54 protein-coding genes and 1 riboswitch (2 of these 55 running past the window's edge) are annotated in these 56503 nt (G+C 65.3%); of the genes, 23 read left to right on the top strand and 31 right to left on the bottom strand.

Annotated elements, in window-relative coordinates; genetic code table 11:
- On the bottom strand, window positions 1-365 hold the 5' portion of the coding sequence (locus CH271_RS02230; protein WP_094632482.1) for a MarR family winged helix-turn-helix transcriptional regulator. Its footprint begins 100 nt before the window's first position; the window shows 365 of its 465 coding nt (coding positions 1-365); the start codon lies at window positions 363-365; its stop codon lies beyond the left edge, outside the window.
- A 1-nt stretch (window position 366) separates the two neighbouring features.
- Window positions 367-1194, bottom strand: coding sequence for a crotonase/enoyl-CoA hydratase family protein (locus CH271_RS02225; protein ID WP_094632480.1), 828 nt, complete (start codon window positions 1192-1194; stop codon window positions 367-369).
- Between the two features lie 119 nt (window positions 1195-1313).
- Here CH271_RS02225 and CH271_RS02220 point away from each other — a divergent pair, with 119 nt between their 5' ends.
- Window positions 1314-1811: a 2-oxo-4-hydroxy-4-carboxy-5-ureidoimidazoline decarboxylase gene (locus CH271_RS02220; protein WP_094632477.1), complete on the top strand. Its 498-nt coding sequence runs from the start codon at window positions 1314-1316 to the stop codon at window positions 1809-1811.
- A 21-nt stretch (window positions 1812-1832) separates the two neighbouring features.
- Here the strand turns inward: CH271_RS02220 and CH271_RS02215 are convergent, their stop codons facing one another.
- A complete protein-coding gene (locus tag CH271_RS02215) occupies window positions 1833-2057 on the bottom strand; it encodes a DUF6480 family protein (protein ID WP_037194997.1) in 225 nt (74 codons plus the stop codon).
- A 28-nt stretch (window positions 2058-2085) separates the two neighbouring features.
- The gene (locus CH271_RS02210) at window positions 2086-2730 is read right to left on the bottom strand and encodes a TetR/AcrR family transcriptional regulator (RefSeq protein WP_230596467.1); all 645 of its coding nucleotides are present in this window, start codon (window positions 2728-2730) and stop codon (window positions 2086-2088) included.
- Window positions 2731-2782: 52 nt separating this feature from the next.
- Between CH271_RS02210 and CH271_RS02205 the strand changes: the two genes are divergently transcribed.
- From CH271_RS02205 to CH271_RS02195, 3 genes are read left to right on the top strand one after another with little or no spacing between them, the layout of a single operon-like run.
- Window positions 2783-3787, top strand: coding sequence for a hypothetical protein (locus CH271_RS02205; protein WP_094632475.1), 1005 nt, complete (start codon window positions 2783-2785; stop codon window positions 3785-3787).
- A gap of 4 nt (window positions 3788-3791) precedes the next feature.
- Window positions 3792-4757: an allantoicase gene (gene alc / locus CH271_RS02200; protein WP_094632473.1), complete on the top strand. Its 966-nt coding sequence runs from the start codon at window positions 3792-3794 to the stop codon at window positions 4755-4757.
- 27 nt (window positions 4758-4784) lie between these two features.
- A complete protein-coding gene (locus CH271_RS02195; RefSeq protein WP_037194994.1) occupies window positions 4785-5258 on the top strand; it encodes a YbaK/EbsC family protein in 474 nt (157 codons plus the stop codon).
- An 8-nt stretch (window positions 5259-5266) separates the two neighbouring features.
- Here CH271_RS02195 and CH271_RS02190 read toward each other — a convergent pair whose 3' ends face one another.
- Together CH271_RS02190 and CH271_RS02185 are read right to left on the bottom strand one after the other, a co-directional pair.
- A complete protein-coding gene (locus CH271_RS02190; RefSeq protein ID WP_094632471.1) occupies window positions 5267-5767 on the bottom strand; it encodes a hypothetical protein in 501 nt (166 codons plus the stop codon).
- A 151-nt stretch (window positions 5768-5918) separates the two neighbouring features.
- Window positions 5919-7250, bottom strand: a complete 1332-nt coding sequence (locus CH271_RS02185; protein ID WP_094632469.1) for an aminotransferase class V-fold PLP-dependent enzyme — start codon at window positions 7248-7250, stop codon at window positions 5919-5921.
- A 54-nt stretch (window positions 7251-7304) separates the two neighbouring features.
- Window positions 7305-7420: riboswitch (SAM riboswitch) on the bottom strand.
- Window positions 7421-7580: 160 nt separating this feature from the next.
- Between CH271_RS02185 and CH271_RS02180 the strand changes: the two genes are divergently transcribed.
- Together CH271_RS02180 and CH271_RS02175 are read left to right on the top strand one after the other, a co-directional pair.
- Window positions 7581-11561, top strand: a complete 3981-nt coding sequence (locus CH271_RS02180) for a Pls/PosA family non-ribosomal peptide synthetase (protein WP_256986142.1) — start codon at window positions 7581-7583, stop codon at window positions 11559-11561.
- A 6-nt stretch (window positions 11562-11567) separates the two neighbouring features.
- Window positions 11568-12905: a M1 family metallopeptidase gene (locus tag CH271_RS02175; protein WP_094632467.1), complete on the top strand. Its 1338-nt coding sequence runs from the start codon at window positions 11568-11570 to the stop codon at window positions 12903-12905.
- A gap of 298 nt (window positions 12906-13203) precedes the next feature.
- Here the strand turns inward: CH271_RS02175 and CH271_RS02170 are convergent, their stop codons facing one another.
- From CH271_RS02170 to CH271_RS02110, 13 genes are all read right to left on the bottom strand, one after another.
- Window positions 13204-13824, bottom strand: coding sequence for a hypothetical protein (locus CH271_RS02170; protein ID WP_094632465.1), 621 nt, complete (start codon window positions 13822-13824; stop codon window positions 13204-13206).
- 67 nt (window positions 13825-13891) lie between these two features.
- Window positions 13892-14506: a hypothetical protein gene (locus tag CH271_RS02165; RefSeq protein ID WP_094632463.1), complete on the bottom strand. Its 615-nt coding sequence runs from the start codon at window positions 14504-14506 to the stop codon at window positions 13892-13894.
- A 71-nt stretch (window positions 14507-14577) separates the two neighbouring features.
- A complete protein-coding gene (locus tag CH271_RS02160) occupies window positions 14578-15828 on the bottom strand; it encodes an MFS transporter (protein ID WP_094632461.1) in 1251 nt (416 codons plus the stop codon).
- Window positions 15825-16481, bottom strand: a complete 657-nt coding sequence (locus CH271_RS02155) for a GntR family transcriptional regulator (RefSeq protein WP_037194985.1) — start codon at window positions 16479-16481, stop codon at window positions 15825-15827. Before CH271_RS02155 ends, CH271_RS02160 begins: the two co-directional genes overlap by 4 nt.
- Window positions 16482-16604: 123 nt before the next feature.
- On the bottom strand, window positions 16605-16802 hold the full coding sequence (locus CH271_RS02150) for a hypothetical protein (RefSeq protein ID WP_068053595.1): 198 nt from the start codon (window positions 16800-16802) through the stop codon (window positions 16605-16607).
- Window positions 16803-16914: 112 nt separating this feature from the next.
- Window positions 16915-17325: a DUF2752 domain-containing protein gene (locus CH271_RS02145; RefSeq protein ID WP_094632459.1), complete on the bottom strand. Its 411-nt coding sequence runs from the start codon at window positions 17323-17325 to the stop codon at window positions 16915-16917.
- A 19-nt stretch (window positions 17326-17344) separates the two neighbouring features.
- Window positions 17345-17692 carry a cupredoxin domain-containing protein gene (locus CH271_RS02140; protein WP_256986141.1) on the bottom strand — a complete coding sequence of 116 codons (348 nt, stop codon included), beginning with the start codon at window positions 17690-17692 and terminating at the stop codon, window positions 17345-17347.
- Between the two features lie 23 nt (window positions 17693-17715).
- Window positions 17716-18690, bottom strand: a complete 975-nt coding sequence (locus CH271_RS02135; protein ID WP_094632457.1) for a HEAT repeat domain-containing protein — start codon at window positions 18688-18690, stop codon at window positions 17716-17718.
- A gap of 9 nt (window positions 18691-18699) precedes the next feature.
- The gene (locus CH271_RS02130) at window positions 18700-19344 is read right to left on the bottom strand and encodes a HEAT repeat domain-containing protein (protein ID WP_094632455.1); all 645 of its coding nucleotides are present in this window, start codon (window positions 19342-19344) and stop codon (window positions 18700-18702) included.
- A gap of 34 nt (window positions 19345-19378) precedes the next feature.
- The gene (locus tag CH271_RS02125; protein WP_094632453.1) at window positions 19379-21433 is read right to left on the bottom strand and encodes an FUSC family protein; all 2055 of its coding nucleotides are present in this window, start codon (window positions 21431-21433) and stop codon (window positions 19379-19381) included.
- 21 nt (window positions 21434-21454) lie between these two features.
- Window positions 21455-22750 (bottom strand): GAF domain-containing protein, encoded by a 1296-nt coding sequence (locus CH271_RS02120; protein ID WP_094632451.1) that lies wholly within the window; start codon window positions 22748-22750, stop codon window positions 21455-21457.
- Between the two features lie 44 nt (window positions 22751-22794).
- Complete coding sequence (locus CH271_RS02115; protein WP_094632449.1) at window positions 22795-23562, bottom strand: acetoin reductase; 768 nt, start codon at window positions 23560-23562, stop codon at window positions 22795-22797.
- Window positions 23559-24617, bottom strand: coding sequence for a 2,3-butanediol dehydrogenase (locus tag CH271_RS02110; protein WP_094632446.1), 1059 nt, complete (start codon window positions 24615-24617; stop codon window positions 23559-23561). Before CH271_RS02110 ends, CH271_RS02115 begins: the two co-directional genes overlap by 4 nt.
- Window positions 24618-24801: 184 nt before the next feature.
- Here CH271_RS02110 and CH271_RS02105 point away from each other — a divergent pair, with 184 nt between their 5' ends.
- The 6 genes from CH271_RS02105 (at window position 24802) to CH271_RS02080 (ending at window position 34250) form a co-directional block, all read left to right on the top strand.
- The gene (locus tag CH271_RS02105) at window positions 24802-25917 is read left to right on the top strand and encodes a hypothetical protein (RefSeq protein WP_094632444.1); all 1116 of its coding nucleotides are present in this window, start codon (window positions 24802-24804) and stop codon (window positions 25915-25917) included.
- A gap of 153 nt (window positions 25918-26070) precedes the next feature.
- Window positions 26071-27567 (top strand): class I adenylate-forming enzyme family protein, encoded by a 1497-nt coding sequence (locus CH271_RS02100; protein ID WP_094632442.1) that lies wholly within the window; start codon window positions 26071-26073, stop codon window positions 27565-27567.
- Between the two features lie 87 nt (window positions 27568-27654).
- A complete protein-coding gene (locus tag CH271_RS02095; protein ID WP_094632440.1) occupies window positions 27655-29532 on the top strand; it encodes a DUF3556 domain-containing protein in 1878 nt (625 codons plus the stop codon).
- A complete protein-coding gene (locus CH271_RS02090; RefSeq protein ID WP_037194960.1) occupies window positions 29529-30962 on the top strand; it encodes a phytoene desaturase family protein in 1434 nt (477 codons plus the stop codon). The genes CH271_RS02095 and CH271_RS02090 overlap by 4 nt, the downstream gene beginning before the upstream one ends.
- Window positions 30959-32281 (top strand): PucR family transcriptional regulator, encoded by a 1323-nt coding sequence (locus CH271_RS02085; RefSeq protein ID WP_179274848.1) that lies wholly within the window; start codon window positions 30959-30961, stop codon window positions 32279-32281. Before CH271_RS02090 ends, CH271_RS02085 begins: the two co-directional genes overlap by 4 nt.
- 127 nt (window positions 32282-32408) lie before the next feature.
- Window positions 32409-34250, top strand: coding sequence for a flavin-containing monooxygenase (locus CH271_RS02080; protein WP_094632438.1), 1842 nt, complete (start codon window positions 32409-32411; stop codon window positions 34248-34250).
- Between the two features lie 125 nt (window positions 34251-34375).
- On the opposite strand, the gene CH271_RS02075 is transcribed toward CH271_RS02080, so the two are convergent.
- Window positions 34376-35848, bottom strand: a complete 1473-nt coding sequence (locus tag CH271_RS02075) for a carboxylesterase/lipase family protein (protein ID WP_094632436.1) — start codon at window positions 35846-35848, stop codon at window positions 34376-34378.
- Window positions 35849-35893: 45 nt separating this feature from the next.
- Window positions 35894-36898: an aldo/keto reductase family protein gene (locus CH271_RS02070; RefSeq protein ID WP_037194955.1), complete on the bottom strand. Its 1005-nt coding sequence runs from the start codon at window positions 36896-36898 to the stop codon at window positions 35894-35896.
- A 52-nt stretch (window positions 36899-36950) separates the two neighbouring features.
- Here CH271_RS02070 and CH271_RS02065 point away from each other — a divergent pair, with 52 nt between their 5' ends.
- On the top strand, window positions 36951-37565 hold the full coding sequence (locus CH271_RS02065) for a dihydrofolate reductase family protein (protein WP_094632732.1): 615 nt from the start codon (window positions 36951-36953) through the stop codon (window positions 37563-37565).
- On the opposite strand, the gene CH271_RS02060 is transcribed toward CH271_RS02065, so the two are convergent.
- From CH271_RS02060 to CH271_RS02050, 3 genes are read right to left on the bottom strand one after another with little or no spacing between them, the layout of a single operon-like run.
- Window positions 37547-38779: a hypothetical protein gene (locus CH271_RS02060; RefSeq protein WP_094632434.1), complete on the bottom strand. Its 1233-nt coding sequence runs from the start codon at window positions 38777-38779 to the stop codon at window positions 37547-37549. The two genes, CH271_RS02065 and CH271_RS02060, sit on opposite strands and share 19 nt — an antisense overlap.
- 7 nt (window positions 38780-38786) lie before the next feature.
- Window positions 38787-39251, bottom strand: coding sequence for a MarR family winged helix-turn-helix transcriptional regulator (locus tag CH271_RS02055; protein WP_094632432.1), 465 nt, complete (start codon window positions 39249-39251; stop codon window positions 38787-38789).
- The gene (locus CH271_RS02050) at window positions 39248-39847 is read right to left on the bottom strand and encodes a DJ-1/PfpI family protein (RefSeq protein ID WP_094632430.1); all 600 of its coding nucleotides are present in this window, start codon (window positions 39845-39847) and stop codon (window positions 39248-39250) included. The genes CH271_RS02055 and CH271_RS02050 overlap by 4 nt, the downstream gene beginning before the upstream one ends.
- A 167-nt stretch (window positions 39848-40014) precedes the next feature.
- On the opposite strand from CH271_RS02050, the gene CH271_RS02045 reads away from it, so the two are divergent.
- From CH271_RS02045 to CH271_RS02035, 3 genes are read left to right on the top strand one after another with little or no spacing between them, the layout of a single operon-like run.
- A complete protein-coding gene (locus CH271_RS02045; RefSeq protein WP_094632428.1) occupies window positions 40015-41607 on the top strand; it encodes a sigma-54-dependent Fis family transcriptional regulator in 1593 nt (530 codons plus the stop codon).
- A gap of 54 nt (window positions 41608-41661) precedes the next feature.
- Window positions 41662-43131, top strand: coding sequence for an aldehyde dehydrogenase (locus tag CH271_RS02040; RefSeq protein WP_094632426.1), 1470 nt, complete (start codon window positions 41662-41664; stop codon window positions 43129-43131).
- A 21-nt stretch (window positions 43132-43152) separates the two neighbouring features.
- A complete protein-coding gene (locus CH271_RS02035) occupies window positions 43153-44262 on the top strand; it encodes an NDMA-dependent alcohol dehydrogenase (RefSeq protein WP_037194945.1) in 1110 nt (369 codons plus the stop codon).
- Between the two features lie 84 nt (window positions 44263-44346).
- On the opposite strand, the gene CH271_RS02030 is transcribed toward CH271_RS02035, so the two are convergent.
- Entirely contained in the window at window positions 44347-44835 is a 489-nt protein-coding gene (locus tag CH271_RS02030) for a hypothetical protein (RefSeq protein ID WP_094632424.1), read from the bottom strand.
- Window positions 44836-44929: 94 nt separating this feature from the next.
- Here CH271_RS02030 and CH271_RS02025 point away from each other — a divergent pair, with 94 nt between their 5' ends.
- Window positions 44930-45289, top strand: a complete 360-nt coding sequence (locus CH271_RS02025; RefSeq protein WP_094632422.1) for an ArsR/SmtB family transcription factor — start codon at window positions 44930-44932, stop codon at window positions 45287-45289.
- A complete protein-coding gene (locus CH271_RS29470; RefSeq protein ID WP_094632420.1) occupies window positions 45286-46323 on the top strand; it encodes an SRPBCC domain-containing protein in 1038 nt (345 codons plus the stop codon). Before CH271_RS02025 ends, CH271_RS29470 begins: the two co-directional genes overlap by 4 nt.
- 7 nt (window positions 46324-46330) lie before the next feature.
- On the opposite strand, the gene CH271_RS02015 is transcribed toward CH271_RS29470, so the two are convergent.
- From CH271_RS02015 to CH271_RS02005, 3 genes are all read right to left on the bottom strand, one after another.
- Window positions 46331-47476, bottom strand: coding sequence for an acyl-CoA dehydrogenase family protein (locus CH271_RS02015; RefSeq protein ID WP_371828273.1), 1146 nt, complete (start codon window positions 47474-47476; stop codon window positions 46331-46333).
- Window positions 47477-47545: 69 nt separating this feature from the next.
- The gene (locus CH271_RS02010; protein WP_037194941.1) at window positions 47546-48367 is read right to left on the bottom strand and encodes an SDR family oxidoreductase; all 822 of its coding nucleotides are present in this window, start codon (window positions 48365-48367) and stop codon (window positions 47546-47548) included.
- Window positions 48368-48438: 71 nt separating this feature from the next.
- Entirely contained in the window at window positions 48439-49260 is an 822-nt protein-coding gene (locus CH271_RS02005) for a sulfurtransferase (RefSeq protein WP_094632418.1), read from the bottom strand.
- A gap of 65 nt (window positions 49261-49325) precedes the next feature.
- On the opposite strand from CH271_RS02005, the gene CH271_RS02000 reads away from it, so the two are divergent.
- Window positions 49326-50471, top strand: a complete 1146-nt coding sequence (locus CH271_RS02000; protein WP_179274849.1) for an NADH:flavin oxidoreductase — start codon at window positions 49326-49328, stop codon at window positions 50469-50471.
- A 33-nt stretch (window positions 50472-50504) separates the two neighbouring features.
- On the opposite strand, the gene CH271_RS01995 is transcribed toward CH271_RS02000, so the two are convergent.
- Window positions 50505-52610: an HNH endonuclease signature motif containing protein gene (locus CH271_RS01995; RefSeq protein WP_094632416.1), complete on the bottom strand. Its 2106-nt coding sequence runs from the start codon at window positions 52608-52610 to the stop codon at window positions 50505-50507.
- A gap of 141 nt (window positions 52611-52751) precedes the next feature.
- Here CH271_RS01995 and CH271_RS01990 point away from each other — a divergent pair, with 141 nt between their 5' ends.
- Window positions 52752-53024: a hypothetical protein gene (locus CH271_RS01990; protein ID WP_094632414.1), complete on the top strand. Its 273-nt coding sequence runs from the start codon at window positions 52752-52754 to the stop codon at window positions 53022-53024.
- Here the strand turns inward: CH271_RS01990 and CH271_RS01985 are convergent.
- Window positions 53021-53830 (bottom strand): IclR family transcriptional regulator, encoded by an 810-nt coding sequence (locus CH271_RS01985; RefSeq protein WP_094632412.1) that lies wholly within the window; start codon window positions 53828-53830, stop codon window positions 53021-53023. The two genes, CH271_RS01990 and CH271_RS01985, sit on opposite strands and share 4 nt — an antisense overlap.
- A gap of 110 nt (window positions 53831-53940) precedes the next feature.
- Here CH271_RS01985 and CH271_RS01980 point away from each other — a divergent pair, with 110 nt between their 5' ends.
- Window positions 53941-54702 (top strand): CoA transferase subunit A, encoded by a 762-nt coding sequence (locus CH271_RS01980; RefSeq protein ID WP_094632410.1) that lies wholly within the window; start codon window positions 53941-53943, stop codon window positions 54700-54702.
- Entirely contained in the window at window positions 54699-55340 is a 642-nt protein-coding gene (locus CH271_RS01975; protein ID WP_094632408.1) for a 3-oxoacid CoA-transferase subunit B, read from the top strand. Before CH271_RS01980 ends, CH271_RS01975 begins: the two co-directional genes overlap by 4 nt.
- A gap of 93 nt (window positions 55341-55433) precedes the next feature.
- Here CH271_RS01975 and CH271_RS01970 read toward each other — a convergent pair whose 3' ends face one another.
- Complete coding sequence (locus tag CH271_RS01970) at window positions 55434-56282, bottom strand: aldo/keto reductase (RefSeq protein WP_094632406.1); 849 nt, start codon at window positions 56280-56282, stop codon at window positions 55434-55436.
- Window positions 56283-56336: 54 nt separating this feature from the next.
- Between CH271_RS01970 and CH271_RS01965 the strand changes: the two genes are divergently transcribed.
- Window positions 56337-56503: the beginning of a phospholipase D family protein gene (locus CH271_RS01965; protein ID WP_094632404.1), read on the top strand. The gene runs 1507 nt beyond the window's last position; 167 of the gene's 1674 nt are visible here — the first part of the coding sequence; the start codon lies at window positions 56337-56339; its stop codon lies beyond the right edge, outside the window.

Here is a 56503-nt window from a genome sequence, read left to right as displayed (position 1 = left end):
CGTGTCCACCCCTCGATGACTCGTCCGAGATTGTCGGTTCGTCGATGCTGGATCGCCGCCGCCGCTTCCCGACCCGACTTCGTCACCGCGAGCACGAATGCTCGACCGTCACGTTCGTCGGGCAGCCGCTCGACATGCCCCCGTTCGACCAGCTGAGCCACCTGCCTGCTCACCGTCGACGGATCGGAATTCACCATCGCGGCGAGTTCACTGGACCGCATCGGTCCGTCGCGCAGGAGCCTGAACAAGCATACGTACGCAGCGCCGTCCACACCTCCCGAGGACGAGATCGCAGCGATGTTGCGCTCACGCAGGCGTTGCAGCCGAACCAGCTGTGTGCCCAGTTCCTCGGCGAACTCGACCACGTCAGTTACCGGTGAACTGCGCCGGTCGCTTCTCGAACACCGAGGTGATCGCCTCGGTGAGGTCGTGCGAGGCGAGGAAGGCGGCGTTCCAGGCCGCGACGTAGCGAAGCGAATCGTCGACGCTGGAGGAGCGAGAATGATCCAGCACCGTCTTGATGCCCTGCACCACCAGAGGCGGATTGGCAGCGATGGCGGCGGCGCATTCGCGAGCGGCGGCGAGGGCGGCGTCGTGGTCCTCGAACACGTCGTTGACCAGGCCGATCTTCTCGGCGCGCGCGGCGTCGATGTCCTTGCCGGTCAATGCGAGCTCACGCAGGTGGCCGTCACCGATGATCGCGGGGAGACGGGCCAGAGAACCCATGTCGGCGACGATCGCGTCCCGCACCTCGCGCACGCTGAACTTCGCATCGGCGCTGGCGTATCGCACGTCGGCGGCGGTGATGAGGTCGACGCCACCGCCGATGCACCAGCCTTGGATCGCAGCGACGACGGGCTTGCGGCAGTCCGCGACGGCGTTGATCGCTTTTTGCATCGTCTTGATGGTGTCGTGGAAGGACGTCCGAGGACCGGCCAGCGCCTGGTCTGCCATCAGAGGACCGAACGTTCCGGCCATCGCGGCCAGATCCAGACCGTAGGTGAAGTTCTTGCCGGAGCCGGCGAGCACCACTGCCCGAACCTCGGGATCGGCGTCGAGCTGCGCGAACAGCTCGGTGCTCTCGCTCCAGAAGTCGGGGCCCATTGCGTTGCCCTTGCCGGGCCCGAGAAGTGTCACTTGCGCGATGTGGTCCGCGATCTCCACGGAGAAGGCTTTCCAGGTTCGTTCCGTCATGCCTGCGAGCCTAGCGGCAGCGTCGCACATTCCCGCACCGCATGTTACGGCGCGTAACGTCTGCGCTAAGTCCCTGCTCAGCTCTGGTACATACGCCTGATCGAGCCCATCATCGACTCATGCTGATGCATCAGGGACTCGGCCTGGAGACGTTCAACGATCTGCCGCGCCGCAAGGCGGTGCATGCGCTGTACGCGTGCTGTTGCTCGGTGGCGTGGGCGTCCAGGGTGGCGGACGGCCGCAGGTATCGCTCTCGAACAGACCTGTTCACGGCAGGCGACGCCGAACTCACCGAACTCTCGGACGGCGATGTGGATTCGCTCGCCGCGACACTGCCGGAGCCGAGCAAGGTGTGCGCGGCCATGGATTCCGACACTCGCGGGGCATTGGGAACTGCCGCCAGGGCGTACGACGATCGGTTCGGCTACCCGTACGTGTCGAGTCGGTTGTTCGAGCCCGAGGGCTTCGAGCCGCGCGACATCCTGGTTGATCTGGGCCATCGTCTCGACAACGACGACCAGACCGAGCGCAAGATCATGCGCGACGAGATGTCGAAGATCAACCACATCCGACTGGATCGCATGCTGGGGCCAGAGGGCGGCTGGCCGCAGTACTGACCGTCGGCAACCGAACCGGGGTCAGCCGAACAGACCGACGACGCGACCGATCAGGCCACCCGCGATCAGGATCGCCAGCAACACCACCACGCAGATGATGACGATCGGCATCACGCGGCTGCGCTGCGGCGGTTCGTGGTTGGGGCCGCCGATTCCCGTTTCGGCGGGCGGGGTGTCTCCAGGCGTGACGCTGCCTCCCGCTTCGAGTCCTGCGGTGACGTCGGGATCCGGATTCTGAGCATTCATCTGCCCCGGTTACCCGGTGCGGTGTCCCTCAATCGAGATGTGCCCTAGCTATCGCTCCCGCGAACAATTCCGACACCGCGTCGGCGATGACTCCCTCGTCGATTTCCTCCGGGTCCACCGAATGTTCGACGGCCAATCCGGAGATCAATGCCGCCAGTGACGTCGCGAGGCGTCGGGCATCGAAGTTCTCGCCGACGCCCCAGTCGTCTGCTCGCTCGGCGATGAGGCGTTCGAGCTCGAGCCGCAATGCTCGACGGTCGGTGCGGTAGCGCTCGGCGACGGCCGGGTCGCGTCCGGCGAGGATGCCGAACTCGACGGTCAACAGCGGCCATCGAGGTTCGGCGACCACCCAGGACGCGATCTCTCCACCGCCGGCTCCAGCTGCCGCGCCGGGGTCCAGATCGGAAATATGGGCCAGCACGCGGGCGGCGAGGTCGAGGGAGCGCCGGGCGAGCAGTTCGGCGAAGAGCGCTTGTTTGGACTCGAAGTTGGAGTAGACGGCCCCCTTGGTGAAGCCGGCCCGGTCTGCGATGTCGGTGAGTTTGGCTGCGGCATAGCCACGTTCGGTGAATTCGTCGGCGGCTGCGGCGAGCAGCCGGTCCCGTACGTCGGTGCGTTGGGGTCGTCGCCGGTCCTGTGTCGACCCCCACTTTTCTTGCTCGTCGGCATTCACGATACCTAGAGTATTGAATACCTCGGGTATCGACAAGATTCAGGAGTCACCCATGCGCAAGATGTCACTGCTCGCCGCCGCGGTGCTGGTCCTTCAGCTCGGCTTCATCCTCAGCTACGTCTCGGCGTTCCATCAGCCGACTCCGCACGCGATCCCCATCGCGGTGGTCACCGAGGCCGGCCTCCCCGAAGGACTGGACCGACAGACCGCCGACCGCCTCGACGCCATCGACGGCACTCCGCTCGAGGCGCGCACCGCGGCCGATACCGCGGAGGTCCGTTCGCTGCTCCGCGATCGAGACATTCTCGGGGCCTACGTCGTCGGTGCCGACGGAACGGACACCCTCATCACCGCGAGCGCGGCGGGCAGTTCCGTGGCCACCGCGCTGGAATCGATCTTCACCGAGGTCGACGCCGCGCAGGGTCGCCAGTTCGTGGTCCGAGACGAGATTCCGGTCGGCGTGCACGACAACCGAGGGCTGTCCGGCTTCTACCTCTCGGTCGGCTGGGTCGTCGGCGGATACCTGCTGGCCGCCGCCTTCGGATTGCTCATCGGCGCACCGACCTCGCGCCGCGAAACCGGCGTCCACGTCGGCATTCTCGCGGTGTACTCGGCCGCATCGGGTGCGCTCGGAGCCTTCCTCACCACTCATGTCCTGGAAACCTTTGCCGGCCACTGGTTTCCGCTCACCCTGCTGGGTACCGCGGTGGTCTTCGCCACCGGATTGTTCACCATGGGCCTGCGCGCACTGATCGGCGTCGCCGCGGTTCCCGCCGCGATCGTCCTCTTCGTGATCCTCGGAAACCCGAGCGCAGGAGGCGCTTTCGGGGCCGATGTCCTACCGTCGCTCTACGCGTCGATCGGTCGGTGGATCACCCCGGGCATCGGCACCGAGGGCGTGCGCAGCATCGTGTACTTCTCGGGCACGGGACTGGGGCAGCCTGCACTGGGCCTGACGCTCTACGTCGTGATCGGCGCGCTGCTGATGGTTGCGGCGTCCCTGCGGCGTCGGTCTGCACACAACCCGGTGAGCTCACGCGAGACCAGTAAAGTGTGATCCCATGACCTCCACCTTCCCGTTGCCACTGCCCGATCTCGCCGTCCGCACACTCGGAGGCGCAGTCGTGTGGGCGAACGACGAGACGTTCGCGGAGAAGGAGAATCTGGTCAGGCCGGGTAAAGCCGACTATTCGACGGCGACGTTCGGGCACAAGGGTCAGATCTACGACGGGTGGGAGACGCGACGCCGACGCGAGGCCGGCTACGACGAGGCGATCGTGCGTCTCGGAGCGCCCGGGGTCGTCTCGGCGGTCGTCGTCGACACCGCATGGTTCACCGGAAACTATCCGCCGGAGATTTCGATCGAGGCCGCCGAGGTCGACGGATTTCCGTCACCGGAGGAGCTGCACGCCCAGACCGAATGGACCACCATCGTCCCGCGCAGCCCGGTCAACGGCGACAGCGAGAACAGGTTCGCCGTTGCCTCCGATGCGCGGTGGACGCACGTGAAACTGTCGATCTATCCCGACGGCGGAGTGGCGCGGTTGCGGGTGCTGGGCCGCGGCAAGCCCGACCCCAAGTTCCTTGCTGCCGGGCCGGTCGACCTGGCTGCCCTCGAGAACGGCGCGTACGTCTCGGCGTGCTCCAACATGTTCTACAGCTCACCCAACAACCTGCTCTTCCCCGGTCCCCCGCGGTCGATGGGTGAGGGCTGGGAGACCTCGCGTCGACGCAACGACGCGAACGACTGGGTTCAGGTGCAGCTCGCCGGTACCGGGCACATCTCTCTCGCCGAACTCGACACCACCTGCTTCCTCGGAAACGCGCCGGGTGCCGCATCGCTGCGGGGCCGCCTCGGCGACGGCGAATGGATCGAACTGTTGCCGCGCACGACGCTGCAGCCGGACACCCGGCATCGTTTCGTGCTCGACCACGACACTCCGGTCTCTGAGGTGCGCATGGACATCTTCCCCGACGGCGGCATGGCGCGATTGAGACTGTTCGGTGATCTCGACACATCTGCGTAAAGAAGGCTGGGGCAATAGGGTTGGTTCATGTCCCGGCTACTTCATCCGAATGCAGCCCATGTGGCCGACACTCTGATTTCACGTGGTCATCACGGGGTGGTGGTGAACAGTCCGGAGGGCACCCACACGGCCGCCGATGCTGCTGCGGCACTGGGCGTCGAGGTGGGCGCGATCGTGAAGTCGATGGTGTTTCTGCTGGGCGACGAGCCGGTGTTGCTACTGGTTTCCGGTGCCCACAACGTTCATCTCGAACACACCGGTGAGCGTCTCGGCGGCACGTTGACGCGCGCACCTCTCGACACGGCCAAGCATGCCACCGGGCAGCCGATCGGGGGGATCGCCCCGGTCGGCCACCCCACCAACCTGGACACGTTCGTCGACCAGGATCTGGCCGGGTACGCCGAGGTGTGGGCGGCCGCCGGTCACACCAACACGATCTTCCGGTCCACGTTCACCGAGTTGGTGCGCATCACGGCAGGTCTGGCGATCGACGTCACCTGACCGTCTGATCAGGATGCGAGCGTCGGGGCGATCGGTGCGCCGAGGACCGCGTCGACGACGTCGATGTCGAGTCGGGTGCCGCGGGATTCCAGCAGCGGCAATACTGCGTTGTTGATCAGAACCGACTGGCGAGCCACATCGCCGAGCACTGTCAACGTCACACCGTCGGCCACATCGGCCGCGGTGACGTCGGAGATCAGACTGGCCAATCCCGCCGGTGTTCCGACATAGCGGATCGAGGACGGGCTGGTCGGTGCGTCCAGTGCGGCGAATTCCCGACGGGCCGTCCGGGCATCGACCGCGATGTGGATCTCGAGGTCGAGAAACACTGCCGTGCTGTCGGCGGGTTCGCCGCGGTCGACTGCCTCGGCCCGTACCCGGGCCCGGTGTTGCTGGGATTCCCGCAGGTCCGAGGCCTGGATTCGGACTACGTCCGTCTCGGGAGCGGCGGTCAGTTCGGTCCAACCTGCAGTGAATTCGACGGCGACGCGGGTGAAGTTGTGCGACATGAGTGGTGGTCCTGATTCTTCAGTCGGTGGTATTCGGTCGGAGCGGAGCCGAACTCGAACACGAACCGGACGCAGTGCGGCACAGATCCACGTATCTGTTGCACCAGTGGCGGTTGCCCGTCCACACGACACTCACGGTCATGACGCCATGCTAACTGTCTGCAGGGGTGCACGGGGATCCAACCCCGGCGGCTCCGTCGGCCAGCTCGGGGAAGGGTCGCGGGTCGGGTACGGGGTTCCACCAGCCGGCGTCCTCCGCGTAGTGCCAGTTCGGTCCCGACTCGACCAGGGCGGCGAGTGCGTCGACGAGTCGGTCCACATCGGCGGACGAGCTGCCGAGTCCGATGCTGGCTCGAACCGCTCCGGCCGCGTGCCCCAGCCTGCTCAGCAGTGGGTGCGCGCAGAACTTTCCGTCGCGCACACCGATGCCGTGTTCGGCGGAGAGGTATGCAGCGACCTTACCGGGGTCGCGTCCGGCGACGGTGAAGGTGACGATGCCGACACTGTCGGGTGCATCGGCCCACACCTCGAGTTGCTCGACACCGTCCAGTGCGGCCAGCCCGTCGCGCAAGCGGGACGACAGATCCCGCTCGTGCGCCTGCAACTCGGCATCGTCGAATCCGGCAATGGCCTCGCAGGCCGCAGCCAAGGCGGCAACGCCGAGCACGTTGGGTGTGCCCGCCTCGTGCCGCTGCGGTGCCGGAGCCCACTCGGTGCGGTCGAGGCCCACGCTGCGTACCGCGCCACCGCCGGCCAGGTGTGGCTCACCGAGGTCCAACCAATCACGTGCGCCCACAAGCACTCCCGCGCCGAACGGGGCGTAGAGCTTGTGTCCCGAGAACGCGAGGTAGTCCACGCCGAGAGCGCCGATGTCGACCCGACGATGCGGAACCAGCTGAGCACCGTCCACCGCGATCCGCGCGCCGTGCCGGTGCGCCAGTGCCGCGAGTTCCGCGATCGGCAGAACTTCACCGGTGACGTTCGATGCGCCCGTGATCGCCAGCAGCGCAGCGGGTTTCGCGGCGAGTTCGGCGTCGAGACGCTCGATGGTCTCGGCCAGGGTCGACGCAGCAACCACCACTCTTCGGTCACGCCACGGAAGCAGGTTCGCGTGGTGCTCGATATCGAGTACTACGGTGTCGCCCGGCACGCATGCGGCCAGCAGGTTCAGCGAGTCGGTGGTGTTCCGCGTGAACACCACCACCGAATCCTTGTGCGCACCAACAAAATCGGCGACGGTCACCCGAGCCTTCTCGTAGGCCGCCGTGGAGACCCGTGAGGCGTAGCCGGCACCGCGATGCACACTCGAGTAGAACGGCAGCAGTTCCGCGATCCGATCGGTCACCGCCGCCAGAGCCGGTGCGCTGGCCGCGTAATCGAAATTGGCGTAGGTGCAGGTGCCGCCCTGCACCAGGGGTACCTGTAGATCCGTGCCCGAAACAGGGGCAAAAGGAGCACAGGGGCGGGAGAGTACGGATGTCATGACAGATCAAGCCCTCACGTTCGAGGGACCCGCAACCGAAGGAGTTCGTGAACGAGTCCGCGCTTGCCGCGCCGGTTTTCCGGCGTCAGCCTGGTCGTCACCCGGAGCACCCCACCGCGGAGGAGGGTTGCCGACCAGCGAGCCGGGGCTTGATGCTGGTACTCGTGACCGTGGGGAAGACACTCGCAAACTCGCTGCGGTTTTGTCAAGCCGGAACTCGCCCGTGGGCAGCAGTAGGATTCCCGCGGTGGGAAGGCGCGCTCGTTCACCTGCTGGCAAACAGAACGTGAGATAACCAACGGCGCTGCTGCTCGCCAGCACCACAGAGTCATGTCGAGAAGAAACGAGAAGGGCGCCCGGTTGTCTGTGCATCAAGAGAACGATCTGCCGGGTTCGAGCGCGGATGTCGCGCCTGCACCGGCGGAGTTTCTTCGCTCGTCTCTCGCCCCTCCCGCCCGGACGCTCATCGACGTTCTCCGTGACACCGCCGATTGTTTTCCCGACGCCCCGGCCATCGACGACGGTGCCGTGTCGGTCAGCTATTCGGAGTTGTTGGACGATATCGCCGAGGGCGCGAAGTGGCTCGCCGATGCCGGCGTCAGGCGCGGCGATCGCGTCGGCATCCGCATGCCGTCGGGTTCCTTCTCCCTCTATGTCGCGATCTTGTCGATCCTTGCGGTCGGTGCCGCGTACGTGCCGGTGGATGCGGACGATCCCGAGGAGCGCGCCGAGTTGGTCTTCGGCGAAGCACAGGTGACGGCCATCGTCACTGCGGGCGGCATCGCCGCAGGTACTGCCCCCAAACAGGACGTTCCTCAGCACGACCTCCCCGAACGCAACGCCGGACTGCCCACCCCGGAGGACGACGCGTGGGTCATCTTCACCTCGGGTTCGACCGGCACTCCCAAGGGCGTTGCGGTCAGTCATCGCAATGCGGCGGCGTTCGTCGACGCCGAGGCCCGCATGTTTCTGCAGAAGGACCCGCTCGGCCCGGGCGATCGAGTGCTGGCCGGACTGTCGGTGGCGTTCGACGCGTCGTGCGAGGAGATGTGGCTCGCGTGGCGGCACGGTGCGTGTCTGGTTCCCGCGCCCAGGTCGTTGGTTCGGTCCGGTTTCGATCTGGGTCCGTGGCTCGTCTCCCGCGACATCAGTGTCGTCTCGACGGTGCCGACGCTGGCGTCGCTGTGGCCCGCGGTGGCGCTGGAAGCGGTGCGGCTGCTCATCTTCGGTGGCGAGGCCTGCCCGCCGGAGCTGGCCGAGCGGCTCGCCGTCGAAGGCCGTGAGGTCTGGAACACGTACGGCCCCACCGAGGCGACGGTCGTCGCGTGCGCGGCGATCATGGACGGCACGGGCCCGGTCCGGATCGGGCTCCCCCTCGACGGGTGGGACCTGGCTGTGGTCGACGGCTCCGGCACCCCGGTGCAGGTCGGCGAAATCGGCGAGTTGGTCATCGGCGGTGTCGGGCTCGCTCGGTATCTCGACCCGGCCAAGGACGCCGAGAAGTACGCCCCCATGCCGTCCCTCGGGTGGGACCGGGCGTATCGCAGCGGCGATCTGGTCAAGCTCGAGCTCGAAGGTCTGCTGTTCCAGGGTCGCGCCGACGATCAGGTCAAGCTCGGCGGTCGACGCATCGAGCTCGGTGAGATAGACAATGCGCTGCAAGCACTTCCGGGCGTCGGCGGTGCGGCGGCCGCCATCCGCAAGACGGCCGCCGGCAACTCGGTGCTCGTCGGATACCTCGCCAGCACCAACCCCGATTTCGACCTCGAAGCCGCTCGCGAATTGCTGGCCGAGCAGTTGCCTGCAGCGCTGGTCCCCCGGCTCGCGCTGGTGGACGAGATGCCCACGCGCACCTCGGGAAAGGTCGACCGCAATGCCCTGCCGTGGCCCCTGCCCGGCATGGCGGGGGCCTCCTCGCTCGGCGGGACGGCGGGGTGGGTGGCGGAGCTGTGGACCAACATCCTCGGCGCCCAGGTTTCCGACGAGAACGCCGATTTCTTCGCCAACGGCGGCGGTTCGCTCTCGGCCGCTCAGTTGGTGACTGCGTTGCGCGAGCGGTTCCCCGAGATCACCGTCGCGCAGCTCTACGACCATCCGCGGCTGGGTTCGCTGGCGCAGTATCTCGACGATCTGAAGCCTGTCGTCGAGGCCGTTCCTCGTGAGGTCGCCCCGACGTCACGCACCGCGCAATGGGCGCAGATCGCGGCAACGGTTCCGTTGACCACCCTCACCGGATTGCAGTGGGTCACCTGGCTCGGGCTGCTGTTCAACGTCATGTCCTGGTTCGGCGACGTGCCCTGGGCTCCGACGCTGTCGTGGTGGTGGGTGCTCGTGGCATTCGTCCTGTTCATCACTCCGGTCGGCCGGATGGCGATCTCGGTGATCGGATCTCGCATCCTGTTGGCCGGGCTGAAACCCGGCGCGTATCGACGCGGCGGGAGCATGCACATAAGACTTTGGGCGGCAACACGATTGACCGATGCCAGCGGTGCGTCGAACCTCTCGGGCGCCCCGTGGATGGTCTACTACGCGCGCGCTCTGGGGGCCAAGATCGGCAAGGGCGTCGACCTGCACACGATGCCGCCGGTCACCGGCATGCTCGAGCTGGGCGACGGCTGTTCCATCGAGCCCGAGGTGGATCTGTCCGGGCATTGGATCGACGGAGATCTCGTCTACATCGGCGGCGTCGAGATCGGTGCCGGTGCCACCGTCGGTGCCCGCTCGACACTCTTGCCCGGCACCAAGGTCGGCAAGAACGCCGTCGTGACGGCAGGCTCCGCCGTCGTCGGACGGGTGAAGGCCGGTCAGATGTGGTCCGGTTCGCCTGCCCAGAAGGTCGGCAAGGCCGATCATCCGTGGCCCGCGGAGACTCCGCCGCGCGCGACGAAGTGGGTGTTCGCGTACGGCGTCGCGTCGTTGTTCCTGTCCGGCATGGCACTGTTCTCGATCGGCGTCAGCCTGGTGCTGATGGGCTGGTGGATTCACACCGCGGACTCCGTGCTCGACGCCTTCGAACGTGGTCTGGTGATGTTGCCCGTCGCGACGTTGGTGTCGTTGGCGGTGTTCGCGGTGATCACCGTCGTTGCGGTGCGGCTGCTCAGCATCGGACTCGTCGGCGGCTACCACCCGGTGCGCAGCCGCATCGGCTGGCAGGTGTGGGCCACCGAACGCCTGATGGACTCCGCGCGCACCTTCCTGTTCCCGCTCTACGCATCTCTGCTGACGCCGCATTGGCTCCGGCTCCTCGGCGCGAAGATCGGCAAGGACGTCGAGGCGTCGACGGTGCTGATGATCCCCAAGTTCACCACCGTCGCCGACGGCGCGTTCCTCGCCGACGACACCATGGTCGCCAGCTACGAACTCGGCGGCGGCTGGATGCATCTGGGCGACGCCAAGGTGGGCAAGCGGGCGTTCCTCGGCAACTCCGGCATGACCGGGCCCGGGCGAACCGTCCCGAAGAACGGCTTGGTCGCTGTTCTGTCCGCGACGCCGGACAAGGCGAAGTCCGGCTCGTCGTGGCTCGGTAGTCCGCCGGTGCGGCTGCGCCGGGCCGCCGGTAGCGCGGACTCGTCGCGCACGTTCGATCCGCCGCGGAAGCTGAAGGTCGCCCGGGCGTTCGTCGAGACCTGTCGACTGCTCCCCGTCGTCGTGACCTTCGGCATCGGGCTCGGAGTGCTGTTCGCGCTCACCGCGCTCGCCGACGCCGTCGGGTACTGGTTGGCGGCACTGCTCAGTGGCGTCGTCCTGCTCGTCGCCGGTTTCGTGGCCGCGGCGGTGTCGGCGTTGGCGAAGTGGTTGTGGGTGGGCCGGATCGGCAAGACCGATCATCCGCTGTGGAGTTCGTTCGTGTGGCGCAACGAGGTGGCAGACACGTTCGTCGAGACCGTTGCCGCACCGTGGTTCGCGCGCGCCGCCGAGGGCACCGCGGTGCTGAACATGTGGTTGCGGTGGCTCGGTGCGGACATCGGCCGTGGCGTCTGGTGTGAGACGTACTGGCTTCCCGAGGCCGATCTGGTGACGTTGGCCGACGGTGCGACGGTCAACCGAGGGTGCGTTGTGCAGACGCACCTGTTCCATGATCGGATCATGTCCATGGACACGGTCGATCTCGGCAGAGGCGCAACACTGGGACCACACTGTGTCGCGCTGCCTGCATCGGGTATAGGTGATGGTGCGACGGTGGGGCCTGCCTCTCTGGTGATGCGCGGCGATACGGTTCCCGCGCATACTCGTTGGCAGGGCAATCCGATCGCGCCGTGGGCCAAGGGTGATCCCTTCCCGCGTATTCGCGACGACCGAAACGAGGGGTGATCTACCGTGCCGGACAGGCTCGTGGCGCCGGTGTTCGACGTCGACTCCAGTGACAATCCGATCGATACGTATCTCCCGCAGAACGGTAACCGCGGCTATCGCGTCTCGCGCTACGAACTCGACCTCGAGTACAAGGTCGAGAGCAACCGTTTGACGGGTAAGGCGAAGATCACCGCGGTCACGACCGCAACGGTGTCGAAGTTCGCGCTCGATCTCGGTCCGGCTATGAACGTGTCGAAGGTGTCGGTCAACGGCTCACGCTCGGTGAAGTTCAGCCACCAGCGCGGCAAGCTGAAGATCACCCCGGCCAAGCCCATCGCGTCGGGCGCGGCACTGGTGGTGACGGTCGCGTACGGCGGAACTCCCAAGCCCATCAACGGTTTGTGGGGTGAGGTCGGCTGGGAGGAGCTCACCGAAGGCTCGCTCGTCGCCAGCCAACCCAACGGCGCTGCGTCGTGGTTCCCGTGCGACGACCATCCGGTGTCCAAGGCCAGCTACGGCATCACCATCACCACCGATTCCCCGTACTACGCGGTGGCCAACGGAACGTTGGTGCGCAAGCAGACTCGCGCCAGCCGCACCACGTGGGTGTACGAGCAGCCCGAGCCGATGGCCAGCTACCTCGCGACCATCCAGATCGGTCCGTACGAGCATCGCATCGTCAGCCCGGGGCCGGTGCCGATGAAGGCCATCACTCCGCCGCGCCTGCGAACGCAGTTCGATCACGACTTCGGTCGACAGCCGCAGATGATGGACACTTTCGTACGGCTCTACGGCCCTTACCCTTTCGCGTCGTACACCGTGGTGGTGACCGACGACGATCTGGAGATTCCGATCGAGGCACAGGGGCTGTCGATCTTCGGAGCCAATCACTGTTCCGGTTCCCGGTACTACGAGCGTCTGGTGGCGCACGAGTTGGCGCACCAGTGGTTCGGCAATTCCCTGACCCTCGGCAAGTGGGCCGACATCTGGCTGCACGAGGGATTCGCCTGCTATTCCGAATGGATCTGGGCCGAGAACTCCGGCGGCGCAACGGCTCACGACAAGGCCAAGCGCGCGCACACCATTCAGCGCGGATTGGCCATGGACATGCAGCTCACCGATCCCGGGCCCGCGCGCATCTTCGACGACCGCGTCTACAAACGCGGCGCACTGGCGCTGCACGCACTACGACGCACCATCGGCGACGAGCGCTTCTTCGGCCTGATCCAGGAATGGACCTCCAAATACCGCTACTCGACGGTGGCGACCGCGGACTTCACCGACCTCGCCTCCCGCTTCGGTTGCCCCCGAACTCTGTGGGACGCATGGTTGATCGACAAGCAGTTGCCGTCGTTGCCGTAGGTCTCGGCGGCAGATCGGCTCCCCAGTTTCGGATATCGGCCTGCAATCGGAGGCATAGATCCAAGTCCGGGGAGCCGATTGTCGGTCAGACCCGCCGACATCAACGCGAAAAGATTGATCGGCGACGCGATGGCGCGGCCGACACTCGCATCGAGTGCCACGACCTGAAACAGCACCCAGAACACGACGACACCCAGCACGGCGAAAATGGGCCAGGGTCCGGAGTAGTTGTATTTCACGCTCGCTCCCGTCGTAGGAGGGATGTGCCCGCTCCACGGTACCCACCGCGTCGGCTGCGTCAGCGATACCCGAGGGACACGGTCAACCCAGCAATCGCGTAGCCGTACATCGCCGTCGTTGCCAATGCTTGAACCCAGAACCCCCGCGGGAACGATGCCGCCCAGCGTCCTTTGCCGTCCAGTCGCAGATCGCAGGGAAAGTCGCTGATGGCCATGGCAGACGACGGCTGCTTCGAGTGCGCAAGCACCACCCCGGTGGTGAACGGCAGTCCCCGAACGAACAGGTGACCGCGCGCCTCCCCGGCCCGATACCGCACCGCAGATTCGGTGACAACTCCTGTGTACCAACGCCGTTGGACGTTCCAGCCGGTGGCGTGCGCGAGGCGAAGGTTGCGGTCGCCGCGCAGCGCCGTGTCCACGGTCTCGACGTCGGCGATCACGCCCCAACGCAGCATCGACACCCATTGGGCAATCCGTCTGCAGCGAAACCCCAGGGCTCCGAGCAGAACGATCGCGAACACATACGGCACCAGCGCGGGATACCTCGACCAGCAGGCCGCCGGCACGATCACTGCGATCAGGAACCAGTATGCCTCGCGCCGGTTCCATACGGCGGCACCCACGAACGCCACCGTCGGAGGCACCCGATGCGGCGGGGCAGTGCGCGAGGACTGCAGCATGATGCCGCTGATCCTAGAGCCGAACGGGTCGGCTCGCAGCGATCCGCCCGGTTCGGGCCGGCGTGCGTCACGGTGCGGGGGTGACCTCCGGAGGAAGCGGCCGTGCCGTGTCGGTCAGCTCTCCTGGCTCGTACACATCGAACGGGGCGTCGACGGACAGAGATCCGGCGCGCTCGAACTCGAAGGTCACGGGAATCGAGGTTCCCGGCGCGAGTTCTCCGTCGGCGAGCTCGAAGGTCACGGTGAACGGCCGGTCGGTTCCGTCGTCTCCACCGTCCAGGTTTTCCACCGGCTGGCCGGCTGCGATGGACGTCTCGGGTTCGATGACGAGCTGGTCCGCGCTGGCATCGATCGTCACCGAAAATACTGCAGGAGAGGATATCTCAAGCAGACGATCCGTCCCTGTCCCGGCAGTGTTCACCGCTGTGAACTCCAGGTTCGCGTTGCCGTATGCTGCGGCGGAACTGTCTGGCGTAGCACCGGTGAGCTCGGCTTGCACGGTGACGCTCTGCAACTCGATGCTGCCGGCCTCCTCATCTGCGCCGGTGTCCTGCGCTATGACCGGGTCGTTCGAGCAGCCTGCCAGAGCGCCGACGGTCACGAGCGCCGCCAGTGCAGTGGTCATCGAACCGGAGCCGACCAGGCGACGCCGACGGGCGGGAGCACGTCCGTTCGTATTCATGCACTGAGGGCTACCCAAGACTTCGTCGGACCAAACAGCAGTGGCACCTGGCCTCGCCGTCGCGCACGACCCTACGGCAAGTGAGCAGACGTCTTCGACCGCACCACCACGCCGCAGATTCCGGCCATCACCGCGCCGAATCCGAAGATGATCGGATACGTGACCACCCCGGGCCAGGTCTCGGTCAGCGCCGACAGCACGGCAGGCACCGCGAAGCCGAGGTACGTGAGCGAATAGAACACCGCGGTGAGGCCGGCGAGGTCGTCGGGGCCCGCAATGCGTTGCACCTCTTGCAGTCCCGAGACCAACGCCATGCCGTAGCCACACCCCAGCACTGCCGCGGCGATCAACGCTGCGGCGATGGTCAACACCGACGCCGCCCACGCCGCGACAGCCATGCCGACCACCAGCAGAGTCAGCGCAACCAGGGCGCCGCGCGCGTTGGCGGGTGTGTCGATTCGACGCCCGACGGCCTGGATCGCGAATCCGGAGCCGAGGGCGATCACCGCCATAGCGGCGGACAGGGCAACGGGATAGCCGCCGCCGGGCTCGTCGGCCAACGCGTCGGCCATCAGCGACGGCAACACCGCATAGGCGACGCTGGCGGCACCGAAGACCCACGGGGCCAACGGCAGCACGACGAAGAGGAACCGTCGATGCGATGCGGACGGAATCTTCAGGTCGTCGAGCAGACGCTTGTTCTTGGATACGGCAGTGGCCGTGCGTGTTTCGGGCACGGAGAGCATGCCGACACCTGCGACGATGCAGATGAGCACGTGCACGCTGTAGGCGAGGTGCGTCGGCCACGGTGCCCACTGCGCAAGCACGCCGGCAACTCCGGCACCGAGGGCGAAGCCCGCCGTCAGCGACATCGCGGCACGACGCGCTCCGGCACCGGGTTTGGCAGTGGCATCACGGCTGGAGAGTTCCTTGACCCAGCTACCGCCCACGGCCATACCGATTCCGAGCGCGATGCCGCTGAGCACACGACCACCGAAGAGCATGTAGGCGTTGTCGGGTCCGAGTGCGATCAGAATGGACCCGGCTGCAGCAATTGCGGGGGCGGGCAACATGATCGGGCGTCGGCCGAGCCGATCCGAGAGCGGCCCGCAGATCAGCATCGCCGGAATGATGCCCAGGACGTAGGCGAACAGGAACGTATCGACCACCACGGCCGAGAAGCCGTGATCGAGCCGGTACATCACCAACAACGGCGTGAACTCGTTACCGCCCCATGCAACGGCGAACATGCCCGACGCCACCAGCAGCCAGCGTCGTGCAGTCAGCTCGATGTCGCGATCGTTCGTGAGTGTTTCACTCATCGTGCTCCCCCTCTGTCCGGTCGTAGGCCGTGCACCCCGAGCATGTGTTGTTCGACGGTCCGCTCGAATCCGTCTGCGTCGCCGGCCTCGATCAGGTCGGTGAGTCGGCGATGGTCGTCGACGATGCGGGAGATCTGGCCCGGATCACGCGTCAACGAGGCTGCGGTCATCCGGCGCTGACGCTCGCGAAGTCCGTCGTAGAACGCGTCGAGCAAGGGGTTGCCCCCTGCTCGAACGACGATGCGGTGAAAGTCTGCGTCGGCGGCGCTGAACTGCGCGGCGGTGCCGTCGACCGCCAGCTTCTCCTGCAACTGCAGGTTCTCGCGCAGCGCGTTCACCACAGATCCCCGGGCAGTGACGTCGCCGACGAATGCGCGAACACTTCCTGCCTCGACGAGGCGACGCGCATCGACGACACTCTCCGCCTCACCCACCGCGATCGGCACCACCAGCGCCCCGCGCTTGGGATAGAGGCGCATCCATCCCTCTACCTGCAGACGCAGAAAAGCCTCGCGTACGGGTGTGCGACTGATCTCGAGCCGGGTCGCGATCTCACCCTCGCTGACGAGCTCACCGCCGGGAAGTTCTCCCGAGACGATGAGCTCTTTGACAGTCGCATACGCCGTATCGGCGGCTGATCTCGTCTCGGACACAACATAGATACTAGATGCACCTCAACTGTGCACCAATTTCGGACCCACAAAAGTCCACTCAACGTGACATTGACTACCGAAAAGGCCACCGAACGTCACATTGACTCCCCAGGGGCAGGGCGGTCAGGGCACCCAGTGCCTCGCGGCGATGTCGTCGATCACCGGATCGCCTTCCTGCGCCGACTCCAGTGCTTCGAGGTCGTCGCGCAGTGCGTTCAGGCGCGGGTCGTCGCCCTCCGCTTGTTCGGCGGCCGTGCCTCCGTCGTCGGCGAGTTGTGCGAGGAGTTTCGCGCGAACGCGATCCTTCAGTGTGTCGCTCATTCGTCGTCACCCTTCTTGAAGACGCGGCGGGCCGTGGGGATGAGCGCGATGAGCACGCCCAGCAGCACGATGATCGAGAAGATTTCCAGCAGCATGTCCAACTCCTACGGTTTCAGGTCGGGGCGATCGCGGTGCCCCACGGGGTGTTGCGCACCACGGTGAAGAAGGTCAGAACAACGAGCAGGACAACCACCGTCGAACGGTCGAATCGCGGGAGCACCAGCGGGCGTCCGGCCCAGCGAGCCCGCAGCCACAGTGCCCACACCGCCACAGCGCCGACGGCAAGGACGACCGCAACGACATTGCTCGACGCGGCCGCCGCGATGTCTCCGCGGGTGAGGTCGCCGAGAGCCCGGGTCGTGCCGCATCCGGGGCACCACAGTCCGGTCAGCGCGTGGAGCGGGCAGGGCAGATATGTCGAAGTTCGTGGGTCGCGGACGTGCAGCAGTACTGCCCCACCGACAGCGGCAGCGGCGACGCCGAGGGGCGCGGCGATGCTGCGTCCTCGGGTCGGTGCCGTCATGCCCCTGAGCCTAGGAGTTTCAGGGCTCGACGACGATAGATGCCGTCATGTCCGGATGCGGGGTGCAGTGGTAGGTGAAGGTGCCCGCGGTGTCGAAGGTGTGCGTGAACTGCCCGGTCTCCATCAGTTGACTGCGAAACGAGTTGTCGTCGGCGACGACGTTGTGGGCCATGCCGCGGTCGGCGAACACCCAGGTGACGGTGTCTCCCACGGAGATCGTCAGCGTTGTCGGCGAGTACATCCGATCGGCGACGGTCACTTGGTTCTCGGCGACCGGTTCGGTGGGTGCGGTCGGGGTGGTTGCGGTGGAGCAGGCAGTCAGGGTCGACGTGATCATCAATGCCGCGAGGAGTCCGAATGCCTTCATGACTCCGACGGTACCCAAAGGGCTCATTCCCTCCGGCCGAGGATGTATTCGGCAGTCAGTGCAATCGATCGTTCCGAATCCTGGCTCAACTGTTGCAGCGCGTGCGCTGCAGCAGGACCGGGGATGCTCGCCAACGCCTGCGTCACTCTCTGTCGCACCACGGAGTCGTCGACGCCGTCCATCAATGCCGCCACGATCGAGTCGGCGGATCCCAGCGCGCCAAGGGCATCGGCGGCGTCCACATCGTTCGTTCCGTCGTGGACCATCTCGATCAGCGTCGGGATGGCGTCGGCGATGCCTCGAGCCGCCAGTTCCAGTGCAGCGACTCGCCTGACCTGCGCATCGTCGTGGACGAGCACCTCACGCAACACCTCGGTGGCATCGGGGTGAGAGATCTCGACGACGGTGTCCACGGCGCGGCGTCGTACATCGGGGTCCGGTGAGTTCAAGCCCTCCCGCAGCGGCCCGATCGCGTCACCACCCGAGTGCGCGAGAGCCCACCGCAGTGCACCGGCCACATTCGGTGCCGGCTCACGCAGCACCGCCTCGGCCAGAGCGTCCGCCGGAACGGGTCGATCGCCGGCGGACGCCAGTGCCGCAGTCTGCCGCTTCCCAGCACTGACCGACCCGAGGTCATTCAGCATCGCCACGGTGCCGAGTACGTCCTCCCAGTCCTGCGGCCGCGGGTCGCCGATTCGACGCAACCGCGTGAGCAACTCGGTATCCCGAGCGATGCGTTCCTCGGCCTGGGCAGCGAGCTCGTCGACCAGTCCCGACGCCGCGAAACTGGGATCGTCGAGCGCGCGACCGACGTCGTGCAGCGACAACCCGAGCGAACGCAGAGACTCGACGTGGAAGAGGCGTCGCACATCCTCCGGGGAGTACTCGCGGTAGCCGGTGCCGCTGCGAGACGTCGGCTGCACCAAACCGAGCCGGTCGTAGTGCCGGAGCATGCGGGCACTGACGCCCGACCGCCGCGCCACCTCACCGATCAGCATCGTTCTATCTCACCCCGCCGAGTCGACTACGCCAAGGGCATCGACACGTTTGGCCTCGAAGACTGCGAACCCGGCATCCGGGTCCAGCAGCAGCGCCTCGGTCGCTCGCGCGTGAACACGAACGGCAACATCCTTGCTCGACGCGGCCTCCCGCAGCATCGGTTCGATCACCGATCCGAGCGCAACGAGCGCACGACTGAGGCTTCGCTGAACGTCGTGCCCACCTCGGCCGAGTCGAGTGGCCAACATCCTCGCCAATGCTGGTTCACTTCCCGGCGGCACCAGGACCACCGCCGCCCGCCATGCACTGCGGGCCACTTCGTCGTCCGGATCAGCAAGCACGGAAGAGGTGATCGCCTGCCACGCCGACGGGTCCTGAATTTTGGACAACGTGTGCAACGCCTGGCTGCGAGCCTGTGCCCCGCCGGATCGCACCTGATCGATCAGACGCGGAACCGTCAGTGACGCGGGCAGTCGGATCAACGCCCACGTCAACATCTCCCGCACCTGAAAATCCGGTTCGACGGAGCACCGCTGCACCAGGGCGTCGAGATGCCGCGGATCCGGTGTCGTACCGATGTCGAGCGCGGCCCGAAGCCGCACCGACGGATTGCTGTGCTGAAGTGCCCCACCTACGAGATTCATCGAGTTCATGACGGTCAGCCAAGACCTTGTCACGGTGTGAAGGTCAAGCCCGAGTCAACACATCGGCCAGTGTTCGGTTCATCGTGTTCAGTGCCCGCACCGCACCCCGCAGCGGACCGGGCGCGTTGGTGGAGGTGAGCAGCACATCCAATACCGTTGTCTCGGTGATCTTCTCGGGCGGGTCGACGTGCTCCCCGGCGACAACTGCCTCCACCTGGCGCACGGTGTCGCGCACCAGAGCCGCAGCGTCGCGCAGCGCCTGTGCAGTCTCGTCCGACGGAGCCGTCTGCGTGTCGGCGCGGGAGGCGAGCACCCCGGCACGGGCCAGTGCGTGCGCCGATCGACTGCTGACGGCCAGCACCCGCAACAGTCGCTTGGCACCACGTCTGCTGCGGGTGGTCGGCCCGAGCACGAGTGGCTTTCCGGATGTCAGAACATCTTTCAGCGCATTGTCGAGCGTCCGCGTCGACGCCACCAGGTCGGTTGCACCGCCCGGTGAGAGAACCGATTCGACGCTCGATTCGATCAACGCATCCAGCTGTTCGAGGTACGTATCGACCTTCTCGATCAACGTCTTTCGAGTACTCGTCGAGAAGATGAAGTACGCCGACGCCATTCCGACGGCACCACCGACTGCGGTTTCGATGATCCGAAGCTCGAGCACCTCGATGCTGAACGTGCCCAGTAGCCCGTACAGCATTGCGAGCAGGATGGTCACGAAGAACGACAGCAGCGCATAGGCGACCGTCACCAGGTAGAACGCGAAGAATACGCAGACGACTATCAACACCAGCTGCAGGGGTTGATCGTTGCCCACCAGTGCGGCGATCACCACCCCGGCGAGCACGCCCGCGATCGTTCCGAGAACGCGTTGACCTGCCCGCGTGAGGATTTCACCCCGCGTCGACGCCCCCGTGAACACCAGGAAGGCCGTCAGCACCGCCCAGTACCAGCGGTCGGGAGAGACGAGTTCACCCAGCACCGTTGCGGCACTGGTGGCGACGGCCACCTGGATGGCGGCCTTGGTGCTGGGGTTCAGTCCGCTGGGCTCGTCCTTCGTGGCAGGTTCGGGGACGACTCGGGGACCCGCATCGACGGCAACCGCATTGGTGGTGATGTGATGAATCGCGATGTGCGCCTGCACGGCTCGCTGCGCAGAAACCGTCGCGATGCCGGCGGGGGTGGACGGGTCGGCTCGCTCGGCTGCTGCCGCCGCCAATCGGCGAGCCGCCCGCAGCTGTTCCGAGGACGGTGTGTTCTGCAGACAGGACCCGAGCGCGGTGGTCGCCTGTCCCAGGGACGTCGGCCACGGCTTGGCGGGATCGAGAGCCCACAGTGAGCTGACGAGTTGCTCGGTCGCGATCTGGGCGTCGAACACTCGCAGTGACAGATCGGCACTGGTGACGCTGAGCAGCTGCCCGGCATCGTGTCGGTCCAGCCAGTCGTCGATCATCAACGCGGTGTTGCCGAGCCGATCGAGCCTGCGGCGCATCAGGTTCAGGTCGCGGCTCTCCCCTGCCGACGCCGCCTCGAGTACCGAGGCCGATACCGCCCGCATCGCGAACAGCAGCCGGCGCACCTCCACGACCGGCCGGTCCGGGAAGACGACGGCTCGCACGAACAGGGCGATCACCAAGCCGCCGAGGATGGCTGCGATCAACATCGGTAGCTGCCCCGGGGTCGCGCGCAGGAACAGCGCGAAGAAGTACGAAATGAACGACACCATCCCCAGCGCCGTACCGCGAGGGCCGAACCGGCGCACCCACACCGCCGCGAACAGCACCACGATGAATCCGACGTCGGCCACCTTGCCGAGCTCGGAGAGCAACGCCGCCAACGCCACCGCCGCCGATGCGGGCAGCGCCATCAGCGCGGTGGTGATCAGCCGACTGCGCTGGTCCTTGTCCTTCACCGCTGCCGACGCCTGCATCGCCACGACGGTTCCGAGCATCGCCACCGTCACCGGTTGACCGATGGCGCGCGTGGTGAGCACCAGCGTCACCATCGCCAACAGCACCGTCAGCGTCGTCGCCGACGCGCTGCGCAGCCGTACCTGCCCCGGATCCGAGGCGTCGAGGATTCGGGCGAGGCGCTTCATTCCCCGATTCTGCGCTACGGCTCAGCCCCGTGCCGCCCGGATCGCAGGGGCCGACGAATGCGGGAGCAACCGGCTCATGTCCGACGGCGTGATCACCTCCACGGTCGCCGATTCGTCCAACCGATACGGCTGCGTGGAGATGATGCCTGCAAGGTGCTTGCGCAGCCGCGACATCTCGGCCCGCACGGTGATCGCGCGGCCGTCGTCGCCGAAGAGATCGGTCGCCATCTGCGCGGCGGTCCGTCCTTGGCGATGGGTGGCGAGCAGGTACAGGATCTCGGCGTGCCGGGGCGTCGGCTCGTGGGTCCACTCCCCCACCTCACTGCGCACTTCGATGCGAGGCTTCTGCGAATTGCGCAGGTCGATGCGAATTCTCGTCGTGTTGCCCGAGTCCGCGACCGACGAGTCCGCTGGGCCTGCGGGTCGGACGAGCCAGCCACCGGGCAGGGGTTCGAAGTCGCACACACCGAGGGTCGGCAGCCAGAAGCGTCCCGTCGCGAGATCCTCGGGCAGCAGGATGCGATTGCGCAGCGCCACCGATTCGACGGCCGCGACCCAGCCGTTCGCGTCGACGGCCAGGGCCGGGGACTGCAGGCGCGCGAGCATCGGTGCGGCCACCGAACGCAGTCGATCGAGTGTGCTCCGATGAATCTCGCGCAGTTGCGATTCGGCCAACCGTGCGACGGCGTCGACCAGTGCGATGGTGGTGGGATGCACCGTCTTTGCCGGTCCGCTGACGTCGATGGCTCCCAGTACCTGGCCGGTCCGAGGATCCCGAATCGGCGCACCGGCACACGTCCACGAATGATGGCTGCGCACATAGTGTTCGGCGGAGAAGATCTGTACCGCGCGGCGGGAGACCAGAGCCGTTCCGATGGCATTGGTGCCCACCGAATCCTCGGCCCAGTTGGCACCCTCGACGAATCCGAGGTCGTCGGCGCGGTCGAGTACCGCCGTCGACCCGCTGCGCCACAGCACTCGGCCGTGTCGGTCGGCGACGACGAGGATGTTGTCGCCGTCCTGTACCACCGATTCCAGGCCGCGGGCCAGATCGTCGAGGATGTCGAACAATCCGGACTCCCGACGGCTCAGTTCGAGATCGGAGACATCCATCTGCGTCTCGGCTGGGTTTCCCAGTTCCGGGTCGATGCCGAGGGTCTGCAGCCGACGCCACGAGTCCCCGATGACCTCGCGGGGACGCGCGGGCGACTTGCCGCCGGTCATGGTCGCGTCGTACACGGCAGTGAGAATCTGCGCGTAGCGGCGCGGGTCTTCACCGGCCGCCAGCGCAGGTTCGGGACCTGTCGACTGCATCATCACAGACAATTGTGCTCCAGCTCACAAAGCAGCATCGACGGGGGTTACCGGTAGACCAGACCACCGTCGATCAACGGTGCCTGGCCCGTCATGTAGTCCGAGTCGGGTCCGGCCAGATACGAGACGAATGCCGCGACGTCCTCCGGGGTCTGCGCGCGGCCGAGGGCGATGCCGCCGACGAACTTGTCGTACGTCTCGCCTTCTGCTGCGCCGGTCAACTCGGCGAACCGCTTGTCGATGGTGACCCACATGTCGGTGCCGACGACGCCGGGGCAGTACGCGTTGACGGTGATGCCCTCGGCCGCGTACTCCTTGGCCGCGGCCTGAGTCAGGGCACGAACGGCGAATTTCGTTGCGCTGTAGACCCCGAGCATCGCGAACCCGTCGTGACCGGCGATCGACGACGCGTTGATGATCTTGCCCTTCTGGCCGAGAGCCTTGAATTTCGCTGCGGCAGCTTGGATTCCCCACAGCACACCGTCGACGTTGACGGCCCAGATCTTCGCGACGTCCTCGGGTCGGACGTCGTCGAGCGGTGCCACCTGGGCGATGCCGGCATTGTTGACGATGACGCCGAAGCCGCCCAGCGCCTCGTGGGTGTGTTCGACGGCCGCGAAGACCTGGTCACGATCGCTAACGTCGGCCACGAATGTCGTTGCCTTCGAGCCTGTTCGACGCACTTCGTCGGCCACGCCGGCGATCTTGTCCTCGTTCAGGTCCGCCAGGGCGATGTCGTGACCGTCGTTCGCCAACCGCAACGCGATGGCCCGGCCGATGCCCTGGCCCGCTCCGGTCACCAACACCGCGCTCATGATGCCGCTCCGGTGGATGGGTCTACCAGGACCTTCATCTTGGTGCCTGCGTGCAGCGCTTCGAAACCGTCGTCGATGACGCCGTCGAGCGTGATCTTGTCGACCCAGCCCGTCGTGTCGTAGTGGCCCTGGCTCATCAGATCGATGACGGCCTCGTAGTCGGCGGAGGTGTAGCAGAGCGAGCCCTGGATGCGGGATTCGTTCATCACCAACTTCTGCAGCGGTGTGGTCAGGGGCTTTTCGTAGATCGCGACGCTGACGAGCGGCTTACGCGCACCGATGCAGCCGAGCGCGGCCTCGACGGCAGGTTGTACGCCGGCCGCGTCGTAGATGGCGTCGGCACCCTTGCCGTCGGTGAGGTCGGCGATGTACGCGGGGATGTCGAGGGCCGTCGGATCGAGAGTCTTCGCGCCGAGCGCTTCGATCGATGCGCGACGGGTCGGCGACGGTTCGACGACGTAGACGTTGTCGAGTCCCTTGCCCCGCAGCGCGAACCACAGGCCGATGCCGATGGGCCCGGCTCCGAACACCATCGCGGTGTCCTCGGGCTTCGGATCTCCCAGTGTCGCAGCGTGATAGGCGACCGACATCGGTTCGACGAGGGCTCCGAGTTCGAGCGAGACGTTGTGGGGCAAGGCGTGAATCATGTCGGTGGGCACAACGGTGTATTCGGCCATTCCGCCGTCGGACATCAGGCCGTGGAAACCGATCTGCGCGCAGATGTTGTAGTTGCCCGCCCGACACGGCCCGCAGTGCCCGCAGCGGTAGAGCGGCTCGATGGCGACGCGGTCGCCCACCGCGATACCGGTGACACCCTTGCCGAGTTCGGTGACCGTGCCCGAGAACTCGTGGCCGAGCACCAGTGGCATCTCCTGACCGGTGAGCGGATGCGGAGAGGTGGGGATGAAGATGGGGCCTGCGTAGTACTCGTGCAGGTCGGTTCCGCAGATTCCGTTGAACCCGACCTTGACCTTGACCTGCCCTTCACCGGGGCTGGGCTCGGGAACGTCGGTGATCTCCACCTTGTTGGGTCCGTAGTACACAGCTGCGCGCATCGATTTTCACTCCTGACTGGATTGGATATGCACACAGGTCTATGTGACCCGGAGCACAACCGCCAGGGTTGCAGTGAGTTGCAGTGCGCCCGCCGCGTTGCAACCTCCCGCAACCCTGACGGTCCGGTGTGATTCAGCTCATAGTGACGGCGTCCACTGTCGCTCACACCGAAACGAGCAGTCCATGACCGCAACCGCAGACCGCCCACTGAGCAAGCCGAAAATCGCTCGGTCACAGGGCAACTGGATCTTGTTCGGAGTCGCCAACCTCGCCGTCGTGGCGGCCGTGTCGCTTGCGACGTGGTATCTGCTGGCCGACCCGACCACCAGTCCGTGGAACTTCTATCCCCTCCCCTTCAACGCCGCGCTGTTCTGGGCAATTCTGTTCATCGTGTTCATCGGATTCGATTGCGAATTCGCCGGATTCGACTCACTGAAGCAACCGATGCGCGGGCTCACCATCCTGGCCTCGACGGCAGTGTTCGCCGTGGCCGTCACCTGGATCCTCGGTAGCGGCCTCGGGGCGTTGTATCCCGATTTCGCCGGCTCGAGGGAGGGCGGACTCGGCTATTTCGCCGGCGCGCTGTTCGTGCTGTTCGGTTTCGGAACCTGGGTGATGGTGGTCCTGAACTGGCAGCACTGGCCGTGGACCGTACTGCGCATGAAGCAACCGCTGATCGGGCTGTGCGAGATCGCCTTCGTCGCCGTGCCGACTCTGGCGCTGTATGTCGTGTTCGGGCTGCCCTCGGTCTCGCTCTCGGCCACCGATCCGCTGATGTCCGTCGACACCGCGCTCGGCTGGTTCTACTCGATCGTCGTCTCGGTGATCCTCACCGGCCAGACCCTCGACAACTGGCCCTGGAAACTGGCCGGCGGTGGAGGCCGGACCGCGCTGGCGGCGACGGTCGGCAATGCCGCACTCGGTACGGCGATCTACTTCCTGATGGTCCCGCTGGCGAAACTTTTGGTCGGCTCCGACGCCACCGCCGAGCTGGGCACCGTGATCAACCAGTTCCCCGCACAGATCGGAGTCTGCTGGGCCTTCTGGATGATTTTCTGGGCCAACGGCTTCGGCAATCGCTTCCCCGCGGCGGGGCGCGCGGTGCTGACCTTCGCCTTGGCCATCGGCACGTTCCTGGCCTACTACTACGTCGTCGCGGAGCTTATCCTGCACGAGCCCACCGTCGCCGCCGGGATCTCCGGGAACGCACTGGGATTCATCGACTGGTTGGTGCTGTGGACGTTGATCTACGTCGTCGGATTCCAGTCATTGGGGTTGAAGAAGCTCTCGCCGGCCTGAGACGAACAGCCGAGACACGACCGGCGATCGACGTCGGTCGTGTTTATGCTCGGAGAACAACAGATGAGCCGATCTCTGGCCTCGCGAGCTCTATCGACACCCACCTTCCGTCACTAGTGTCGTGGATCACAGCACTAGCGAGGGGATCCACACATGACGGTCATCGGGTACTTCCCGTGGCGTTCTTCGGCCGAAAGAGCAGATCGACCGTGCGTTCGCGACGACCACTCCGAATTGACGTACGCCCAATTCGCCGGGCGCGTAGACGTTTTCGCGTCACAGTTGGCTGCACACGGGGTCCGTACGGGCGACGTGATTGCCGTGATACTTCCCAACCGAGTCGAACTGATCATCGCAATCATGGCCGCGTGGCGTATCGGTGCGGTCGCAACTCCGGTGAACCCGACCTTGACGCCGTCCGAGGCCCATCATCAGATCACGGACTCGCGTGCGGTCATCGCGATCACCGACAGCGGCCGTCCGCGCGTCGACGGCATCGTCTGCCTCACCGTCGACGACATCTCGGGCGACGAACTCGGCTCCACCACAACATCTTTCGATGATCTCGGCTCGGTCGAACCCGAGTCCGACGACCTTGCGCTGCTGATCTACACCTCCGGATCCACGGGGCGGCCGAAAGGCGTCGAGCTGACCCACGCCAATCTGCAGTACATGGCGTCGGCGATGGCAACACATCTCGATCTGACCGCCGACGATCACTGCCTGCTCGTTCTGCCGCTCTTCCACGTCAATGCCATCTGCGTCAGCGTTCTCGCTCCATTGATCGCCGGAGGCCAGGTCAGCATCACCGGACGGTTCAGTCCAACAAGGTTCTTCGAGGACGTGAAAGAGCTTCGTCCGACCTATTTCTCGGCCGTCCCCACGATCTACGCGTTGCTGGCCGCGCAGCCACCGGACCCCGAGTCGGACTTCTCGTCCGTCCGATTCGGCGTGTGCGGGGCCGCACCGATCTCCAAGGAACTTCTCGACCGCGCCGAGTCGAGATTCGGTTTCGCCCTCGTCGAGGGATACGGCCTCACCGAGGGGACCTGCGCATCGGCGTGCAATCCCCCCACCGGAGTCCGCAAGTTGGGAACCGTCGGTCCGGCACTGCCGGGCCAGAGCATCGCCATCGTCGACGAGGACGGCCACCACCTGCCCGTCGGAACCGTCGGTGAGGTGCTGATCTCGGGCCCGAACGTCATGCGCGGCTACTTCGGTCGCCCGGAGGAGACCGAACGGACCGTCGTCGACGGATGGCTGCACACCGGCGACGTCGGGCATCTCGACGTCGATGGCTACCTCACCCTCGTCGATCGCATCAAGGACATGATCATTCGCGGTGGGGAGAACATCTATCCGAAGGAAATCGAGAATGCCCTCGCCACCCATTCCGATGTGCTCGAAGTTGCCGTCGTGGGCGCACCGGACGAGGTGTACGGCGAAGTCCCCGTCGCGTACGTGGTGACCTACCCGGCCGCAACCGTCGGATCCGCCGAACTTCTGGACCACATCCGTGATCTTGTCGCGAAAGTCAAACTGCCCGTTTCGATTCACCTCGTCGACGCGCTCCCGAAGAACCCCGTCGGCAAGATCGACAAGCCCCGTCTGCGCACCGAACTCCGCTCCACCGCTGCACCCGTCGGCTGACTTTTCAGCTCCGAACATCTCACTCACCAGGGCTGATCCCGGTGAGGCGATCACCCGTACCCACACCACCCACACAGGAGTAACGACATGGGATTCAAAGAAGGAAACTTCCCGCCGGTCGACCCGGCCACCTTCCTCGATCTACCGTTCCGCGACCGACTGCGGGCGATGTCGACCCACTGGGCCGACCACGGCTTCGGAACCCCGAAGATGGTGCACACCATCTACATTCTCAAACTCGCAGTCCTCTACCTCGCCATCGGCGTGTCGATAGCCACGTTGACCTCCGGGCACAATCCTCTCGACTTCTCGGCGTGGTGGAACGAACCGATCGTGTACCAAAAGATCCTGCTGTGGACGTTGCTCCTCGAAACGCTCGGCCTGGGCGGATCGTGGGGCCCGCTTGCCGGTCACTTCAAGCCGATGATGGGCGGCGCGCTCTTCTGGTTGCGCCCCAACACGATTCGTCTTCCACCGTGGCCGGGAAAGGTGCCCTTCACCTCCGGTGACAGCCGCACGGTCTTCGATGTCATCGTCTACGCCGCGATCGTGGGCAACATCGTTGCGGCACTGATCCTTCCCGGCGTGCACAGCAGCTCGATCGACGCTGCGATCGCGGACAACAACGGCCTGGTGCGGCCCGCACTGATGATCACCCTCGCCGCCCTTCTCGTCGTGATCGGGTTGCGAGACAAGGTCATCTTCATCGCCGCCCGCGGTGAGCAGTATTTCCCAGCCGTGCTGTTCTTCGGGCTACTGCCGTTCGTCGACATGATCATCGCCCTCAAACTGCTGATGGTCTCGGTGTGGGTCGGTGCCGGAATCTCCAAGCTCGGCCACCATTTCTCGATGGTCATTCCGCCGATGCTCTCGAACACCCCGTGGATCACCTCGACCCGTCTCAAGCGCGCGCATTACCGCAACTTCCCGGACGACCTTCGCCCGTCCACGATGGCCGGCGGCATCGGTCACGTCCTCGGAACGTTGGTCGAGGTCGCGACGCCGCTGGTCCTGCTCTTCACCACCGATGCCGTCGTCGCTCTCGCTGCCGCCGCATTGATGGTCGCATTCCACCTGTTCATCACCTCGACGTTCCCGCTCGCCGTCCCGCTGGAATGGAATCTGTTCTTCGCGTTCGCGGCGGTGTTCCTCTTCCTCGGATTCCCGAACGCCGACGGTTTCGCCGTATGGGACTTCTCCTCTCCGGTGCTGCTGGCCGTCATCGTCGTTGCGCTCGTGTTCTTCCCGATCGTCGGCAACCTCCGACCCGATTTGGTCTCGTTCCTGCCGTCGATGCGTCAGTACGCCGGCAACTGGGCGTCGGCGACGTGGGCGTTCGCTCCCGGTTGCGAGGACAAGATCGACGAGTTCATCAAGCGGCCGAGCCAGAACACTCGCACTCAACTGCTGGCGACCTATCCGGCCGATGTCGCCGACGTGGTGATGCACCAGCTGCTCGGCTGGCGTTCGATGCACAGCCAGGGTCGCGCACTGTTCTCTCTGATGATGAATCACCTCGGCGAGGACATCGACACCTACACGTTGCGTGACGCCGAGTTCTCGTGCAATTCGATCGTGGCGTTCAACTTCGGTGACGGCCATCTGCACGACGCCAAGCTGATCGCGGCGATTCAACGCCGATGCAATTTCGCGCCGGGAGAATTTCTCGTGGTCTGGATCGAGTCGCAGCCCATTCACAAGAGCTACCAGCAATATCAGGTCATCGATGCGGCACTGGGAGTCATCGAACGCGGTACGTACAAGGTCTCCGATGCCATCGAGCAGCAGCCGTGGTTGCCGAACGGCCCGATTCCGGTGACTGTGACGTGGACACTGGACATCGACGCGAACCGCGCCGCCACCGATCCCGGCACCGTGAAGGAACCGAAGATGCGCGAGAACACCGCACGCCCCGCAGGCGACTCCGTCGTCGCGCCCGCTCCGCAACGCGGCGAGCAGGTATGACCACAGCCGTGGTCGTCGGCAGCGGGCCGAACGGGCTCGCTGCCGCGGTACGCCTCGCTCGCGCCGGGGTCGATGTTCATGTTCTCGAGGCCGCGGACACCATCGGCGGGGGAACGCGCAGCGCCGAGATGACAGTGCCGGGTGTGACCCACGATCTGTGTTCGGCGTTCCATCCGATGGGTGCGGGTTCGCCGTATCTGCGCACGCTCGACCTCGAGCGCTACGGCCTGCGGTGGCAACTGGCGGACATCGACTGCGCGCACCCGCTCGACAACGGTGATGCAGGATCGATCCACCGGTCGATAGAGGCAACGGCCGACGGTCTTGGTGTCGACGGGGTGCGCTGGAACCGGATGTTCGGTGACCTGGCCCGCAATTTCGATGTTCTCGCTGCCGACTTGATGCGCCCGATTGCGAACGTGCCGCGGCACCCGCTGGCCCTTGCGGCCTTCGGTCCACGCGCACTGCTACCGGCCACCGTGTCGGCGAAGTGGTGGCGAACGGACAAGGCGAGAGCGATGTTCGGCGGGCTGGCGGCTCACGCCTACTACCGATTGGACCGACCGGCGACGTCGGCCGTCGGGTTGATGCTCGCTGCCTCGGGTCATCGCTACGGCTGGCCGGTGGCCGAGGGCGGTTCCGGGGCGATAACGCAGGCGTTGGCATCGATGCTGGCCGATCACGGCGGCAAGATCGACACCGGCGTTCGAGTACGTACGGCCTCGGACATTCCCCGATCCGACGTGGTCCTGCTCGATACGTCACCGCGCGGCGCTCTCGACATCTACGGCGATGCGGTGCCCTCTCGTATCGCGCGCTCCTACCGCAAGTTTCGTCGTGCTCCGGCCGCATTCAAGATCGATTTCGCGATCGACGGACACGTACCGTGGACGAACGCCGCGTGCGGGCGCGCCGGCACCGTTCATTTGGGAGGTTCCTTCGAGCAGATCGCGGCGAGCGAGAAGGCGATCAATCTGGGCGTCATGCCGGATCGGCCGTTCGTGTTGGTGGGCCAGCAGTACGTGGCCGACCCGACGCGATCTGCCGGGTCGATCAATCCGCTGTACGCGTACGCCCACGTGCCCAACGGATTCACCGGCAACGCGACCGAGGCGATCATCGCCCAGATCGAACGATTCGCACCTGGATTCCGAGATATCGTCGTCGCCACCGTCGTCACCTCCCCCGCCGAACTGGAGGCCTCGAATCCGAACTACCTCGGCGGCGACATCATCGGGGGCGCGAACACCGAACTTCAGGTGGTACTTCGACCTCGAATTGCGTTGGATCCGTACAGTATCGGAGTTCCCGGGGTGTATCTGTGTTCCGCGTCGACTCCCCCGGGTGCCGGCGCACACGGAATGTGTGGATACAACGCAGCGGAGTCCGCGTTGCGACACCTACGGCGGCAGAAGAAGGACGTGGGGTGACGAACCTCGAACCCGAGGACCGTCGGGCGGTTGCCCGCAGCCGGCTTGCTCATGTGCCTGCGACGGCCCACGAGGACGTTCTCGCCGCCGTCGCACAGGTCGCGCGGTCGCTGTCGGCGCGAGAACTCGACATGGTCCGGGCGATGACCTCGCTCATGGCGCACGATATCGATCATCTGGACGACGACCCCGTCCTCGTGCAGCTTCTCGAGGCCTCTGTCCACGGCAACATCTCGACGATCGTTCATGTACTGGCCAACGACATTCCGGTCGACCGCCTGCAGCCGACCACCGCAGCCGTCGAGTACGCACTGCGCCTTGCTCAACGCGATGTTCCGTCGAATTCACTGGTGCGGGCCTATCACCTGGGCCAGAACGAAATGATGAGTATCTGCTTCGAGGAAGTGAAGAAGAACTCGAACGATTCGGAGCTCGATTTTGCTGTCCTGAAACATATTTCGGACGTCGTCTACAACTACATCGACTGGATAACGCTGTTCGTCTTCGACGCATACGAGACCGAACGCATTCGGTGGATCGGTGCCAAGGGAACCGTTCATTCGTCGACCATTCACACACTGCTGGCCGACCGGAGCGGAACCACAACGACGTTCGAGGCCCACACCGGTTACCTGCTGAACCAGAATCATCTCGGTGTCGTCGTGTGGAGCGATGGATCGGACTCGACGACGACCCTCGGATCGATCGACGTCATTTCCCGCCGCGCCGCCGCGGCGATGCGCTCCGCAGGTCCGCCGATCGTCACCGCGATCGATCGCCGAACCGCGTGGGCCTGGATCCCCCTGGGTACCCGCACGCCGACGGTCGATACGGCCGAACTTGCTGCGGCCGTTCGCCTCGACCACTCCACCCGCATGGCCGTCGGGCTACCGGGCAAGGGCGTCGACGGGTTCCGCCGGACCCACGAGCAGGCACGCGCCGCGTACTCCATCGCGTCGATACCCGGAACACCGGTGCGTGAGGTTCTCGGCTACGGCGACAAGAATGTGGCCATCGTGTCGCTGCTCGCCCAGGATCTCGATTCGGCCCGGTACTGGGTCTGGGAGACGCTGGGCACGCTCGCGGACGACACGCCCAACGCGGCCGTGCTGAGAAACACCCTGCACGCATATTTCGCGCACGACGAGAGTCATCTGCACGCGGCCCAGGAACTCAATGTCCACCGCAACACGGTGAAGTATCGGGTGACCAAAGCGCTCGAACTACACACGACCAGCGGGGACAAGCTCGATCTCGCGCTGGCACTGCAGGTGTGTCAGTTTCTGGGAGCCCTGGTTCTCAGGCCCACCCATACGTAGACACGGGCTTCTTCTCGACACGGTCGATACCTCGGCGCGCTGCAACCCACTGCAACTCTCGACTTCGCCACGGGGCGGGAGTGTGCTGGGTCACACAACGAGCACACTTTCGCCACGAGGAGTTTTCATGACGCAGACCATCGAGCCGGTCGACATCACCCGCACGCACACCCCGCAGGAACGGGTCGACGCCTGGCTGGCGAAGTTCGAGGAGGCACTGGTCGCACGCGATGTTCCTCGTGTTGCCGGCATGTTCGCCGTCAGCAGCTTCTGGCGTGACCTCGTCACCTTCACCTGGAATCTCAAGACGGTGGAGGGCCGGGACGGCGTTTCCGACATGCTCTCCGAGCGGCTCGACGACACCGATCCGACGGGCTTTCACACCACCGAGACTCCCGATGAAGCGGACGGCGTCGTCTCGGCGTGGATCGCGTTCGAGACCGCAACCAGCCGCGGCAAAGGCCACCTGCGCCTGACCGTCGACGCCGACACCGGCGACGACGTGGCCTGGACTCTGCTGACCACGATGCAGGAGCTCAAGGGGCACGAGGAGCGTCAGGGCAAGTCGCGCATCAAGGGCGCTGTGCACGGCTCGAATGCCGATACCCAGAACTGGGCGGAGAAGAAGGAGATCGAAGAGAAGGAACTCGGCTACAGCGTGCAGCCGTACGCCCTCGTCGTCGGCGGCGGCCAGGGCGGCATCGCTCTCGGTGCGCGGTTCCGACAGCTCGGCGTGCCTGCGATCGTCGTCGACCGTGCAGAGCGCCCCGGCGACCAGTGGCGCGGGCGCTACAAGTCGCTGTGCCTGCACGACCCGGTCTGGTACGACCATCTCCCGTACCTACCGTTCCCGCCGAACTGGCCGGTGTTCGCGCCGAAGGACAAGATCGGTGACTGGCTCGAGATGTACACCAAGGTCATGGAAGTGCCGTACTGGAGCAAGACCACGGCGAAGTCCGCCACCTACGACGAGGTGGCGAAGGAATGGACGGTCGTCGTCGATCGTGACGGCGAAGAAGTGATCCTGCGGCCCAAGCAGCTGGTGATGGCCACCGGAATGTCCGGCAAGAAGAACGTGCCGAATTTCCCCGGCATGGACGAATTCGAGGGCGAGCAGCACCATTCCAGCGAACACCCCGGTCCCGACGCCTATGTCGGCAAGCGCGTCGTGGTGGTGGGTTCCAACAACTCCGCGCACGACATCTGCAAGGCGCTGTACGAGACGGGCGTCGATGTGACGATGCTGCAGCGCTCGTCGACGCACATCGTCAAGTCCGATTCGCTCTGCGAGATCGCGCTCGGTGATCTGTACTCCGAGCGAGCCGTCGAGTCCGGGATGACCACGGGCAAAGCCGATCTCACGTTCGCATCGTTGCCCTACCGGATCATGCACGAGTTCCAGATTCCGGTGTACCAGCAGATCGCGGAGCAGGACAAGGACTTCTACGATCGGCTGGAGAAGGCCGGCTTCCAACTCGACTTCGGTGACGACGGTTCGGGACTGTTCATGAAGTACCTGCGTCGCGGCTCTGGCTACTACATCGACGTCGGCGCATCCGAGCTGGTGGCGGACGGCAAGATCAAACTCGTTGCCGGGCAGGTGGATCGGATCAGCAAGACCGGCGTCGTGCTCGACGGCGGCACCGAGCTACCGGCGGATCTCATCGTCTACGCCACCGGCTACGGCTCGATGAACGGCTGGGTCGCCGACCTGATCGATCAGGAGACCGCGGACAAGGTCGGCAAGTGCTGGGGCCTCGGCTCGAACACCACCAAGGATCCCGGTCCATGGGAGGGCGAGCAGCGCAACATGTGGAAGCCGACGCAGCAGGAGAATTTCTGGTTCCACGGCGGCAATCTGCATCAGTCACGGCACTATTCGCTCTACCTGGCCCTGCAGATCAAGGCACGCTACGAGGGCATCGACACCCCGGTCTACGGGCTGCAGGAAGTGCATCACCTGAGCTGACCCATGTGCGCGGAAACTCGTAGCAGAGTACGAGGTTCGGAGCGGAGCCTGCGGAACGACCGCAGGCTCCGCGCGCACGTGCGGCGCAGCCGCTCAGGTGCTCAGGTGCTCAGGCGCTCAGGTGCTCAGCGCACCCCGTCCCACACCGCGCGTGTTGCCGACCTGGGATCGAGGGCGACGCCGGGCTCGTTGCCGAACATCATCACCGCGCGGTCGGTGCCGTACCGGTCCCAGCCGGGAGAGCTGTCGCGCACGAAGTCGACCCAGGCACGGTGCATCTGATCGGCAACCTGCTGCGGCGGGTTCGGGCCGGTGATGCGGGCGGTCTCGGGCTTGTGCAGCATGTCGAACACGAACGGGATCTCCAGCGCATGGCAGGCTCCGAGAGCTCCGTCGAACAGCGACGAACGCCAGGTGAATTCGTAGACGAAGGCGTCGCCGGAGCGAGCCTCGACCAGACGCGTGGCCGGAATACGGAAGAACCAGTCGGTCATGACGGCGATCATCAGCTCACCCGCCGAGGCGTCGGGCAGCTGTTCGCGGTACCGGTCCAGCGCGGACGGGTCGGCCCGGTACCCGGCGAGGACCATCTTCACGTAGTCCTCGGTGAGGTGCGGGACGAGTCCGGCCGGCACGATGAAGAACGCGTGTTCTTCGCTGGTGGTTCCGATCAACACGTCCACCTGTGCGCTCGCACCATCGCTGATCCTCGAAAAAGGCAGTGCAGGAACCACATCGCCGTCGATGTACGGCTCGAAGGCCATCACGTTCAGGGCCAGCTCACCCCACGCTCCGGTCGGGGCCTCGGCGGTGATCCGATCGGACAGTTCGCGTTGGGCGTCCACCAACGCATCCACCGGTACCGAACCGAGGCCGTCGATCGAGGCCTCGACGCCGAGCCCGGAGGCCAACGCCGCGGAGACCTTCGCCGCGGTCTCGGCGGTGATGACGTGGTGACCCCCTCCGCTCTGCAGAATTGCCCGCTGGAAGAGTCCCTCGGCACGGGGCATCGACATCAGAGTGCCGACGCTCATCGCGCCCGCGGACTCCCCCGCGATGGTCACCTGCGCCGGGTCGCCGCCGTAGGAGGCGATGTGGTCGCGGACCCATTCGAGAGCTGCGACCTGGTCCAGCATCCCGCGGTTGGCCGGTGCACCGTCGATCAGCGCGAAGCCGTCGACTCCGAGTCGGTAGTTGATCACCACGGCCACGACACCGTCGCGCGCGAACGCGGAACCGTCGTACGTGGGAATGGCGTTGCTGCCGTTGACGAATGCGCCGCCGTGGATCCAGACGAACACCGGTGCCGATCCACTGACGTCGGGGGTGAAGACGTTGACGTTCAGGCAGTCGTCACCGGGCACCACCGGCTCGCTGAGGATCTCACTGGTCGGTGGCCGGTATCCCACCTTGGGGACGGTGGCCCCGAAGTCGAGGGCGTCGCGCACTCCGTCCCACGTGGGCGGCGGCGACGGAGCCTGGAAGCGGCGGGGTCCGAACGGGGCCTCGGCGTACGGAACTCCGAGGAACGAGGTGATGCCTGCGCCGGTCCGACCGCGAACCTGGCCCTGAGGTGTATCGACGGTGATCATGTCCATACCTCCTTATTACCCTGTTCGGATCGGACCGACTCGGGCAGGCGGTCAGACCAGACGTGCTTCCGGCGAGCCCGTCTTGCTCGCGTCCCGCTCGACGGAATCACCGAGGGCGTCGTCGATCTTCGCGAGCACGTCGGCGTCGAGGGTCACCTCGGAGGCCTTGATGTTCTCGGCGATCTGCTCGGGGCGCGAGGCTCCGACCAGCGCTGCCGCGATGTTGTCGTTGGCCAGTACCCACGCAACGGCCAACTGCGCCATGGTGATTCCCAGATCGTCCGCGATGGGCTTCAACTGCTGCACCCGGGTGAGCGTCTGGTCGTCGAGGTACCGCGCGATCATCTTGTCGCCGCCCTTGTCGTCCTTGGCGCGCGAGCCGTCGGGCAGTGGTTGACCGGGGAGATACTTTCCGGTGAGCACACCCTGGGCGATGGGCGACCAGACGATCTGCGAGATGCCCAGTTCCTTCGAAGTCGGGATCACCTGATCCTCGATGACGCGCCACAGCGCCGAGTACTGCGGCTGATTCGAGATGATCGAGAAGCCGTTCTGACGGGCGAGTTCCTGCCCGGCGCGCAGTTGATCGGCGGTCCATTCGGAGACGCCGATGTAGAGCGCCTTGCCCTGGCGGACGACATCACCGAACGCGGCGATGGTCTCCTCGAGCGGGGTCTCGACGTCGTAGCGATGCGCCTGGTAGAGGTCCACGTAGTCGGTGCCGAGTCGACGCAGCGACGCGTCGATGCCTTCGAGGATGTGCTTGCGCGAGAGTCCGGTGTCGTTGGGGCCCTTGGGCCCGACGGGGAAGTAGACCTTGGTGAAGATCTCCAGCGATTCTCGACGCTCCCCTTTCAACGCGTCCCCGAGCACCGTCTCGGCGGCTCCGTTGGCGTAGACGTCGGCGGTGTCGAAGGTGGTGATGCCGGCATCGAGGGCCGCGCGTACGCACTGGGTGGCGATGTCGTTCTCCACCTGCGATCCGTGGGTCAACCAGTTGCCGTAGGTGATCTCCGAAATCTTCAGTCCGCTGTTTCCGAGGTATCTGTAAGCCATGAAGAAAACGGTACTCCGATGACTTTGCCCTCCGCTGGTGGTCTACTCGGGTATGACACTTCGGGTACACAATCTGTCGGTCTCGCTCGACGGCTTCGCCGCCGGTCCTGATCAGAGCCAGGACAACCCCATGGGCGTCGACGGCATGGCGCTGCACCAGTGGGTGTTCGCCGACCGCTCCGACACAGAAGACCCTGACACCGATCAGCGGATGCTCGATCTCGGCACCGAGAACATCGGCGCAACCATCATGGGCCGCAACATGTTCGGTCCGGTCCGCGGCGAGTGGCCGGACTACAGCTGGCGCGGCTGGTGGGGTGAGGAGCCGCCGTACCACCACCCGGTGTTCGTCCTGACCCATCACCCACGGCCGCCACTGGAGATGGTCGGCACCACGTTCCACTTCACCGACGATCCCATCGAAACGGTGCTCGATCGTGCCCACGAGGCGGCGTCGGGCAAGGACGTGCGCCTCGGCGGCGGGGCATCGACGGTGCGGCAGTACTTGAAGGCAGGGCTCGTCGATCACCTACATCTTGCGGTCTCGCCGGTGATTCTCGGAGCTGGGGAACCGATCTACGACGGCTGGGACCCCACGACGATGGAGCGGACCGAGGTAGCGGGATCGGACCAGGTCCTCCACGTCGTCTACCGCCGAGCCCGGTAGCGGTTCAGAGCCCACATCCCGACGCCTGCGAGCACGACCGTTGCCGATGCACCACCCGTGGAGAGCCACTTTTCGGGCCAGGACGTGTCCGTCAGTGCGGAGGTCAACGGCGTGTACGCCGTCCATCCGTACGTGACGACCATCGGCACCGTGATCGCCACCGGTATGGCAAGGCCGAGGGTCGACGGCGTCGGGGCGGCAGGCGTGCACGCGACGTACAGGTAGGCCGCGGCGGCCGGAAAGACGATCAGGCTCGCGACGTAGTGCACGTTGTCCAGCGGCGGGCTATCGAACAGTGCCGTCACGCAGACCACTGCCAGAACTGCAACGCCGATCAGCGCACGCCCCCAACGCAATCCGAGCGCAGTACCGGCCGCCACCGAGACTGCAATGACGGCTACGAGTCCGAGTGTCCACACTCCGTCCGAGACACTGATACCCACACCCGAGGTCGTGGTCGAGGTGAGCAACACGGCCGTTCCGGCGAGGACCATGACGCCGCTACGGCCCGGTAGCAGAGCAGCGGCTGCGAACAATACGAGTACGACGAAAAGGCCGTAGTACCAGCGGCCGCCGAACCCGTACTCGCTCTGGAACATGCTGAACACGAACGCCACATTCAGCAGCAGCCCACCGATCGTCACCAGCAGTACCGCCGCGACTGTGCGGATATCGCGCTCGGTCGCCGGGCTTTCGCCCTGGTTTTCGTTGCGCGCTGCCCACGCCACTGCCACCACCACGAGCACGCACAGCACCGGAACGACCACCGGTGTGCCCATATCGGATTCGGTGAGGTAGTCGGCGTAGCGCCGGGGAACAGCGGGGTAGTGCAATGCCTCGACCGCGCCGGCGGACAGCAGGCCGAGAAGGAAGGACCCGATCAGTAGCGCCTGATGAACTCGTCTCCGATTCGCCTGTACTGCACTGCATCCCAACAGGACTCCGCCTGCCACCACCTCGGCGGAGTCGGACGAGAACAGCAGTACCGAGCCCCCGATGACAACAGCAGCGGCGATGGACAGTCCGGCCAGCACGCTGCGCCGACGAACGACCATCGCCGTACCCGACGCAAGAATCAGCGCGACCGCAACTCCCACGCCGCCACTGGAGAACAGCAGCCCGCCGAACCTGGTGTCGCCGAAGATGTCGATCCCGCCGGACTGCATCGACAATCCGGCCAGCAATCCGGTCAGAAGTACCCCGAGCGCAACCATGCCCGAATTATGCACTGCCCCCGCGATAGTCCCGTGATGCCGCGAGGATCTTCTCCAGGGTTGCCGCGAACGCCTGCAGTTCGCTTTCTCCCACAGCGGATCCCACTGCATCGGACCACGCATGTTGCGCATCCCGCAGCTCGGCCACGGTGTCGCGCCCCTTGGGGGTCGGCTCCAGCAGCTTTGCCCGCTTGTGGTTCGGGTTGTCGACGTACACGGCCCAACCTTTGTCCACCAACAGATTTGCCGTCCGCTGCACACTCTGCCGTGCCAACCCCAGCCCGACGCGTCGCGCGATGTCGGCAACCGAAAGCGGCTCGTCCAGGGTGGCTCCCAGGACCTGCCACCACGCCGGAGTCAGACCCGTCGGCTCGGTGATGTCGTGTGCGGCGGCGAGAAATTCACCGTTGAGCTCGAAGACGGGCAACACCAGGGCTGTGAGCGCATCACCCTCCGGAGTGCGCTGGCTCATGCGCCCGCCAGCTGGTCGTAGTACTTGCGTTCCCCCGTCGTGTACAGGCCGTACCAGGCATCGACCACGGGTTGGGGAAACACGTTCAACCGCTCGAACACGAGCTTCGCGAACTCCAACGGGCTCACGCCGCCTGCGGTGATCACGGTGCCGTCGGACACTGCTTTCTCGTCGCGGTAGTGCTCCGCTCCACGATATTCGGTTGCCTGCGTGAGGAACTCGGCGGCATTCGAGGTATGCGGCCGGTCGTCGAGCAGTCCGGCCCGGGCCACCCCCAATGTTGCCCCGCAGATCGCCGCGACCGGAGTGCCCGCCGCAACGAGTTCGACTGCGAACCTCAGCACCGCATCGTGACCGGAGTCCCAGCTGGGCGCGCCGGGCAGAATCAACGCATCGAGAGTGGGAAGCCCGGCGAGCGCAACGTCGGGAGTGATGCGCAATCCGCCCATCGTCGTGACGGCCTCCCCCGTCTCCGATGCGATGATCAGCCGGTTGGCGTCCGGGTCCTGCTCGCGGGCCATGGCCAGACCTGCGGTGAGGTATCCGTATTCCCAGTCGGCCATGGTGTCGGTGGCGTACAGAGCGATCGTTGTCATGTCGAGCCTCCAGAATTTGACAGTGTGCTGTCATTTTGCGCTCATGACAGTGCACTGTCAATGCATCACTGCCCGATCGGACAGGTTCTGTCGAAACGCGCGTCGAACCGGGCAGTCGGCGCTACCGTCACAGCACGACCAAGCGCCGGCCAACGGAGGTACGCGCGATGCTCAGCGGTGCAGACAAGCTCCGAGATTCCATCGCCAAGTCCTGGCAACGGTCGGCGCAGAGCGGTCTCGCACCAGCGGACACCCTGGAGCAGGCGAGTCTTCGTGACGTCGATCGTCGCAGCCGCCTCCTCGCCGCGGCAAACCCCATCCTCGATCGGATGGAGAGTGTGCTCGACGGCTCCGGGTACTGCGTCCTGCTCGCGGATCGCGATGCCCGGCTGGTCGATCTCCGTTTCGGCACCCATTCGCTACGAGATGCCGTGTCCTCGGTCGGCGCGGTCGTCGGCCGGTCGTTCACCGAACAGGCTTCGGGAACCAATTCGATCTCGACGACCTTCGAGATGCGCGCACCCTGTGCCGTGCGTGCCGAGGAGCACTACATCGAGTCGATGAAGACCTTCAGTTGCTACGGCCACCCCCTGATCCACCCCGTCACACGCCGCATCGAGGGCGTCCTCGACATCACCTTCCTGGCCTCCGGTGACAACCCGCTACTCGAACCGATGCTCGTCCATGCCGCACAGGACATTCAGGGCAGGCTCCTCGAAGAGACCCGCTCCGGTGAACATCGACTGTTCCAGGCATTTCAGTACGCGTCTTCGCAGCGTCGCGGTGCGCCGGTCATCGCGATCGCCGACGAAATTCTGCTCGAAAACACCAGCGCTGCAGCAATGATCGATTCAGTCGATCATTCCGCACTGCGCGCGCTCACAGACGATTCGATCCGGCGCAGTGGCGTCGTACACGATGTGAGCCTCAATTCCGGACTGCACGCAACCGTGCGCTGGGAGCGTCCGGTATCGGCCGCTGGAATCGTCATCGAGATCGATCCTCACGACACCGCGCGCACCCCACTTCCCACTCCGAGAATCCGAAAGCCGTTGTGTGTCATCGGCGAACCCGGAACCGGAAAGTCGACCACCCTCGCCCGACTGACAGCAACGACGTCACCGCACTGGTTCGACGCCGCAGATCTGGTGACGACGACCCCGGCCGAGTGGTTGACAGCCGTCGAGCATCAGGTCGAGGCTGCACACGATGTGGTGATCAAGAACGTGCACTTCCTCCCGGGTCCGGTGGCGAGCCGGTTGCATTCGACTCTGTCGTCCGCCCGCGGGTGGTACGCGTTGTCGAGCTCGACCACCGACTCGGCCGAACTCGAACACCGCCAACTCCTGTCACTGTGCGCCGACACCATCGAGCTGGCCCCCTTGCGTTCTCGCCGACACGAAATCCCGGACCTGGTCCGCGCCATCATGGCCGAGCTCGAATCCCGCGCGCACTTCACGCCTGCGGCGTTGTCGGCGCTGATCGACTACGACTGGCCGGGCAACATCGGCGAACTCCGAGCCGAGGTCACCGAGGCCGCATCGCGTAGGTCCGTCGGAGACATCACCGAACGAGAACTGGTCAGACCGCGCAAGAACGCGTCGACGACTCGGATGAGCACGCTCGACACCGCGATGCGCGACGCCATCGTGCACGAGTTGGCGCGGCAGGGCGGCAACAAACGCACGACGGCGGAGAGCCTGGGAATCAGTCGGACCACCCTGTACAAGCGGATGCGCGAGTTCGGCATCCTCGGCTGAGGTTGTCCACTTTCTGAACACTCGACATCCGTGATCGGGGTCACACTCGTATGCATGGATGCACACACGACAACACGAGAGCAGCTCGACGCACCGTCGCTCTTCATCGGCGGCGAGTGGGTGGAACCCAGCTCGTCCGCCCGCATCGAAGTCCGTTCGGCAAGTAGCGAAGAACGCATCGGATCGGTACCCGAGGCACAGGAAGCCGACGTCGATGCGGCGGTGGCTGCTGCCCGCCGCGCATTCGAGGACCCCAGCGGTTGGAGTCGGTGGGAGCCTTCGAAGCGCGCCGACGCGATCGATCGACTCGCCGACGAGTACGAGAAGCGAGGCGACCAGCTCGCCCGACTCGTGGCGGCACAGAACGGCATGCCGATCTCCATTGCGGAGCAACTCGAAGGCGGCTTCCCGGTCGCCGTGATGCGGTATTTCTCGGGTCTCGCGCGAACCGCGCAGTTCGAGGAATCTCACCCCCACCTGATGGGCGGGATGACAACGGTTCGACGCGAGCCGATCGGCGTCGTCGGCGCCATCGCACCGTGGAATTTCCCGCAGACTCTGGCCGCGTTCAAGTACGCACCGGCCCTCGCAGCCGGCTGCACCGTCGTGCTCAAGCCGTCTCCCGAGACGGTGCTCGACTCGGTTGTGTTGGCGGAGGCCATCATTGCCGCTGGGTTGCCGCCCGGCGTCATCAACATCGTTCCCGGTGGCCGTGAGATCGGTGCCCATCTGGTCTCGCATCGAGGCATCGACAAGGTCGCGTTCACCGGCTCCACCGCAGCCGGGCGGTCCATCGCCGAAACATGTGGCCGCCTGTTGCGCCCGGTGACTCTCGAACTGGGCGGAAAGTCGGCGTCGATCATCCTCGACGACGCGAATCTCGATCTCGCCGAGATCGGCGAGAACCTCTTCGGTGCAACGTTTCTCAACAACGGTCAGACGTGCTTCCTCGGCACCCGAGTCCTCGCGCCGCGCTCCCGCTACGACGAGGTCGTCGGCATGATGGAGGCGTTCGCGAACTCTCTGGCCGTCGGCGACGCGCTCGACCCGGCCACCCAGATCGGGCCGATGGCCACTGAGCGCCAACGGGATCGCGTCGAGGGGTACATCGCCAAAGGCAGCGGCGACGGTGCTCGGCTCGTCACCGGCGGCGGTCGGCCCGCGGACCTCGATCGCGGCTGGTTCGTTCAACCGACGATCTTCGCCGACGTCGACAACAACCACACCATCGCGCAGGAAGAGATCTTCGGGCCCGTCCTGTCGATCATCCCGTACGGCGACGAAGCCGAGGCGATCAGCATCGCCAACGACTCTGATTTCGGACTCGGTGGATCAGTCTGGACCGCCGACGACGAGCGAGGTTTCAACGTGGCCAAACGAATTCACACCGGAACGATCGGCATCAACCACTACATGGTGGATCCCTCGTCCCCGTTCGGCGGGGTCAAGGACAGCGGAATCGGGCGCGAGCTGGGGCCCGACGCCATCGGAAATTTCCAGCACGTCAAATCCATCTACCGCTGAATCGAACTCAGGAGAATCTCTGTGAAGACCAAAGCAGCAGTACTGTTCGAGCCGCACAAGCCGTTCGAGATCATCGAACTCGAGATGGACGGCCCCGGCCCCGGTGAAGTCCTGATCAAGTATGTCGCAGCAGGACTGTGTCATTCGGATCTACATCTGCTCGACGGCGACCTGCCACCACGCTTTCCCATCGTCGGCGGCCACGAGGGTTCCGGCATCATCGAGGAAGTCGGTCCCGGCGTAACCAAGGTCAAGCCAGGCGATCATGTCGTCTGTTCCTTCATCCCGAACTGCGGCACCTGCCGCTACTGTTCCACCGGGCGACAGAACCTGTGCGACATGGGCGCAACGATCCTCGAGGGCTGCATGCCCGACGGCACGTTCCGTCGCCGTGACAGCAAGGGCACCGAATTCGGAGCGATGTGCATGCTCGGTACCTTCTCCGAGCGCGCCACCATCTCCCAGCACTCCGTCGTCAAGATCGACGACTGGTTGCCCTTGGAGACAGCAGTTCTCGTGGGCTGCGGCGTTCCGTCCGGATGGGGTACCGCCGTGTACGCGGGCGGTGTACGCGCAGGCGACTCGGTGATCATCTACGGCATCGGCGGCCTCGGCATCAATGCCGTTCAGGGAGCTGTACATTCGGGCGCGAAGCATGTGCTCGTCGTGGATCCGCTCGAGTTCAAGCGCAACCAGGCACTGAAGTTCGGCGCAACTCACGCGTTCGCGGATGCCGCGTCGGCCCAGGAGAAGTTGACCGAACTCACGTGGGGCCAGGGAGCAGACCAGGCTCTGATTCTGGTCGGAACCGTCGACGAGGAGGTCGTGCAGGCCGCGACCGCGGCAATCGGCAAGGGCGGCACCGTCGTCATCACCGGCCTCGCAGACCCCGAGAAGCTGACGGTGCACGTGTCCGGCACGGATCTGACGTTGAATCAGAAGACGATCAAGGGCACGCTCTTCGGGTCCGCGAACCCGCAGTACGACATCGTGCGCTTGCTACGCCTGTACGACGCCGGGCAACTCAAGCTCGACGAGCTGATCACCTCGACCTACTCCCTCGAACAGGTCAACGAGGGCTACCAGGACCTGCGCGACGGCAAGAACATGCGCGGGGTGATTCATTTCTGAAACACGCTGCGGCAGTGGTGCGGTCGAGTGCGCTGGATGGCACTCGACCGCATCGTTGCGCGCATCCGACTGCACGGACGATGGTCATCCGATAGCAATCCAGTCGACCGGCAACACTCGCGTTGCCCGAGCGCGCGGATCCACCTCGTCCACATAGATCCGGCATGCCGCGTGATAGCGCTGGTCGAAGGCCCGACCTGCCGCCTCCGGGCCACCGAGCGGATCATCCACCGGCTCGTCCGTCGCCATATCGATGACCCGACGCCGAATGGCACCGCTTCCGTTCGGCCCCAAGGGGATCAGCACGTGTGAGACAAACGCGTCGAAGTCGTATGCGTCCCGGTAATAGCCGAGAGCCGACGCCCGCCCCTGTCGATACCGGTGGGCACGTCGGTGATGGAAGCCGTCCATGGTCACATGCACGGACGGACGCCCCTGCGCTGCAACAGCATTCACCAGCCATTGTGCGCACGTGGTTTTCCCCGATGCCGTCACACCGTCGATCGCCACCCGCAGGGGGTGCCCCGGAGCCCGGGAGAGCACGTCCCGCACCATGTCGTCACCGTCGCTCATGGGTCGAGGGTAGGCGATCAGCTTGATCAACCAAATGGTTGACTACGCCGGGCGAGCGGCCTACTCTCGGCATCGACGCACAGCGAGGAACCCCATGGACGATCGAACAGAGCAGCTCAACAGGACGTTCGCGGCCCTGGCCGATCCCACTCGGCGTGACATCGTCGCCCGGCTCGCCGGCGGTGACGCGAACGTCAGCGAACTGGCCGAGCCGTACGAGATGAGCCTGCAAGCTGTCTCCAAACACGTGAAGGTGCTCGAGGAAGCCGGGTTGGTCACGCGCAGCAAGGATGCCCAACGTCGTCCGGTGCATCTCGACGCCGAAGTGTTCGGCCTGATGACGACATGGATCGAGCGTTATCGCCAGGAAGCAGAACAACGTTATCGACGCCTCGACGCCCTGCTGAACACCATCGCAGACGACAAGACCACCGAGACGAAAGAAGTGTCATGACTGCACACGAAACCGAGATCGTCGCGGACGAGAAAGTCCCCACGATCGAGATCATCCGAGAGTTCGATGCGACGCCGGAGCAGGTCTTTCGCGCTCACATCGACCCCGAGCTGTATCGCCGATGGGTGGGGCCGCGATCGTTGACGACCCGAATACTGAAGTGGGAGGGGCATACCGGAGGAGCCTGGGCTTTCGCCAACGACCGGGACGGTGAGGAGATCGCCGCGTTCTTCGGCAGCTTCCACGAGGTGCGTGCCAACGAGCGAATCGTGTGGACCTTCACCTGGGAGGGTGCACCCGACTCGGTCGCGCTCGAAACGCTCACCTTCGAGAGCCGAGGCGATGGCGGTACACGGCTGAGGGTTCTGAGCGTGATGTCGGACTTCGCGAGTCGCGACGGCATGCTGTCGAGCGGCATGGACGTCGGCGTGAAGGAGGGCTACGACAAGCTCGACGAACTCCTCCAGCAGCACACCGGTCCGGCCCAGCAGCACGCACAGGACGCGGCAAGGTTCAGTGCACTCGTTCTGTCCGCGTCACCGGAGGACTGGCCCGGGCCGAGCCCGGTATCGGGTTGGGCTGCACGCGATGTCGTGCAGCATTTGATCGAGTGGTCTCGCGGCTTCCTCGCTGGGGGCGCAGGAATCGCGCTACCCGCGCTCGACGTCGAAGCCGACCCGGCCGCAGCCTGGACGCAGCACGTCGCCGACATCCAAGCGATTCTCGACGACCCCGCCGACCGGGTGCTGAGCAACCCGCACACCGGAGACATGCCGGTGGACGAGGCGATCGACATGTTCTACACCGCCGACGTCTGGATGCACTCCTGGGACCTGGCGAAAGCCCTCGGCCGAGAGCCTGATCTGGGCCAGGAACGCTGCGCCGCAGCGCTCGAGGCCATGCGACCGATGGAGCAGGTGCTTCGGGACAGCGGGCAGTACGGCCCCGCCGTCCCCGTTGCCGACGACGCGTCCCCGCAGGACCAGCTGATGGCCTTCATCGGCCGCGACCCGGCCTGGCAGCCGGGCCGATAGCCTCCGTTCAGAGATACTTCTTCAGCTCCATTTTCGCGATCGACATCTTGTGCACCTCGTCGGGACCGTCTGCGAGCCGCAGCGTGCGTATGTGTGCGTACATCATGGCCAGCGGGAAGTCGTTGGACACTCCGCCTCCGCCGTGGACCTGGATGGCCCGGTCGATGATCTTCAGAGCCATCTCGGGGGCCGCAACCTTGATCGCTGCGATCTCCGTGCGCGCTTCCTTGTTCCCGACGGTGTCCATCAGGTACGCGGCTTTGAACGTGAGCAACCTGGTCTTCTCGATCTCGATGCGCGCCTCGGCGATCCAGTCCTGAATGTTCGAGCGCATCGCCACCGGCTTGCCGAACGTCACGCGCGATACCGCACGGCGACAGAGCAATTCGAGCGCACGTTCTGCCACGCCGATGGTGCGCATCGCGTGGTGGATACGGCCGGGACCCAGGCGAGCCTGGCTGATGGCGAAGCCCTCCCCCGGCCCCTTCAACACGTCCTTGGCCGGAACCCGCACATCCTCGAAGAGCACCTCGGCGTGACCTTCGCGGTCGATGTAGCCGAACACCGGCAGGTTGCGCAGAACGGTGACACCGGGTGCGTCGATGGGCACCACCAGCATCGACTGCTGACGGTGCGTGGCCGCCTCGGGATCGGTCTTGCCCATCACGATGAGCACCTTGCAGTTCTTGTGCATCGCATTGGACGTCCACCACTTGCGCCCGTTGAGGATGAAGTCGTCACCGTCGCGGTCCATCTTCATCGCGATGTTGGTGGCGTCCGAGCTGGCCACATCGGGTTCGGTCATCGCAAAGGCAGAGCGAATGGTGCCGTCCAGCAACGGCTTCAGGTACTTCTCTTTGTGCTCGTCGGTACCGAAGAGCGTGAACACCTCCATGTTGCCGGTGTCCGGTGCGTTGCAGTTGCATGCCTCGGGAGCGAGCAGGCTTCGTCCCATGATCTCGGCCAGCGGTGCGTATTCGAGGTTGGTCAGACCGGGGCCCCACTCGGGATGCGGGTGGAACAGATTCCACAGTCCACGCGAGCGCGCTTCCTTCTTCAAGTCCTCGATGATCGGCGGCTGGAAGTGCGGGTCACCCGACTCGAGCATCTGCTGCTCGTACACTGCCTCGGCCGGATAGATGTGAGAGTCCATGAATTCCAACAGATCCGACTCGTATTTCTTCGCACGGTCGGAGGTCTCGAAAAATGCCACGGTGGGCCCCTATCGGTTGTTGTCGAGCAAGCTGTCCTGGTAGCGACGCATGCCGCGCAACCACCGGTCGTAATCGGCACCCTTGTTGCGGTACATGTCCAGTACGTTCTCGTGCGGCAGGATGAGGAACTGCTCGCGGTCCATCGCGTCGAGCACCACATCGGCGACATCGAGCGGTTCGAGCACGGCACCGGCACTGAGAACCGCGGCAGTTGCCGCCGCTCCCAACGCATCTCCGGATTCGCGTCCCTCGTAGAGCAGTTTGGTGTTGACACCCATCGGGCACAGGCAGCTGACGCGAATTCCGCGGTTGCCGTAGGTGACGTTCATCCACTCGGCGAAACCGACCGCCGCGTGCTTGGTCGTCGCATATGTCGCCGAGCCGATCTGGGTGAGCAGGCCGGCCGCCGAGGCGGTGCTGACGAAGTATCCCTCGCCGCGCTCGAGCCAACCCGGCACCAACAGCTGCGCGGCCCGAATGTGCGCGCGTACGTTGACGTCGAACGACAGGTCCCAGTCCTGCTCGGCGGCGTCGAGTCCGGGTGCGCCGCTGATGCCTGCGTTGGCGAAGTAGAGATCGACGGGGCCGAACGACTCCTCGGCCACCGCGATCAGCCGTTGGATGTCCTCGGTGTTCGACGCGTCCGCCGCAGCGGCGACGGCCGTTCCCGGCCGATCGCGTTCGATGGCGTCGGCCACGGATCGGGCCGTGGTTTCGTCGAGATCGGAGACGACGACGCGTGCGCCGTGCTCGGAGAGTCGAGCGGCGATGGCTCCGCCGATTCCGCCACCACCTCCGGTGACGATGGCAACTCTGCCTTCAACCTTCATGCCCCAGGTATAGTTGAAGTCGGATTCAAGTTCAACCCTGGTTGCATGAACATGCTGCTCAGAGGCGCACTCTAGGCCCGGGGACGCGTCGGATCGGTGATCCATCCCGACCACGAGCCCGGATACAACGCAGCATCGATGCCCGCCAATTCGAGCGCGAGAATCTGATGTGCCGCGGTCACCCCGGAACCGCAGTAGACGGCGACTTTCTTTCCCTCGGGCACAAGTCCACCGAATGTGCCATCGAGTACCCCGGGGTCCAGAAACTTGCCGTCCGTATCGACGTTCTCGGTCGTCGGCCGATTGACCGCGCCGGGGATGTGACCGGCCACTGGATCCACCGGTTCCACTTCCCCGCGGAACCTCTCGGGTGCCCGGGCGTCGAGCAGTACGTTGTCCCGGGCGAAGTCGAGTACGTCGTCGACGTCGAGAACGGACGCAAGGGACGGCCTCGCAGTGAACGATCCGGCCGCGACGATCGACGGTTCGGTACCGATCGGGAATCCGGCCGCGACCCACTGGGCGAGACCGCCGTCGAGGACTCGCACGTCGGCATGGCCGTAGTAGCGCAACAACCACCAGCCGCGCGCGGCCGCGGTCGCCGGCCCTCCGTCGTAGACCACGACCGAGGAGTCGTCACTCACCCCGGCACCGCGCATCGCTGCGACGAACGTCTCGGTGTCGGGCAACGGGTGGCGGCCGCCCGAACCCGGGACCCCGGCAAGCTCCGCGTCGAGGTCCACGAACTGCGCGTTCGGGATGTGGCCGGCCTCGTAACCGGCTCTGTCGCTTCCGGTCTGCAGCACGAATCGAATATCGAGGACGACCGGAGCCCGCCCCATCTCGAAGAGGTCGTGCAGTTCGGCGGCAGAAATCAGCGGCGAGGGGCTCATAAGGCTCCGACGCTAACAGCCCTGCGCCGGGAATAGCTCGGGTTGCATGCCGGTTGTGCGCAGGCGTGACCGAAACTGCATCCACAACACAGCATCTGTCCACCGCCGGGCTCTTCGAGCCGTTCGAGGTCAAGTCGCTGAAGCTCCGCAATCGCTTCGCCATGGCCCCGATGACGCGCGCCTTTTCTCCCGACGGCATCCCCGGCCCGGATGTCGCCGAGTACTACCGCAAGCGCGCGGCCGGCGGCACCGGCCTCATCATCACCGAGGGCGCCTACATTCCCGATCCGGCAGCCGGCCCTCATACCCGCGTCCCGCGGATCTACGGTGATGCCAGCCTCGAGGGCTGGAAGGGTGTCGTCGACGCCGTCCACGCCGAGGGCGGCGCGATCATCCCGCAGCTGTGGCACCTCGGTGTCGAGCGCGGCACCGAGCCTCGCCTCTTCCCGGACGTCACCACCGTGAGCCCGTCGGGCATTGCACTCGACGGTTCTTCGGTGGGTCGGGCATTCACCGACGCCGACCTCGACGAACTCACCTCGCAGTGGGTGCAGGCCGCGGTCAACGCGAAGAACACCGGCTTCGACGGCCTCGAACTGCATGGCGCACACGGGTATCTGCTCGACGAATTCCTCTGGGCCACAACCAATGTGCGCGACGACGAGTTCGGTGGTTCTCTCGAAGCTCGGACTCGCTTCCCCGCGCAGGTCGTTGCGGCGATCCGCGCCGCGGTGGGTGAGGACTTCGCCATCGTGTACCGCTTCTCGCAGTGGAAGAGCAATCACTTCGACGCCCGGATCGCCCAGAATCCGGAGGAACTCGGACGTGTCCTGACTCCTCTCGTCGACGCCGGAGTGGACATTCTGCACGCCTCGACCCGCCGCCACTGGGATCCGGCGTTCCCTGAGCTGGACGGCAACGACGGAAAGCTGGGCTTGGCCGGGTGGACCCGCAAGCTCACCGGCGTGCCGACGATCACTGTCGGATCGGTTGGCCTCGACTCGGTGTTCACCTCGGCATGGTCGGAGGACGCCGCATCCGGTGTCACCGGACTCGATGCACTGGTCGGCCAGTTCGAGGACAACGAGTTCGATCTGGTTGCCGTCGGACGTGCACTGCTGTCCGACCCCGATTGGGTGAACAAGGTTGGAGACGGACGCGTCGATGAGCGCATCGAATTCACCCGCGACCACATTCAGCACCTGAGCTGACGGAGCGGGCACAGAGACCCTCGGCAGCATCGCCTAGAACGGCGGTGCTGCCGTGTCGTTTGTCTCGGGCTGTCGGTTGTCGGGTGGGTCGGGGTAGGCGATGATGCCGGATCGTGTCGGTCGGGTGGGGATGTGTGGTGTGAGGTCGTTGCCGAGGATGAGTACGGCTGTGCCGTTGGTGGGCAGGGTGATTCGGGTGGTCTTGGATGTCGATCTCCAGAGGATGGCTCCGCCGGGGAGCATGGTGGTGGTCCAGTAGCCGGCGGTTTTGACGCTGTGGTGGTATTCGCAGAGGCATTGGAGGTTGTTGACGGTGGTCCATCCTCCGCCGAGTGGGTTGGTGTGGTCGAACGGGTTGATGTGGTCGAGTTGGCAACGTGCAGCGGGTCGGTGGCAGCCGGGGAATCGGCAGTGTTTGTCGCGTAATCGGACGGCTGCGGTGGTGAGGGTGTCGGGTCGGTAGATCAGTGCTCGGACGGTCAGCGGGTCGCGAGGTACTGATTTTCCGAGGGTGGGATCGGCGGCGATAGCAGCTTCGAGTGCAGCGGCGAGGGAGGCGTTGCCGAGGTAGATGCCTGAGGGCGTGCGGTGTGCTGGAGTGTGGCCTGCAATGGGGATCGTTCGGTTTTTTCGCCGAATCGCGGAGGGCAGATCGAGGGCAGTGACGTCGAAGGCAGAGCTGTGCCGTGTGCCCCTCCCGACGGGTGTGTGGGTGCAGAACAGGGCGGCGGCGGAGGTCAGCGATTGGGTCCGCCGTGGTCTGTCTTCGTTTCGGCTGAGGTCGGGTGGAGCTGGATGGGCAGAGGTGTCCGCGGCCTGACCCTCCAGCGGAGCCGGTGAGGTTGCAGTCTCCGGTTCCGACGCCAGAGCTGTTCCTCGCGCGAGGTCTGTCGCCGGTGCCGTCGCGCTGGTCGGCGAGGGCGCGGGGTCGGGTGCGGGTGCGGGTGCGGGTGCCGTGGATGATTCGGCATCGGTATCGGCATCGGTGTCGGCATCGGTGTCGGCATCAGTGTCGGCATCAGTGTCGGCATCAGTGTCAGTGGATGTGCCAGTGGTCGTGCATGATTCGGATTCAGTCGCCCGTACCGAGTCGCTACCGGTGCAGCTGCGAGTCTCGGGAGCGTTTGTTGCCGAAGCAGCGTTCGTGTCCGTGTCGTTCACCGGATCCGACGCTGAGTCCGACTCCTGCTGCTGGTCTGTCGGTGTTCGTTCCCATTCCCCGGTCTCCGGGTTCTGGACTGCCAGTCCGAGTTTCTCCGCAAGAGTCACCGCCTCGGTGAGCAGGATCTGCCAATGGCTGTTGCGTGCCAGCTCCTGCGCGAGGTCGGGATCGATGGAACCATGTCCGGCCAGGTAGGCGGGGTTGGCGAGCAGTCCGATGAGGGTGGCGATGTCGACGGTGATCATCGTCAACGGCACCCGCCGATCCGGCAACACGGTGTCGTTCTTCGGGCAGTCGGGGCGGTGGCACAGGCATGCCAGTCGGGGTTCGCCGTGCATGCGGGCCATGAACGCATCACACAGGCGTTCTTTCTTCCCGCGCGGATCTTTCGGGCAGAGGGTGTCGGCCATTTCTTCGAGGAGTTGCCATGCGGCGGCGGCTTCGGGTGCGGTCAACTCGGCTCGGATGCGGGCGAGTTCGCCGGCGGGACTGTAGGTGACGGTGCGGAACTTCTTCGCGAACTCCCGCAGCGCTGCTGCTTCCTCGGGTGCGACGCGCAGCAGGATGTCCCAGATCGCCTGCTCGAGCGGGCCCGGGGACGACCTCCGCGCCGCCTCGACCACCTCTTTCTCTACCGACGTGACGATGGCGTCGGAGAGGTTGTCGAGGATCCGGCATGCGGTCCGCACGCGAGGGAGGTCGATCTCCCCGGTCTCGAACGCTGCTCGTAGCAGTGGGAGTCGGGTGTGCAGGGCTACGCCGACGGATACATACGATTCGGCGACGGTCGCCGAGCAGCCCAACGCGACAGCCATTTCGGTGCGTCCGTATCGGCTGTAGTGCTTGTGTTCGGTGTCGCGGGTGATCCAGTCGCAGTGCACGCGATAGCAGGCGGCGATCTTGCGGGCCGCGTGCCGATTCTCCTCACGCGCGGCAGCGGTCAACGCCTCCAGTGACACAGTCGGTATTGCACCCATTTTTCACCCCCCGGTGAGCCGAAACAAGAACGTGCGTTCGAACTGAAAGAAGACTAACCCGGGCCACCGACAAGAACGCTGGAGCCGGAATTGGGGCGGCTGACCTGCCGCTTTCCGCCGAATCGTTCTACACTCCACTCCATGAGCGAGCCCGATTCGACGTCGTCAGAACTGGTGGAGTTGCGCGAGCGTGCGGCCCGCGGTGATCAGGATGCCATCGACGAGTTGGTCGAACTCGCGGGCTCTCGAAACGACCTCGACGAACTCCGCTCCCTCGCCGAGGCAGGCAGCAGCAATGCCGTCGACATCCTCGTCGAGCTCGCCGGTGAACGTGGCGACCGCAACGAGTTGCAGAGGTTGGCCGCCGCAGGCAACCAAGACGCCGCGGACATTCTGGAGGAACTCGACGGCTAAGCGGGCCGCTCCCCCAGTTGCACGGTGAGTCGGTGTGCCGCGTCGAGCAGCAGCTTGCCCAACTCCCGGCGCCGATCATCACGGAATCGTGTCTCGACACCCGTCAGGCTCAGTGCCCATGCCGGACCTCCGGCACGGTCGAACACGGCGGCGCCGAGGCCCCAGCTGCCTTCCACCAGCAACGCCGGATTGACGGCGAATCCAGTGGTGCGGGTGTGCGCTATGCGGCGTCGAATCTCGCTGTCGGAGTGGTCTTCTCCCCACTCGGGCACCAGGTCCACTCCACCGAGATACTCGAAGACTTCCCGGTCGGGAAGGTGCGCAAGAATGGCCAGGCCTGCGGACGCCACCCCGAGCGGCAGCCGAATGCCCTCGTACAACACGTGTGAGCGCAAGGGAAAGCTCCCTTCCACCCGAAGCAGGCACACGGTCTCCGCCCCACGCCGCGCCGACAGAAACGCACTCTCTCCGCTCTCGGTGGCCAACGCCTGCACTATCTTTCGAGCCTGGTCGGTGATGTCGTACCGCAATGCCGCCATCGATCCGAGCAGATAGATCTCCGGGCCCAATGACCAGTGGCCGGTGGCGGCGTCGCGGTCGACGAATCCTTGGTCGGCCAGAGACGCCAGTAGGCGATGTGCGGTCGGCCGCGCGATTCCGGTTGCCCGAGCGAGCGCGGTGGTCGAGGCGCCCGACGGCTCCTCGGTTCCCGCTGCGCGCAGCAACGAGCAGATCTTGCCGATCACACTTGCGTTGGCATCCGGTGACGTCACCCGGCCATCGTACGTCCACTCAGCGGACGCCATATCTCCATCCGTTCACCGAACGAGCAAAATCCATCATTCACTTCATCCAGATACACAGCTCAGGTTCACTGAGTGCAACGTTTGCTCAACGAACACATCAGGAGCTGCAAGTGACTGGAAAGACCTATGCGTCCGCCGCCGAGGCGGTCGCGGACATCGGCCGAGGAGCGACCCTCGCGGTCGGTGGCTTCGGATTGTGCGGCATCCCCGACGCCCTCATCGAAGCCATCGCGAACACCGATGCCGACGAGCTCGAAGTGTTCTCCAACAACTGCGGCGTCGACGGCTACGGACTCGGAATCCTGTTGGCCGCCGGACGAATCCGCCGCGTCACCGCCTCGTATGTAGGCGAGAACAAGGAATTCGCCCGGCAGTATCTCGCCGGCGAACTCGAAGTCGAACTCACCCCCCAAGGCACACTCGCCGAACGACTCCGCGCCGGCGGCAACGGCGTCCCCGCATTCTTCACTCCGGCAGGAGTCGGCAGCCCCATCGCCGACGGCGGAATGCCGTGGCGCTACGACGCCGACGGCTCCGTGTCCATCGCATCGCCGCCCAAGGCGACGCGAGTGTTCGGAGACAAGCGGTACGTCCTCGAAGAGTCGATCAATGCCGACTTCGCGCTGGTGCACGCCGAAACAGGTGACACGGCAGGCAATCTCGTGTTCGACAAGACCGCGATGAACTTCAACCCCCTCGCCGCGATGGCAGGCAAGATCACCATCGCGCAGGTCGAGAACCTCGTGGAGCCGGGCGAGATCGACCCGGCCCACGTACATCTTCCCGGCGTGTTCGTCCAACGCGTCGTGCACACCGGGCCACAGGACAGGCGCATCGAAAAGCGCACCGTCAGTTCAGGAGTTCGAGCATGAGCACAGGATGGACGCGCGATCAGATGGCCGAACGCGCCGCAGCAGAGATGGTCGACGGGGAGTACGTCAATCTCGGCATCGGACTGCCGACCTTGATCCCGGGGTACCTCACCGACGCGGTCAAGGTCACGCTGCACTCGGAGAACGGCATCCTCGGCACGGGGCCGTACCCCACGGAGGACAAGGTCGACGCCAACCTCATCAATGCCGGCAAGGAGACCGTCACCGTCAATCCCGGTGCAGCGTACTTCGATTCGTCGTTGAGCTTCGGGATGATTCGAGGCGGACACATCGACACCGCGGTACTCGGCGGCATGCAGGTCTCCAGGACCGGTGACCTCGCAAACTGGATGGTGCCCGGCAAGATGGTCAAGGGCATGGGCGGCGCGATGGACCTCGTGCACGGTGCCCGGCGCGTCATCGTCGTCATGGAACACACCGACCGCGACGGGAACCCGAAGATCCTCGACGCCTGCACCTTGCCGTTGACCGGCCAAGGCGTCGTGAATCGCATCATCACGAACCTCGCCGTCATCGACGTCGTCGGCGACGGAACCCTCGCACTCGCCGAGCTCGCACCCGGTGTCACCTCCGAAGAGGTCGCCGCCGCAACGGGATCCGCGCTCACGATCCCGTGACACCGAGCCCGTGAAACAGAACCCGTGAAACAGAACCCGTAAAACAACTGTGGGCTCGAACGTGCGAAACGTTCGAGCCCACAGTTCGACGTACTAGTCCGGAATCATGTCGAAGGTGTCCGGGTTCGGGCCGTTGCGGCCCTGCTCGCCCTTGTCCAGGGCGGTGATGGCGTCGACATCGGCAGAGCTGAGCTCGAAGTCGAAGATCTCGAAGTTGGCCTTCACCCGCTCCGGCGTCACCGACTTCGGGAAGATGATGTTGCCGCGCTGAATGTGCCAGCGGAGCACAACCTGCGCGACGGATTTGCCTGTCGCGTCGGCGATTCGCTGCAGTTCGGGGTCGTCGAGAACGTTGCCCTGCGCGATCGGCGACCACGCCTCGGTGGGAATCGCGTGCTCACGGCCGTACGCCCACACGTCGCTGTTCACGAAGTACGGGTGCACCTCGATCTGGTTCACGGCTGGCACCGTTTCGGTCTGTTCTGCCAGCCGGTCGAGGTGGGCCGGCTGGAAGTTGGAGACACCGATGTTGCGGGCGCGACCGTCGGCTGCGAACTCCTCCAACGTTTTCCACGTGGAGACGAAGTCGCCGTCGTAGCGGGTCGGGAGCGGCCAGTGGATGAGAAAGAGGTCCACGTAGTCGGTTCCGAGATCGCTGAGCGTCGCGTCGAACGCCTTCCGCGCATCGTCGGGCTTGTGGAAACCGTTGTTGAGCTTGCTGGTGACGAAGACCGATTCACGGTCGATGCCGGAGTTGCGGATACCTTCGCCGACCTGCTTCTCGTTTCCGTACATCTCGGCAGTGTCGATGTGGCGGTAGCCGATTTCGAGGGCCGTTTCGACGGCCTGGGCCGTCTTCTCGGGGTCGATCTGGAACACGCCGAAGCCGAGCTGCGGGATCTGCTTGCCGTTTCTGAGCGTGACGTTGGGTACCTGAGTCATATCGCTCGGGTGCCCGCCCTCCCGCCGCTTCAAACCGGATGAAATGATGCCAACGTGATAGTGCAGCGCATCCGGCGCGTCGTCGATGGGGTTGCCGAGAATCTCGGCCGGTCCACCGCAGCTCTGACAGCCCCGACTCGGCACTTCGACCCGGCGCACCCGTGGTTCCTCACTGCGGTCGAGCGCGGCAACGACGACACCCGAATCGCAGCCTGGACCGA

It is taken from the genome of Rhodococcus sp. 05-340-2 (assembly GCF_002258915.1).
In the GTDB taxonomy this organism is placed as follows: Bacteria; Actinomycetota; Actinomycetes; order Mycobacteriales; family Mycobacteriaceae; genus Rhodococcoides.
The sequence above is the reverse complement of the archived record's forward strand: the minus strand, read 5'-3'. Positions and strand labels throughout refer to the sequence as shown.

What these genes read in the sequence shown, in the direction of transcription:
- CH271_RS02225 (WP_094632480.1), bottom strand. Translation starts at nt 1,194, where the DNA reads ATGACGGAACGAACCTGGAAAGCCTTCTCCGTGGAGATCGCGGACCAC.
- CH271_RS02220 (WP_094632477.1), top strand. Translation starts at nt 1,314, where the DNA reads ATGCTGATGCATCAGGGACTCGGCCTGGAGACGTTCAACGATCTGCCG.
- CH271_RS02215 (WP_037194997.1), bottom strand. Translation starts at nt 2,057, where the DNA reads ATGAATGCTCAGAATCCGGATCCCGACGTCACCGCAGGACTCGAAGCG.
- CH271_RS02205 (WP_094632475.1), top strand. Translation starts at nt 2,783, where the DNA reads ATGCGCAAGATGTCACTGCTCGCCGCCGCGGTGCTGGTCCTTCAGCTC.
- alc (WP_094632473.1), top strand. Translation starts at nt 3,792, where the DNA reads ATGACCTCCACCTTCCCGTTGCCACTGCCCGATCTCGCCGTCCGCACA.
- CH271_RS02195 (WP_037194994.1), top strand. Translation starts at nt 4,785, where the DNA reads ATGTCCCGGCTACTTCATCCGAATGCAGCCCATGTGGCCGACACTCTG.
- CH271_RS02190 (WP_094632471.1), bottom strand. Translation starts at nt 5,767, where the DNA reads ATGTCGCACAACTTCACCCGCGTCGCCGTCGAATTCACTGCAGGTTGG.
- CH271_RS02185 (WP_094632469.1), bottom strand. Translation starts at nt 7,250, where the DNA reads ATGACATCCGTACTCTCCCGCCCCTGTGCTCCTTTTGCCCCTGTTTCG.
- CH271_RS02180 (WP_256986142.1), top strand. Translation starts at nt 7,581, where the DNA reads ATGTCGAGAAGAAACGAGAAGGGCGCCCGGTTGTCTGTGCATCAAGAG.
- CH271_RS02170 (WP_094632465.1), bottom strand. Translation starts at nt 13,824, where the DNA reads ATGCTGCAGTCCTCGCGCACTGCCCCGCCGCATCGGGTGCCTCCGACG.
- CH271_RS02165 (WP_094632463.1), bottom strand. Translation starts at nt 14,506, where the DNA reads ATGAATACGAACGGACGTGCTCCCGCCCGTCGGCGTCGCCTGGTCGGC.
- CH271_RS02160 (WP_094632461.1), bottom strand. Translation starts at nt 15,828, where the DNA reads ATGAGTGAAACACTCACGAACGATCGCGACATCGAGCTGACTGCACGA.
- CH271_RS02150 (WP_068053595.1), bottom strand. Translation starts at nt 16,802, where the DNA reads ATGAGCGACACACTGAAGGATCGCGTTCGCGCGAAACTCCTCGCACAA.
- CH271_RS02145 (WP_094632459.1), bottom strand. Translation starts at nt 17,325, where the DNA reads ATGACGGCACCGACCCGAGGACGCAGCATCGCCGCGCCCCTCGGCGTC.
- CH271_RS02140 (WP_256986141.1), bottom strand. Translation starts at nt 17,692, where the DNA reads ATGAAGGCATTCGGACTCCTCGCGGCATTGATGATCACGTCGACCCTG.
- CH271_RS02135 (WP_094632457.1), bottom strand. Translation starts at nt 18,690, where the DNA reads ATGCTGATCGGTGAGGTGGCGCGGCGGTCGGGCGTCAGTGCCCGCATG.
- CH271_RS02130 (WP_094632455.1), bottom strand. Translation starts at nt 19,344, where the DNA reads ATGAACTCGATGAATCTCGTAGGTGGGGCACTTCAGCACAGCAATCCG.
- CH271_RS02125 (WP_094632453.1), bottom strand. Translation starts at nt 21,433, where the DNA reads ATGAAGCGCCTCGCCCGAATCCTCGACGCCTCGGATCCGGGGCAGGTA.
- CH271_RS02120 (WP_094632451.1), bottom strand. Translation starts at nt 22,750, where the DNA reads ATGATGCAGTCGACAGGTCCCGAACCTGCGCTGGCGGCCGGTGAAGAC.
- CH271_RS02115 (WP_094632449.1), bottom strand. Translation starts at nt 23,562, where the DNA reads ATGAGCGCGGTGTTGGTGACCGGAGCGGGCCAGGGCATCGGCCGGGCC.
- CH271_RS02110 (WP_094632446.1), bottom strand. Translation starts at nt 24,617, where the DNA reads ATGCGCGCAGCTGTGTACTACGGACCCAACAAGGTGGAGATCACCGAC.
- CH271_RS02105 (WP_094632444.1), top strand. Translation starts at nt 24,802, where the DNA reads ATGACCGCAACCGCAGACCGCCCACTGAGCAAGCCGAAAATCGCTCGG.
- CH271_RS02100 (WP_094632442.1), top strand. Translation starts at nt 26,071, where the DNA reads ATGACGGTCATCGGGTACTTCCCGTGGCGTTCTTCGGCCGAAAGAGCA.
- CH271_RS02095 (WP_094632440.1), top strand. Translation starts at nt 27,655, where the DNA reads ATGGGATTCAAAGAAGGAAACTTCCCGCCGGTCGACCCGGCCACCTTC.
- CH271_RS02090 (WP_037194960.1), top strand. Translation starts at nt 29,529, where the DNA reads ATGACCACAGCCGTGGTCGTCGGCAGCGGGCCGAACGGGCTCGCTGCC.
- CH271_RS02080 (WP_094632438.1), top strand. Translation starts at nt 32,409, where the DNA reads ATGACGCAGACCATCGAGCCGGTCGACATCACCCGCACGCACACCCCG.
- CH271_RS02075 (WP_094632436.1), bottom strand. Translation starts at nt 35,848, where the DNA reads ATGGACATGATCACCGTCGATACACCTCAGGGCCAGGTTCGCGGTCGG.
- CH271_RS02070 (WP_037194955.1), bottom strand. Translation starts at nt 36,898, where the DNA reads ATGGCTTACAGATACCTCGGAAACAGCGGACTGAAGATTTCGGAGATC.
- CH271_RS02065 (WP_094632732.1), top strand. Translation starts at nt 36,951, where the DNA reads ATGACACTTCGGGTACACAATCTGTCGGTCTCGCTCGACGGCTTCGCC.
- CH271_RS02060 (WP_094632434.1), bottom strand. Translation starts at nt 38,779, where the DNA reads ATGGTTGCGCTCGGGGTACTTCTGACCGGATTGCTGGCCGGATTGTCG.
- CH271_RS02055 (WP_094632432.1), bottom strand. Translation starts at nt 39,251, where the DNA reads ATGAGCCAGCGCACTCCGGAGGGTGATGCGCTCACAGCCCTGGTGTTG.
- CH271_RS02050 (WP_094632430.1), bottom strand. Translation starts at nt 39,847, where the DNA reads ATGACAACGATCGCTCTGTACGCCACCGACACCATGGCCGACTGGGAA.
- CH271_RS02045 (WP_094632428.1), top strand. Translation starts at nt 40,015, where the DNA reads ATGCTCAGCGGTGCAGACAAGCTCCGAGATTCCATCGCCAAGTCCTGG.
- CH271_RS02040 (WP_094632426.1), top strand. Translation starts at nt 41,662, where the DNA reads ATGGATGCACACACGACAACACGAGAGCAGCTCGACGCACCGTCGCTC.
- CH271_RS02030 (WP_094632424.1), bottom strand. Translation starts at nt 44,835, where the DNA reads ATGAGCGACGGTGACGACATGGTGCGGGACGTGCTCTCCCGGGCTCCG.
- CH271_RS02025 (WP_094632422.1), top strand. Translation starts at nt 44,930, where the DNA reads ATGGACGATCGAACAGAGCAGCTCAACAGGACGTTCGCGGCCCTGGCC.
- CH271_RS29470 (WP_094632420.1), top strand. Translation starts at nt 45,286, where the DNA reads ATGACTGCACACGAAACCGAGATCGTCGCGGACGAGAAAGTCCCCACG.
- CH271_RS02015 (WP_371828273.1), bottom strand. Translation starts at nt 47,476, where the DNA reads ATGGACTCTCACATCTATCCGGCCGAGGCAGTGTACGAGCAGCAGATG.
- CH271_RS02010 (WP_037194941.1), bottom strand. Translation starts at nt 48,367, where the DNA reads ATGAAGGTTGAAGGCAGAGTTGCCATCGTCACCGGAGGTGGTGGCGGA.
- CH271_RS02005 (WP_094632418.1), bottom strand. Translation starts at nt 49,260, where the DNA reads ATGAGCCCCTCGCCGCTGATTTCTGCCGCCGAACTGCACGACCTCTTC.
- CH271_RS01995 (WP_094632416.1), bottom strand. Translation starts at nt 52,610, where the DNA reads ATGGGTGCAATACCGACTGTGTCACTGGAGGCGTTGACCGCTGCCGCG.
- CH271_RS01990 (WP_094632414.1), top strand. Translation starts at nt 52,752, where the DNA reads ATGAGCGAGCCCGATTCGACGTCGTCAGAACTGGTGGAGTTGCGCGAG.
- CH271_RS01985 (WP_094632412.1), bottom strand. Translation starts at nt 53,830, where the DNA reads ATGGCGTCCGCTGAGTGGACGTACGATGGCCGGGTGACGTCACCGGAT.
- CH271_RS01975 (WP_094632408.1), top strand. Translation starts at nt 54,699, where the DNA reads ATGAGCACAGGATGGACGCGCGATCAGATGGCCGAACGCGCCGCAGCA.
- CH271_RS01970 (WP_094632406.1), bottom strand. Translation starts at nt 56,282, where the DNA reads ATGACTCAGGTACCCAACGTCACGCTCAGAAACGGCAAGCAGATCCCG.